Below are 46,241 nucleotides of genomic sequence, written 5' to 3'. Positions count from 1 at the left end.
TGTACCATGAGGATCATCCTTTCTATAAACTATGCTCATATTACTATTTAAAATATATAGATTCTTTTAGATTTTATCGCTTTATCACGCTAAAGTATGAAATTATAATAATACTTATGAAAAAAAAAGTCAATAAAATATTCAAATTTCACTACTTATACTGAAGTATAAATTACTAAAAATATGATACACTAAACTTAAGAGCTAATTAACGTGTGTTAGTACATCTCTTTCGCTAGCGAAAGGAGATGGTGATATGACTACTTTTGAAGCCTTATCATTAATGATTGCCTTCGCAACATTGGTCGTTCTTATTCTAAAGTAAGAATGACCTAACACCCCGTAAGGGACATTAGGCCATTTCTCATTTTTCTATTTTTTTGAAGATGAGCCTAACGCATTCCACAACGTTAATTGGCTCTTCTTGTCTTTATTATATCATAATCACATAATATATCTAGTCCATCACATAATATATCTAGTCCCAAACCTTTGCTACATCAGCTACGCTATGCGCATCGGATCCTAGCACAAAGGGCACTCCAATAATAGCAGCTATCCCCTGAATAAAGCGGCTTGGATACATTTCACCGCAATCAGGTTTAAAGAACCCGCTCATATTATAATCTAGTTCTCTACCTTGAACGCGCATAATATGTAATATATCGCTTACCAATTGAGCATTCCGTTTATCTAAATGGTGTTCAAATCCAAAATGATGTTGGTATTTCTTGATTAAATCAAAGTGACCAATTCGCTTTGGCGTATACGCACCTAAATCAGCGCGCACCGCTTGGCGAATAATACTAAAGTATTTATAATACAATTCACTTTGATTAGAAATCCAAGGTCCAAAGCCCTTTTCAAATTCCTCTGTATTATAGTCAACACAGTAGTATTTTCCCCCTACACCATCCATAAAGTGAACAGATAATATATTATCGTCCGTCAATGGGCCATAGCGATCAAGGAAGTCTTGTATATCACTTTCAAAACCTGGGATATAATCCACCTCAAAGCCAAGGGAAATATCGATATGTGTACCATAGGCTCGTTGTAATTCACGTCCCAATTCAAGATAAGAATCCACTTGATTAAGTTTAAGAGATGCCGTATCATAGGCAACCTTATCACCGCCATATTCAGCCTCAAAGGCCTTTGGTAACGGAGCATGCTCTGTTAAACATACCTTTTCGATGCGTAGTTCAATGGCCTTTTCAATCATCAATGCCGTTCTATCACCGCTACCATGTGGACATAATTCAGTATGAAAATGACCATCCACCAATCGGCTACGATACGTACTATTGCCTATGAACTGCCGTTCTGCTTTCATATTTATCATAACTTACTGTACCCCTATCTATGTATAACATATAATCCGCAACCCCACGGACATATGAATGATTTAATATCTATTATTATACCAATAATGCGTAAGTTTCGGTATCCTGATATTTTCCATGTTTAAAACCGACTTCAGGGGTAAGTCCACAATAGGTAAAGTTAAAACGCGTATGCAAAGCAGTACTTGCCTCATTGCCTGCAGTAATAACAGACACCACCGTATGCAATGTATCATTTTCTTTGGCATGTTCTAAAATATGGGCCATCAATTTAGATGCTACACCTTTACCACGATAGTCTTGATGAATATATATAGATAATTCTACAGTACTTTTGAAAGCATCCTTTAATCGATACGGTGAAAGCGATGCATAACCCACCACTACACCATCAATAGTACCGACAAAAATACAATGCTCTACAGTCTGATGAGCAGAATACCATTCATGCCACTCTTCTAATGTACGTGGCTCAAGATCTAATGTGGCTACACCATGTATAACCTCGTAGTTGTATATGGCTAAACAAGCAGATACATCATTTTTTGTGATTGATCGAATGACTAATTCACTCATACATATTCCTCTAAAACAGTTTATGAAAGCAACCTTAGCTGTAACTACATACAACTATTGGTTACAAAATAAGACAAAAAAATAAGCAAGAAAAAGGACGAGCGGCAACTCGTCCTTTTTTGTTATATTGTAGGTAATTTCGTACGCTTTACTACCTATCTGTAGCATATCATAAATATATAACACTGACTAGCAATAAAATGTAGGCAATTATCTCTCTATAATACGCCAAACAAAATAAGCGTAACTACAACTAACGCAACAATAACTATATAGTCTAATAGTTTAAGACCTACTGATGCGGCAAAACTATGTGTCTTGCCACCAAATCCTCTAAGTTCCAAGGATAATGCCATTGTTTCAGAGCGGCCCAAAGATTTTAAAAGTAATGGCTGAATGACAGAGGCATAGGATTTCATGCGTTTAAAAATATTACCTTCTAAGGACAGTCCTCGACAAGATTGCGCCTCTTGTACAGCCTTACTTTCACCAAGAAAATCTGGTACAAATCGAAGGGCTGCGGTGAACATAAATGCATATGCGTAAGGAATTTTGCATTGTGTTACAAGGGCCGCTGTTAAGTCTTGTAATTTAGTCGTTGCCAAAAGTGCAATAAATACGAGTGTCATGGCAAGCATGCGAAGACCGGATACAACAGCGGATACAACGTCTCCACTGCCTAAATATTGAACAAGGCCTAAAAATACAGCAAATACGATTAAGGCTAATACAGCCTTATGTTGTTTCCATAATAAGCCAGTCAACAATAATGCTACTAATTCTACGACAACTAATGCCATTAATGACATCCAATCCCGCAAGAAGATGGCCCATACAGATACAGCAAGGGTCATCAAAATTTTTGTTAATGGTACTAATCGTTCCATGGCCCCTCCTATTCTGCCAATTGCGCAATAAGGCGCATCCGCAATTCATCCATCGATTTACAATAACCTAGTCCCGGCACGGCTTGTGAAAGCTCTACACTTGGCGGCTTTGTTAAGCCTAAATCGTGTAATTCATCAGTAGATTTTGAAAATAACGCTTCTGGTGTGCCATCAAAGGACACAGTGCGATGGCCCATGATGATAGCACGGGAACATTCAGCAGCCATAATTTCCATATCATGAGTAATCAATAAGATTGTAATGCCTTCTTGGTTCAACTGACGAAGCAAGGCCAATAACTCTTTTGTTTCCTTACCATCTTGACCACTTGTGGGCTCATCGAGGATAAGAATGTTAGATTGCATCGCCAATGCAGATGCAATGGCAACACGTTGTTTTTCGCCACGGCGCAATGTAGGTGGATACTCATTGCGTAAATGGCTAATACCACAACGTTCTAATACTTCGTCTACAATACGTGTAACTTCTTCTTTAGATCGACCCAAAGATTCAGGGCCAAAAGCTATCTCAGTAGCTACGGTAGGTCTAAACATTTGACGATCTGGTTGTTGAAATACGTAGCCAATGAATTGACCCCGTTTAAAGGCTGGCATGGAGGTAATATCCTTACCATTGTAACGAATATGACCTTCGCTAGCCTTTTCAAGTCCTACTAAAAGGCGTGTAATAGTAGTTTTACCACAACCATTCTTACCACCAATAGCGATAAATTCGCCTTCATGAATAGTAAAGTTTACATTTCTAAAAATATCTACGGTAGGCACATAGCCAAATCGTAAGTTTTCTACCTTAAGCATGTGCACCACCTCCTGTACTTTCACCTATCGTATTACTATGTTGAGTTTGGCTTTCACCAGCATCAATTACATCACTGGAATTTTCATAACGAGACCTGTCAATCGCCTTAGCCATCTCTATATGATGAAGGCCCTTGATAGCCGATTCAATGCTAAGCCAAGGTTCATCACTATGATAACCAGCTTTTTCAAGTTCCATATAGGTTGTAAATACAGATGGCAATGCTTCCACATAAATATCATGATTGTACATGTATTCCAATGTTGTAGCCACATCGCTATCGCATACGATTTCACCGTCCACCATAAGTGCCATGCGGTTAGCATATGGCAATACAGCATGTAAATCATGGTCGATAACTACAACGGTAATACCATGATTGCGATTTAAATCACCAACGAGACGATATAGTTCAGCCGTCCCATCTGGATCAAGAGAACTAGTCGGTTCATCAAGAACTAGAACAGATGGATTTGTTGCCAACACGGAAGCAATTGCTAACCGCTGACGTTGACCGCCGGACAAGCTCGTAATTTTACGATCCTCAAGACCTTCAATACCAACTTGTTTAAATACCTCTGCACAACGAGTATCGATAGTAGCTCGATCGTAACCACGATTTTCCATGGCAAAGGCCACTTCTTCGCGAACGGTCATCGTTACAAGTTGCGTATCATAATCGGCAAGAACAACGCCAACATGATTTGCTAATTCAGGAATCGACAATTGTGTTGTAGCCTTACCATCTACAAAAACCATGCCTTCAAGGCGACCGCCATAAAATTTAGGCACAGCCCCAACCATAGCCATACAAAGGGTACTTTTACCACAGCCAGCAGGGCCTGTTACAACAAGGAAATCACCTTCGTGAACATCGAGATTGATGTTCTTTAACGTAGGTACCGTGGCCTTAGGATGGAAATAATTCATATGCTCAATAGAAATCTTTGCATCCCGTTCTGGCGTAATAACAAGTCCACTATGATCACTAGAAACCTCACCACCACTTGGCAACATGCCACGTTTTACAAACATCTTTTGAGCCGGAATATACAACACAGGTGTAATTGCTGCATTTACAGCTGCCACCACTAATACGAGAGGCCACATAGCATACAAATACACATTATTAGGTAATCCTGCAATTTGCCATAACAACGTAACGAAAATACCACCAGATACAACAGTTGTAAAGAATGCACCTACTATCGGTGTAATCTCAAAGGAGCCAATTTTACCGATTTTCATAGATGTCATGGTACGCGAAATGAATGTTATCACCAATGCACCAGCTGGCTCAGACAACAAGTTACCATAAGGGAAGCCAGATTTTGAGGTTAAAACTTCAATCAAAGCAGCTACTAAGCCAATCCCTAATGCTTGGGAGACGCTAGGTTTTGTCAATAAAATCGCCACACAATACGCCGCAATCATCCAGTTTGGTGTAACACCTGCAAAACTAGGACTTACTAAATGCAAAATCGTGCCTAATGCGAGCATCAAGGTACTCACTGTTACCCATCTAAACTGTCCACCCTGGTCATGAGTGTACACGAGATCCTTTATTCGTTCCATAATACCCTCTTTTCTTCAATAGAATATATACTGTTTATTTTAACATTTATATGGGTATTGTGAAAGTTTATAATCTTTTTCTATACAAAGCTTTCTCACTTCCTCGTCACATAGTTATGATATAATGCATATATTAATTACGCCCACACAGGAGGTCCACATGTACAAATATATTACAATCTTAGGCGCTGCAGGCCAAATCGCACAACGATTGACAGCAACACTGTTAACATATACAGATATGCACATCACATTATATGGACGTCAATTGAGCACACGCATTCATCCGGAAATTTTAGAACACGAACGGATAACCGTTATCGAAGGATCGTTCCAAAACCCTAAAAAATTAGAGGAAGCCGTTAAGAATACAGAAGTCGTATTCCTTAGTGCTATGGAAACTGGCAGTGATATGGCAGCTATTGTGAAAGCACTTGCTCACCAAAACATTCGCCGCATCATCGGTTTATCCATGGCCGGTCTATCTGGTGAATTTCCAAAAGAACTAGAAAAATGGACTTTTGATAATCTACCAATTAGCTATGTACAAGGCGAACGTCAAGCGCGCAACGTATTACGCGAATCCAACTTAAACTACACGATTTTACGTCTCCCTTGGCTTTATAATGACATGGAAAATACGAATTATGAATTAATCCCTGAAGGGGCTCCATTCAACGACGCACAAGTTACACGGGAAGCTGTGGTAAAAGCTATTTATGATATCCTACACGTTGAAGACGAAACACCATTCAGTCGTGCCAGCATTGGTGTAGGTGAACCAGGTACACACTACGATAAACCATCGTTTTTATAATCACCATATATTAGGAGACCTCTATGGAACTTTCAAATGATACATCAATTGGACTAATCTGATATTAATATCCTTAACGGTTTATAAAACTACCCAACATCTTCGGTATACATTTTCATGTTTAGAAAATGTATACCGATTTTTTATGCCCATAATTTATGGTTATTTATATAGATAAACAACGTTATTTACGCTATACTAATAACAGAATTAAGATACACTAATAAATAGGTAAGGAGATATCATGAATCGCATTGTTGTTATAGGTAGTTGTAACATGGATATTGTAGTCCTCGCTGATAAGCGTCCGGCTGCTGGCGAAACAATTATGGGCAACGAATTGCATATCGCTCACGGCGGAAAAGGTGCTAATCAAGCGGTAGCAGCGGCCCGTTTAGGTGCAGAGGTAACTATGGTAGGTTGTATCGGTCAAGATGCATATGGTCAAATGATTTTAGATAATCTCAAAGAAAATCATATCAATGCTGACTATATCGTCACTGTACCAGATACAACAACAGGTACTGCTCATATCACGTTAGCTGAAGGCGACAACAGCATCATCGTCATCGCTGGTGCTAATGCCAAAGTGGACAAATCTATAGTTGATAATGCTTGGTCCACTATCGAACAATCGGATCTCGTAATGGTTCAAAATGAGATTCCTATTCCAACTATTGAATATATTATTCGTCGGTGTCACGAAGCCAATGTGAAAGTCCTCTTAAACCCGGCTCCAGCAGCTAACCTCAATCCTGAATGGTTAAAATTAGCAACCTATATCACACCAAATGAACACGAATTATCGGCCCTCTACCCTAATCAATCTACCGAAGAAACATTATTAGCTAACGAAAACAAGATTATTGTTACCCTAGGCAGTAAGGGCGTAGGCTATGCTGATAACGGAAAAATCCACACCGTATCTGGCTTCAAGGTTGAGCCAGTAGATACCACAGGTGCAGGTGATACATTTAATGGTGCCTTTGCAACGGCTATTGTTAATGGTAAAAGCCTCGCCGCTGCCCTACACTACGGCAATGCAGCAGCTGCCCTCTCCATCCAAAAACTAGGTGCACAATCAGGGATGCCTACCAAGGATGAGGTCGATTTCTTTTTAAAACAATAAAGTTATTTAGAAACGAATATACATTTCTAAACGACTTTGGCCCTGCGAAGGCCTTTGGCCGGAGTCAGACCCGGCCGGTGGAGGCTTAGAAATGTATATTCGTTGATTAAAGGAGTTTATTATGCAACGACATGGTATTTTAAATAGCCATATTGCTAAGGTTCTTGCGGATCTTGGCCATACAGATACGATTTGTATTTCTGACTGTGGTCTACCCGTACCTGAAGGAGTTCAAAAAATTGACCTCGCTTTGGAATTTGGTGTACCAAGTTTTGAGCAAGTTGTATCTCTTATCACACAACATATGAAGATTGAAGCAATTCATATTGCTAAGGAAATGAAAGATTTTAATCCAAATAATCATGATTTCTTAGAGTCAACATTCCCTTGCGATGAATTCGAATGGATTACAACTAGTCACGAGGCTTTCAAAGAAGCAACTAAACGGTGCAAATGTATTATTAGAACTGGTGAAGTATCTCCATATGCCAATATTATCTTGCGCGCCGATTGTATCTTTAGTGATCGTCCGTAAAATATAGCAATTTATTACATGCAACAATCGATACTTTCACCAATTATATAGGAGTAATTATGGAAATTGTTATGTCAGGCATTGCAAAGGCATTTGGTACGAACCAAGTACTACGAGATGTCAGTATTACCCTCAAGGAGGGTGAGGTTCACGCCTTGATGGGCGAAAATGGTGCTGGCAAGTCTACCCTCATGAATATCCTTACCGGTATTCACAAGGCAGATGCTGGTACAATCACCATCGACGGCGTAGAACGCACCTTTCCTAACCCAAGAGAGGCCGAGCTAAACGGTGTAGCCTTTATCCACCAAGAGCTCAACATTTGGCCAAATCTTACATTATTAAAAAATTTATATTTAATGAGACCAAAGCGCAATAAATTTGGTATGCTCGATAAAAAGGCGATGCTCGCTGAAGCAGAAAATACATGTCGCGAACTAGGCATCGAATTACCGCTCACAACTGAGGCAGGTCTTTGCTCTGTTGGTCACCAACAAATGACGGAAATCCTTCGCATCTTGATGTTAGATGCAAAGGTTGTCATCATGGACGAACCGACTGCAGCCCTCACAGAGCGAGAAACAGCTACATTATTTAACATGATGCGCAAAATGAAAGCACGCGGCGTTGCAATCGTGTACATCTCGCACCGTATGGAAGAGGTATTTAGCGAATGCGATACTATAACGGTTATGCGTGACGGTCATACGATTATCACAAAACCAACGGCAGAAATTTCTGTAGATGAAGTGGTACGCCACATGGTGGGCCGTTCTATCGACGAATTTTATCCCGCTCGTACTACAGTACCAGGTAATGTAGTCATGAATGTCGATAAGCTAAAACCAGAAGGCTTTAACCATGAGATTTCTTTTTCCTTGCGCAAAGGGGAAATTCTAGGAGTAGCAGGCCTTATGGGTGCCGGCCGTACAGAAATTATGCGTGCTATCTTTGGTGTAGATAAACACAATGGCGGTACCGTAACAGTTAACGGCTCCGTTCTGAACTGTAAAAAACCAGAAGATGCCATCAAAGCTGGCATTGCTTTCATCACAGAAAATAGAAAGAGCGAAGGTTTAATTCTCGATTTCTCCATCGGTTCCAATATTACATTGCCAAACCTCAATGATATTTGCCCATCCCATGTATTGGATAACGGCAAGCTTAATTCCTTTGCTGACGAATTGTCTAAAAAGTTAGGCGTTAAAACACAATCAATCCACGAACCAGCATCATCCCTATCCGGTGGTAACCAACAAAAAGTAGTTATTGCCAAATGGGTTGGCAAAAAACCATCCATTATCATTATGGATGAGCCTACGCGCGGTATCGATATTGGTGCTAAACGTGACATTTATGATTTAATGAATGAATTAACAAACAATGGTGTATCCATTATTATGGTATCCTCTGAATTACCAGAAGTACTTGGCATGAGTGACCGCATTATGGTTATCCATGAAGGATGCGTAGCTGGTGTATTAGACCGCAGCGAAGCAACACCAGAATCAATTATGACATTAGCCACAGGAGGACAATAATGGACAGCAAAGCTTTACAATATGTAAAAAAATTAGGCCCCCTCATCGGCCTCATCCTATTATTTATTATTATTTCTGTCATGAACGACAGTTTCCTTGAATTTTCTAACTTGCGTAACTTATTGCGCCAAGTATCCATCAATGCAATCATCGCTTTTGGTATGACATTTGTCATCTTAACAGGCGGTATCGACTTATCCGTTGGTTCCATCCTCGCCCTTTCTAGCGCCGTGATGGCAAACCTCATTGTAACTGGTACAGACCCTGTGTTAGCTATTTTCTTAGCTGCTGGTGTCGGTCTCGTATTAGGTGGTATTAACGGCCTTGTTATTACCTATGGCCGCGTAGCTCCATTTATCGCAACCTTAGCAACCATGACAATCTACCGTGGTGCTACCTTGGTATTTACCGATGGTAATCCAATTTCCGGCCTTACGCAAAATCCTCTATTCCACGGTTTTGGCCAAGGGGACATTGCAGGCCTTCCAGTTCCAGCTATCACCATGTTCTTAGCTTTTATCATTCTCTGGTTCGTATTGAGCCGCACATCCTTAGGACGTAAAACATATGCCGTAGGTGGTAGTGAAAAGGTTAGTTACATTGCTGGTATCAAGATTGACCGCGTTAAAATCTTCGTGTATGCCTTGACTGGTATGCTCTGTGGTATCGCTGGTGCAATCATTACATCTCGTCTTAACTCTGCACAACCTACAGCAGGTGCAGGCTACGAACTTGACGCTATCGCAGCGGTAGTTCTCGGCGGTACAAGCCTTGCTGGTGGTCGCGGTCATATCGTTGGCACCCTCATTGGTGCCCTAATTATCGGTACCCTCAACAACGGGTTAAATATTCTCGACGTTTCCAGTTTCTATCAACAAGTCGTAAAAGGTATTGTCATTTTATTAGCTGTTCTTGCAGATCGCAAGAAAGCTTAGGAGGTTTCTATGAAAAAACTATTGTTACTGTTGGCGATGGCCGTTATGGTTATCGGTCTTGTAGCAGGCTGTGGTAAAAGTTCTGATAACGGCGGCGACAAAAAATCCGGCACTATCGGCTTCTCTGTTTCCACATTGAACAACCCATTCTTCGTATCTATGAAAGAAGGCGTTGAAGCTCAAGCTAAAGCGCTTGGTCTTAAAGTTAAAATCGTTGATGCTCAAAACGACCCTGCAAAACAAGCAAATGATATTTCCGACTTAATTGAAAGCGGTGTGTCCGTATTGATCATCAACCCTGTAGACTCTGCAGCTATCTCTACTTCCGTAGAAGCAGCAAACGCTAAAAACATCCCTGTAATCACTGTTGACCGCTCTGCTGATAAAGGCAAAGTCGTTGCTCACATTGCTTCCGATAACGTAAAAGGCGGCGAAATGGCAGCTCAACTTATCGCTGATAAAGTAGGCAAAGCTGCAAAAGTAGCTGAAATCGAAGGTATCCCTGGTGCTTCCGCAACTCGTGAACGTGGCCAAGGTTTCCACAATATCGCTGATAAAAACTTAACAGTAGTGGCAAAACAAAGTGCTGAATTCGACCGTACAAAAGGTTTGAACGTAGCAACTAATATCTTACAAGCTAACCCTGATGTACAAGCTATCTTCGCTCATAATGACGAAATGGCATTGGGTGCTATCCAAGCAGCTAAATCCGCAGGCAAAACAATCTTTATCGTAGGCTTCGACGGTACTGCTGACGCAGACAAAGCTGTTCAAGATGGCACATTGGCTGCAACAATTGCTCAACAACCAGACCAAATGGGTAAAATCGCTATCGATACAGCTCAAAAGATTATCAAAGGCGAAGCTGTAGAAGCTAAAATCCCTGTAGATCTTAAAGTTGTTACAAAATAATTGTATATAGAAACTGGGTACAAAAAAGAGTCGCATCCTTTGATGCGACTCTTTTTATTTTTGCACTTGTTCCAAGAATCTTTGAAAACGCAATAATCCTGGTAACTACAGTATTTTTTGAAAAATATGGTGATATGTACCTTACCAGGCAGTTGTTTCCGCTTATATTCTTTAAAGGCAAAGCCTTCATACATTTTGGCAAGCCACAGATGTTCTGCAGCGGTACCAAGGGTTACGGCTGGTGTTTTATATACATTACGCAATAAATCTTCTGCTTTGGCTAACACTTCTCGATCGTAGCCTTTTCCCTTATGTTCAGGGGCTGTTACAAAGTGCGCAATGTGCGGATATACATCCGGTGTAGCCTTTGGTATCCAAGGCATGCGGAATGAAATAGAGCATACCAAAGAGCCATCTACATACAGACCAAATACAGGATATTTCAAGATCCATGCGCGAGACTCTTCTTGACTAAAGTTGATAGCATCAAAGGATATAGGGTAGTTCTTATTCTCTGCATACCCTGCAATCAATACCTTATGGTACTCAGCCGCATCATCTACAGTTAATTGTCTAATTCCTTTCATTATGTACCTCGTTTAAATACTTTATTTAAAGTGACCTAACGCATCAAGTATTAGGCCGCTATTTTTTATCATTCTAGTATCATCTATACATTACAGTGCTACGCTATCAAGAGGCAAGTCGCTGTCGAGTGTAAGGTAACTACTCAAGAATTTACGAGTACGCTCCTCTTTTGGATGTTCTAGGACCACTTTAGGATCACCTTGTTCTACGATGACGCTGCCTTACATGAATACTACTTAGTCTGCTACTTCTTTCGCAAAGCCAATTTCATGCGTTACGATAATCATGGTTACTTCTAACTCTTTAGCGATTTTGCGGATAACGGCCAATACTTCACCTACCAACTCTGGATTGAAGACTGATGTAGGTTCGTCAGAGAGGATAACCTCTGGGTCCATCGCAAGGGCACGAGCGATGCCGATACGTTGTTGTTGACCACCGGAAGGTTGTACAGGATAGTAATCATCATAGCCTTCCATGCCTACTTCCTTGAGAAAACGTTGGGCATTCTGACGAGCTTCAGATTTTTTCATCTTCTTAACTGTTACAAGGCCTTCCATGATATTTACAATAACATTCTTGTTAGAGAATAAATAATAAAACTGGAACACCATGGATGTATTGCGGCGTACATTTAAGATTCCCTTATTAGACGCTTTATGTAGGTCTACAGAAATATCATTTAATTGTATCGTCCCTGCATCAGCCTTTTCAAGGAAATTCAATGTTCAAAGGAACGTCGTCTTACCACTGCCGAATGGACCAAGGATAACCATTACAGAACCCATTGGTACATGTAGGTCGATCCCCTTTAAAATTTCACGGTTCCCAAAGGATTTGTGAACTTGTTTAATATCTATCATAATACATTACCTCGTTTATACTTGCTTGCATAGACTTCTAAACGATGGAAGATAAATTCAAAGACAATCCCCATCACCCAAAATAGACCGGCCACCACACCGTAGGCCTCAAAATACTATGAATTTTCCTCTATATATAACTTTGCAGCACCGAACAATTCAATTACCGTAATGACGAATACAATACTTGTACTCTTCATAGTGTCAAAGAATTGATTAGTAAATAGTGGCAACGCAAAGACTTTCACTTGTAGCAATACGATACAACGAAACGCTTGGAAACTCCCCTTATAGTTTCTAGTGAATTTTTGTTTTTCACTGTCTACTATATGGGGAGTATACCAGGTTTTCTTATGCTTTTAATTTGATGTGGATCTGTTTCATCTGCTAAGGCTATAAATAAAATTAAGAAAACTAATGTTATTACTATTAAGAAAAGAAATGCAGCTGCTACTGAATGAAAAAATTGGGCAATAGCTGGTAAGAAGACAGCTCCTATGGCATTTTCAACATTACCAAACCCAACAATTCCTAAAATTATCCATTGTTCTTTCTCAGAAAAATAGCTACTCACGTATGAGGTGGAGACTGAGAAGGAGGCTCCAGATATACCGATAAACGTTGATAAAATTAATAGTATTGAGTAGGTGGGATGAAAATACAGAAAGACAAAAAATAAAGTGAATAGAGGAAGTAAAGTTAATAGAAATAGGATGATATAAATTCTTTTACCTCCATACCTATCACTTAGGTACCCAATTGGTATCCGGAACAATGATCCTAGTAAAACTGGAAAGGCAACTAAAACTTTTGTTGCCTTTGACTCATGCTGACAACCAAATTAATATTATTAATTAGTACACCAAACTTGACCAACTCATAAAAGTCATTATCATAGCTAAAGTTCCTAAGATGAGAACACGATTTTGTCTATTTGCGTTACACATTATTTTTTATCCATTCTCTTAGTTCATCTAAATTATAATTTGAACTTACTTGATTGAAAACCTGAGCTAAGGAAATTGAAGAGAGTGTTGTGACTAAGGTATTTTCGATAATATCAAGTGAATCAGTAATTGCACATTTTTGTGCTTTTTTCCCTTCGTTTTCACCTAAAAATTTTTTTAATAGCTGTTGATTAGCAAAGATTTTTCCTCGTCCTTCAATAGCAATAAAAACATCATAAAAACTTATCTCCTCCAGAGACTTTGCTAATGAAAAACCACCATATTTTCCAGGAATAGAAGTGATTAACCCCTCATTTACTAGAAGTTTTATTATTTTTTTTAAATATGAATGTGAGGTTCCTAATCGCAAGCTTAATGCTTGAGAGTTTATTGTTTTGTTATCTGGTAACTGAGATAATATTAAAAGAACATATACTGATTGTTCCCAACCAGATGATAGTTTCATGTTGACATCCTCCTACAAAAAGTTATATAGTCTCTAATAGAGATATTTAATATCTCTATTAGAGACTATATTTTTTTCATATTATAACTCTTTATAAATACCTTGTAAAGAAAGGAAGGATGATAAAATTGAATTTTAAAAAGTCCTCAAGAGCTTCGTTTTTGCTTAGTATTACTCTAACAACTATTTTTATGGGGTCATCATTTCCAACGGGCAAGTATTTAATTTCACTAAACCATGCCCCTCCTTTTCTGATTGGAAGTTGGAGATTTATTAGCGCGGGTATTTTAATGTTATTACTTACTCTTTTTACTGAAGGAGTATCTAAAGTTATACCTAAAAGTAATGGCAAAGTAACCAGCGGTTTTCTTCTAGTAACCGTTATAGGAATTTTACAGACAATTGGTACTATGGGGTTTTTAAATCTTGCAATGTCTAAGGGTTTATCTTCCTCAATGTCCTCAATTATTTTATTTACTAATCCTCTATGGTTAGCAATTTTGGCACCTTTTCTTTTAAACGACAAGCTTAATAAATGGAAAATTTTATCATTATTTTTAGGAATTACAGGAGTAATTCTATGTTTAGGGCTAGATAAAACGGCGTTTAGCGTAGGTGCTTTTTTTGCACTTCTTGGTTCATTTTGCTGGTCTATTAATACGGTCATTACTAAGCGAGTTCCTTTTGATCAAGGTTCATGGGTGTTTACAGGATGGCAACTTCTTATAGGTGGTATAGGAATGTTTATAATTTCGACATTTCTACATGAGCATTATAATTTGACACAGATTGATACAACTGGTTGGTTTTGCTTTATTTGGTTAATTTTGCCAGCATCTATCGGCTCCTTTTGGCTGTGGTTTCATAGCCTAAAACAAGGAGGTGCTACTAGTGCAAGTAGTTTTTTATTCTTAGTTCCACTATTCTCTACAATTTTTTCAATGATTGGTCTGCACGATCGTTTTACGCTAGGTTTAGTAATAGGTGGAATATTGATAATATTTTCGTTAATTTTTGTTAATAAAAGTATACCTAATATATGAGGGGATTAAATGGCAAAAGTAGAAAGTTTCAAATTAGATCATACTAAAGTTCGTGCTCCATATGTTCGCAAAATTGATACACAAGTTGGAGAGAAAGGAGATTCTATTAATAATTTTGATGTAAGACTTGTTTAACCTAATCAAAGTGCTATTCCGAGAAGAGGAATTCATACTATTGAACACTTCTTATTAGAGATCGTATCATTGGAGTAATAGATTTTTCTCCATTCGGATATCAAACAGGATTTCATCTTATTATTTTGGGAAATCACACATCATAAGAGATTGCTTTAGTGATAAAAGAATCTCTAAAAGAAATAGTAATTGATGAATTTAGTTGGAAAAATGACCCTGTCATGTCAGAAAGGCAATGTGGTATTTGCATAACCATTTTGTGTACGCAAGGCTCTGTGTCTTTGTTGCCATATAAAATCACCTTTCTTTTGCATATAATGTGGCTTGAACACCTACATTATACTTAAGCAAGGTAATTTTTTTGTATAACTTTCGTTGCCGTCCCCGCATAGCGGGTGGTTTAATGATTCGCGACTACGTCGCGAACCAGTCTAAAGATAATCTAAATAAAGCTTGAGCCACATCTTTTTTAGATATAACTCGAGCTTTATTTAGATTATGTATTATACAAACAACATATATTAGAACATGAAGTTCACGTCTGTACGCCAGTAATCACCTAAGTGGTTACCATCCATATCCTTATTTGCAAATCCATAGTATGCACCAATCGATACATTTTGGAACGGTACGTAGTTTACATTAGCTACGAAACCTTTGAACCCATTACGTACATGAGCTACACCCTTAGTATCTACATAATGTTGATTGTAGAAGCTATATGCAGGAGCAAAGGCACTACTAAAGATTGGAGAGTTCCCTTCTTGATAGTAATATTGACCACGTACGCTATAAGTATGAGCTTTCTTAATGTCATAGTTACCATAGCCAAGGCTAGTCATCCATGCTTGGGAGTTGGATACACCTGGCGCTGTAAGCCATTCGCCAAATACATTCCAACGGTTAAAGTTCATATTCGCGTTAAGGCCCCAGATATTTTTATATGGAGAATCGATAAAGGATTTAACTTGTTTCCCAGTAACCGCATCAATATTTTGACCTTGGTACAATTTACCATTATGGAATCGACCATACATACCGCCAAGAGTTACATGTTTATTAAGTTTGCCCTTCACTTCTAACATAGCAGCAGAGATAGTGTTTTCCTTATTTTGGTACGTACCTGCACCACCCCACCAGTAACCATAACTAGCGGATACATCTAACTTGCCATGTTTGTACATGAGTCGTGCCCCATCGATAAGATCATCATACATAAGGCCTAATGCAGGCGTATATAATTGACGACCTACGCGCAATGTTGTGTCCTTACCAAAATGATGATCTACATAGGCAAGATTTACCTGAGCTATATTAGCGTTGCTATTGCCGAGCTCACCGGAACCTTGTACACGAATAACCGCATCGGTTTTATCATTAACCTTAGCATTAAAGATCACACGCGCCCGATAATCAAAGGAGGAATGCTTTCCATAAGCATATGCATCATTTTTCAATTGACTGCCGCGATAGCGTAAGCGGTAGTTTCCTGTTACCTTCACATTACCCACTTGATTTTCTAATTTTGCTACACGCACGCCCAATGTGTTAAGTTCATTACTAAATTCATCGGCCAAGCGATTAATCATAGCTTGTTGTTCTGCATTAGCACGGTCTTGATTTGCCATGGCTTTTGCTACCATTTGGGCCATTTCGTACCGTGTAATATCATTGTTACCTTTGAAAGTTCCATCTGGGTAGCCATTAATAATACCAGCAGAAGCCAATTGTTCTACCGATTGATAGGCCCAACTAGAAGGATCTACATCGCTAAATGGATTTGCTGCATAAGCACTAATAGAACCTAATACAAAACAAGACACTAAGCTTGCTACTAATTTTTTATTCATAGAGATAACCCACTCTCATCTATACAAAAACTCAATATAAATATACGAGTCTATATGCGCCACACATTACTATAATATATAAAACACTACAAATATAGTTATCAATCATATAATCTGTTATATGCACTGATTATTCATGTGGTGTTGTATATGTAATATCCTGTGCGGCGTAGCTTTCACCATGAGCGAATATATGAACGATTGTTTCCAATGTAGCACGCACAGTTTCAATAGCCATGCTAGGTTGATTAGGTTTATCCACCACTTGAGATGGCAAGTATGGAATATGCATAAAACCAGCCTTGATATTACCTTTTTGAGCAGCATAATGGCACACGCCATACATCAAGTGATTGCATACAAAGGTACCTGCCGTATTAGAAACTTTCGCCGGAATACTAGCTTGGTGCAATGCATTAACAATATTTTTAATAGGCAATGTAGCGAAGTACGCACTAGGACCATCAACTACAATCGGTTCATCCTCAGGTTGGTTGCCTGCATTGTCTGGAATACGGAAATCATCACAGTTAATAGCAACACGTTCTACTGTAATATCAGGACGGCCACCGGCTTGCCCCACACAGAGAATAAAGTCTGGTTGGCACTTTTCAGCAGCTGCTTTCACCGTATCAACAGAAGTATAACGTACTGTTGGTACCATTTGTGTAACGACCTTGTAATCACCATCTGTATAACCATCCATAGTTTTAACTGCTTCCCATGCAGGATTAATAGGTTCGCCACCAAAAGGATCAAAACCAGTAATTAAAATTGTTTTCATCATAACACCTCTACGTAATTTCTAAAGAAAATAATACATTAGCAAAATATTCAATGTTAACATAACTAAAGCAATTGGAATTTGTGCTTTAATAACACCATATTGATCACGCATTTCAAGAAGTGCCACTGGCACAATATTAAAATTAGCAGCCATCGGCGTCATCAACGTACCACAATAACCTGCCAACATGGCAATGGCTCCAATAGCCGCAGGATTAGCACCATGAGCTACGACAAGCATCGGCACCCCAATAGCACTTGTAATCATAGCAAAGGCCGCAAAAGCGTTCCCCATAATCATAGTGAAGATAACCATACCAATACAATACGCTATAACGATAAGGAATACATTATCTGCTGGTACGACACTAGCAACAGCACCAGAAATAATTTTACCTACACCAGCCATATTGAACAAATAGCCAAGAGCAGCTAACAATTGAGATAAAATAGCAGTCCAACTAATAGCATCAATGAGTCGGCGTCCTTCGTGAAAGCCTTGTTTTACATTGGCTTTTGTAATGTAAAGCGCCACAAACATCGCAATAATAGCTGCAATAGCCAAACCTACAAGAGCCCCTAACTTGGTAAAGAATCCTATAATAAATGTAATAATACCAACGAGCAACGCTGGGATAAAAATAACATTACCAATACGAATGGCTTCTAACTTCTTAAAATCGATGGGAGATTCAAAATACCCCCCTTTGCCAAGTTGTTTTACTAGTACAATAACAGCCATAGCAATAACGAGCCACCCATTGATTTCTTTAGATAAGTAAGAACCAAAAATAAAAGATACACTGTACAATAACCAAAATAGTCCTGTTCCAATGCGGTGTTTATGCTCTTTATCCAAAAAGGATTGAATAGCAAATACAAATAAGATAATCCCTACGAGGAGGTATACATAATCTAAAGGTTGCATTTTATACAATAATTCCATCATATTATTCACCCTCCTTTTTTAATTCTTCTGGTGTGACAAGGATATTAAGCTCATTAGGAACCAGTTTACCAGCTTTCATATCTGCTTCGTCTTGCGCTACATAAGATTGAATTGTTTTATCAAAAATAAAGAATCGAATCACGCTGACTACGTAAGCACAAATTGCTGTTGGCAATCCATACAGTACCATATCAGTCAATTCCACGGTGTACCCTAATTGTTCCATAACACCTTTAATAAGCAACAATCCACCTGCTGCGAGGAACAAGTTTTGACCAAAGAAACTGCCTGTATTATCTGATGATGCAGCGACACCGCGAATTTTATCGAGTGTACGATGAGAAATAGGTCTACCTTGAGATACTGCGGCTTCACTCATAGGTGCAATAAGGGGGCGGACCATGGCTACTAGACCTGACATACCAATCCCCAATGCTACTGTTACTTGACGAACCAATAAATAGATCATAAAGATACGTCCCGCAGTAGCAGCATGAATTTTACTAATTAAAATTTCAGCACGTTCACGCAAACCATGGCGTTCCATGACACCTATAACAGGTAGAATTAAAATAAATAATGACATATAACGGTTTTTAACAAAGGCTTCTCCAATAGCGCCCACAATATCGGTAACACTAAGACCTGCAGCAAGGCCCGTTACAAAACCTGCTACGATGACAACTAACAAGGCATTAAAGCGCAGCATCAAACCGATGACCATCACTAAAATACCAGATAAGACTAACATATAGTCACATCCTTTCTTTAAACTACTAAAACTATATATTACACATATAGTGTATAGTAAACCCTTACCATCACACAATACGAACCATAAAAAACCTTGCAATGTATTGTACATAAACATCAACATATCGAATGCTCATCCTTATACAATACATTGCAAGGCTGATCTTGCGAACTAAATCAAATCTTTTTTAAATAATATAGTAGTATGTTGTTTTCCTCTAAAATGAACTTTATCATAAGCTTTAAAACCAAAGGATTCATACATTTTTGGCAACCATGGATGTTCTTTTGCTGTCCCAAGTGTTACCGCCGGTGTTTTAAATTGTTCCTTCAATAGTTTTTCTGCATATCCCAATGTTTCCCGTGCATAACCTTTACCTTTAAAAGCAGGCGCTGTAACAAAATGTGCAATGTGTGGGAACTTATCCGGTGTAGAATATTTCACCCATGGCATACAAAACGTAATAGAACTAACAAGTTGTCCATCAATATATAAACCGTATACAGGATAATTTTCTATCCATTCTTTTGACTCTTCTTCTGTAAAATCTATGGCGTCAAACGTAATAGGATAATCTTTAATAGCCGCATATCCATCAATTAATACCTTATGATATTCTGCAGTATCTTCTACAGTTAATTGTCTAAATTCTTTCATTATTTTTCCCTCATATTTATATTTTTATCAAACTACTACATTTATATTTTATACATATATTTGCATATTTATTTATCATAAATGTAATTATACTCCTATATGTATCTAAATGCAATAATTTTACATAAATATTTGATGAAATTTCAGAATCTTAATATTAACAAATAAAAACAGGATGTATCACGTGGATACATCCTATTTTGGAGCTTTCACAAGCTCGAGTGGAAGTTATAGTTAATGTATTATTGGCTAATACGGGAACCATATACGTCGCGTTGAGTTTTAGGTTCGTTGTTAACGCGAACACGTTCTGTTTTATGACGATCATTGTCAGCACCAGAAATACGATCAACACGATAATGGTTAAGACGAATATTTTGTAATTCAGGTTGGAATTCATTCATTGCACGACGCATGTTATCATCGATAGGTGCACCATTTTGAAGAGCACGGTACAACATAGTTGCAAATTCATAACGAGTCATTGTTGCATCGCCTTTGAATGTACCATCAGGGTAACCAACAAGAATACCATTACCAGCCAATTGGCTAATGTATTGGTAAGCCCAGTGATTACGAGGAACATCTGGGAATTCAGCAGTTTTGCTAGGATCAATTGCATGTGGATTCAACAATTGTAACAAATTATTATATTTGTTTTCAACATCTTGAAGACGTGCGTTCAATTCAGCAATTTCACGGCCCATAGCTACACGGGAACGAGATTCAGGTGCACGTTTGCCAAGACGAATGGATACACCTGCATTTAATTGAGGATTGCCATTACCTACTGTGCTACCAATGGAGAACATTGTGTCTTCATTAGGGCGATAGAAAGCACCCAATGCAGCAGAGTTAGCATTATGGTAGTGACCATAACCAGCGGCTACTGTCCATTTGTCATCTGGGTTGAAGTCTAATGGATGTAACGCAGCCAATGCAGCAGAACCTGCACCTACTTTATTAACACGTTGTTCTACTTCACCTACACGATTATTCAAGTTAGTAATATTATTATTGATTTGACCTGGTACTGTATTATCGATTTGGTTTTGTAAATCACGAGCTACAGAGAATAATTGGCTACCATTTACAGCATCTGTAGATGTAGCAGAGATTTCGCCTGCAGCTACATTCTTAATTTGACGTTCTTGACCAACTTGACCTACAGATACAGATCCATTGGTAGCGGAGCCTACACCAGCAAAGCCACCGTATGTATGAGTTTTAATTGGAGCACCACTTGTAAGACTAGTAGTAGTAATAGAAGCATCTCTTACAGCTCTTGCTGGAGCAGATTGAGATTGGTAACCAATAGCAACTGAATTTGCATCAGACGCAATAGAGTGGTCACCAATTGCCATAGCATGGTCAGCTGTAGCATGTGCATCAGAACCGAATGCATTAGAACGAATACCAATAGCATTTGCACCAGCACCATAAGCCTGTGCATGATCACCAGAAGCAATAGCAGAAGAACCGATTGCATTAGTATGTGCACCAGTAGCTTGAGCGCCAGAACCAATAGCATTAGCTTTATAGCCAGCAGCTTGCGCTTCATAACCTATAGCTTGAGAACGAACTTCGGATGCATTAGCACGCGTACCAATAGCCGTAGACCATGTACGTGCTGCATTAGCGCTATGGCCAACAGCAATAGATTCATTCATTAAAGCATTCGCCTTATGACCTACTGCCAATGCAGAACTACCGGCTGCTGTATTTTCAGAACCGATAGCAACGGAGTTACTTCTCCAGTCACCAAGTTTTTTAGTTCTGTCATCGCTTTCATTATCATAGTCACGATCACGGAAGTTTGCATCAGATTCTGTTACAGTGTTTTTGTAACCGTAACCAATAGCATGTGTACCATTAATAACGTTGCTATCACCAAATGCTTGTGCATAAGAACCTGTTACAGTATTACCGTCACCAAATGCATTAGCTTGGTCTCCATTTACTGTATTTTGGTTACCATATGCACTGCTAGAACCCGTAGGACTTGTAATATTATTACCTTGGCCAACTGCAATACTAGTAGCTGTACCATTTGCAACAGTACCATAAGAAACACTATTATGTGTAGTATCTGGAGATGCTGTTGCATTACCTGCTGCAAAAATAAAACCTTGTGCAGTTTGAATTTCAGCCGCACTTACAGGTGCAACTGCAGATACGCCTACAGCAGCTGTAGCCGCTAATACTGCAAATGCTAATTTTTTAGAATGCTTGTTTTCTCTCATCTTACACCCTCACTTAATTAAAAGTTTTAAATAAATACAATACAATTTTTCAGTCTCTCTATTCGCCTCTCTCTTCAGCCTAATCTTAAACAGTTTCTTCGTTGATACAAAAAGATATGTTTAAGTTAGTTTAAGAAAAATTTATATTGTTAATTACTTGCATAGCATATCAAAATATTACGATATATACAAGTCTTTTTCCATATAAAGTTCATTAATAAGTCTTCATATATCTTGAAAATAGCTTGATAGCTATTATTCTCATGTATATTAATATACTTATCAAATTTTATTATAACCATAAAAATTAGAATATTTTGTATATGGTTAACATAATACGATGTTCTTCTTATAAATAGTAAAGACGTTAATAAGCAATATAAATTTAACAAAATCTATTCTCATGCTAATCTCATGAAACAACAATGAATTACTGATGAGTGTTACTAATGTTCATCTCAGCCTCAGTAAACTCTATAGCTTTTTATAGAAGACTACGCCTAAAACTATTAATTTACATTTTTACGCACATAATATATAATTAAATCGAATGATTAATATCTTATTTTGTAATACAAAAAGGAGAGGGTATTATGGAAAAGTTAAATCAAAGAGGAACGTATTTATTGATTGCTGGCATTATTAGTCTAATCATTGCAATCATCATTTTACTCGTTATTCCAGATCCATCTGCTAACAATGTAGAGATAGCTAAAAAAGCTACTAATACAATGCAAGCAGCTCAAGAAATCTCTAAAAATAATCAAACGAGTATCTTAATACATACTCTTGGCATGGGACTTTTAGGCTTCGGTATTACAGGTACTGTGGGTGGTTTTATTCTTAAAATGCTAAAGAAAAAATAATTAAAGAAATCGATTATATATAAAAAAGGTGTTACTACATCCTCAATTGAAACAGTTCTGACTGTTAACAATAGGCTGATATAGTAACACCTTTTATTATTTAATTTACTAGAAACAAAGTTAAGGAATTTACTTAACCCGTTTCATAATGAGTAACGCCAATATAATGCCCAATGTAGATGTAACAAGTTGTGGCCAACTAGAGACAAATAACATTGTATTTACAATCTTTGGCGGAAGTTGAAATAAAGAAAAGAACAATGAATATCCACCAAACAATACGCCAGCTTTCACCAATGCAGCCACAATGATAAGCAAAATTTTCGACTTATGTTCTAACCAATACGCTACGAATACATAGGCGGTCGTCCCCAACCCAGTTATCAATATAAATGGCGGCAACGGCAACATGCCTTGTAAATGTGCTACCACTGGAGCCACCCAAGCAATAACAAGACCATTTTTCCAACCATAACGCCACGTAGCGAGCACAAACGTAGCCGACGTAATAGAACCGATTAAAAACATACTAATTTGATTCGGAATAAAGGGAAACATAAGGCGCAAACTTTGTGCCAACAAAGCAACGGCCAACAAAAGACCTGTCCCTGTAATAGACTTGGTAGACATAAGAACCTCCTACTATACGATATAGACTTTACAAGAGGTACCTACCTCAAATACAAATTTAATAAATAAACACCTATATGCGCTATTATAACACAATCTAGAGTTTCATTTTAGAGTATAAAAAGACCCACGAAGCGTTGCGTTCTGTCTGCGCGACTTTACTACACATGTAATGCCAATTTTAGATAAAAAAAGCCCTAATATATCTATCGAGCGACTTGCGAAGAACTGGAGCGCAGAGAGATATATTAGGGTTTTAAAACTATCCTAAAAGTGGCATTACGAACTGAATCCAAGGAATCCCTACCACGATAAAGATGGCAAGGTAGATAATACCAAAGATAGCACCGAGTTTCCAGAATTCAGGACCTTTGTTATAGCCACTAGCAAACCAGATTGGGCTATGACCTGTACCATACGGAGTAAGGATTCCCATAATCCCCATTGGTACTAAAAGAATTAACATAACTTGAGCTGGATCAACGCCAGGAATTTGAAGAATTAAAGTAGCAAATAAGCCTACCATAGCCGTTACATAAGCAGTACCAGATGCAAAGAAGTAACGAAGTAAACAGAATGCAAGCAATAAACCAAGAACTGCCATTGTAGGATCTAGAGACACTAAAGAGCCACCAGCAGATTTAGCAAGCCATTCCAAAAATCCTACATTTTTAAGGCCAGAAGCCATAGGCACAAGTGTAGCAAACCAAGTCAAAACATTCCATGCAGGTTTATTAGCAAGGAAATCTTGCCATGTCATGATTTTAGTAAAGACCATCAATATAATTACAATTAACGCTGTTGTTGTAGGATTAATATGGAACGTAGAAGCGCCAATCCACAATACAAGAGCCAATACAGAAATCAAGGCCATGAAGACTTCACTACGTGTCATAGCACCTAATTTGTTATACTCATCTTTTGCCCATGCTGCGATTTCAGGGGAACCTTTTACCTCTGGTTTGCAGAACACATAGGTCAACAACGGAGTGATGATGAATAAAATAAGGCCTACTGGCAAGAATGCTAGGAACCATGTACCCCAGTTTGCCGCTACGATACCAGATTTAGCAGATAATTCAAGAGCTAATGGGTTTGGTGCAGCACCAGTCAAGAAGATGGAACTAGATACACAAGTAGTTGCCAACGCTACCCAGTTCAAATAGGAACCAATTTTACGAGGGTTCTTGTCAGGATAGGAGTCAAACATTGGACAAATACTAGATACGATTGGATAAATCGTCCCACCAGAACGAGCCGCATTACTTGGAATGAATGGTGCCAACACAAGATCAGTGATAGCAATGGCATAACCAAGGCCTAAAGAGGACTTACCAAGCTTTGCTACGAGGAACAACGCAATACGACGACCAAGGCCAGAATTTTCATAACCAATACCAATCATGAAAGCTGCAAAAATCAACCATACAATGGCATTAGAGAAACCACTGAGGCCCCAACTGATAGCTTGTGCATCAGTGATTGCCTTTGCTACACCAGTTGCTTTATCTACAACAGGAGCAGGACCAACTTTGAATAACATAGACACGGTAACAGCAATAATACCGATGAAAGCTGGTGGGATTGGTTCTAAAATCAATCCTACCACGAGGCCAGCGAAAATACTTACGTAAATCCAAGAATCTGCGCCAAGGCCTTGAGGCGCACCAATAAGCCATACAAGAATAGCTACTACAAGTGGTGCGAATAATTTCCAATTCAATTTCATTAGAAACTCTCCTTACACATGAAAACAAAATAAAATACAAAAAGGCTTATTTAGTATATCAAAAATTTTAATAAGATGATATAAACTCACCCATAACACTTATTAATAGTTAATAAACTGTTAGTAATAGCTTTTATAACAACAAAAAGCGATACACCTTAGAATTAAAGAATTTAATCTAATTGGTATCGCTATCTATTTTATAAATATATTTTAATTGTAATTAGCTTACTAAATTATATTATTCACCTTTTGGAACAAACCATAAGCCATTATTATTTTTTTCCATGTAATCTTTGAATTCTTGAGAATGGTATGCGGCTACGAGGTCTTTTGCCCATTGAGCATCTTTATTTTTCTCATTAACTACGAGTTGTAATAACCATTGTGGTAATACGTCTTCATTAGCCAATGCTGATTTAGGATCGATTTTTGCATTGTAGATGATGGCACCTGTAATAACGATATAATCAAAATCAGTACGTACAGAAGGAATTGTAAGAGACTTCATTTCTGTAAATTTAAGATGTTTAGGGTTTTCAATAATATCTGCTTGTGTTACTGTGGCTAAATCTTTATTTGGATCAAGTTTAATCCAACCGATTTTTTGTAACAATGCATACGCACGAGCCATGTTGGATGCGTCATTTGGTACAGCAATTGTATCGCCATCAGCCACTTGATTTAAGGATGTTTTAGAACCGCTAAAAATACCTGCTGGTACAGTTGGAATTGGTGTTAATGCCACTAGATGACCATTTTGTTTTTCGTTGAAGTTTTTCATATATGCTGTATGTTGTTCAACGTTGAAATCTACTTCGCCATCGCTCAACACTTGGTCTGCTTGTACCAAGTCGGACATATCTACACCTTTAAAGGTATAGCCTTGTTTTTCTAAAATTGGTTTAACGCCCTTTTCAAAGAGTTCAGAATAAGGACCTTGAGACTTACTATAGGTTAATTCTTTCTTTGCTCCATTATCGCTATTATTAGAACCGCAGCCTGCGATGAAAGCTACGCTGAATACGAGTGCTGCACCAAGTGCTAGAATTTTCTTAAATTTCATAATATACGCTCCTATACTTTCACAATCAATATAACAAAAATCTATTTTATTAAATCAGGAACGACGAGCTCGACGTGCAAAATAGTTCCCTATCGTTTGAATAATTTGTACAAAAATAACAAGAATAATAACTGTAAACAACATCAATGGGAAGTTTAATCGTTCATAACCATAAGTAAGCGCTAAATCACCTACACCGCCAGCACCAATAGCACCAGCCATAGCAGTAGCACCGATAAGACCGATGGTTCCAGTCGTGATTGATAAGATAAGGGACCCTTTTGCCTCAGGCAATAAGAAATGCCAAATCACTTCGAAATGAGAAGCTCCCATCGATTGAGCCGCTTCGATAATACCCTTATTTACCTCTAGAATCGAGTTTTCAAACAAGCGAGCTAAATACGGTGCAATAAATATTACAAGCGGAACAATAGCCGCCGTTGTTCCTACGCGCGTACCTACAATCATCTTTGTAAGCGGTAGTATAAATACCATTAGGATGATGAATGGCACAGAACGCACAATATTAACGATTGTATTCGTAATGGTGTAGACAATACTATTTTTTACGATACCATTGGGATTTGTTACCACTAAGGTAACCGCAATGATTAACCCTAGTATAGTGCCAATAAACAAGGATAAAAACACCATATATAAGGTTTGCTCTGCTGCTAATAATAGTTGCGACCCTGGAACACCCAGCTCTTGCATAAAGAAATCCATTATAGTGTCACCTCCTGCCATTCAACACCTTGTCCAATAAGATATTCTTTCACCTTACCAACCTCGATATCATCACCAATAAACTGAACGATAAAGATGCCAAGCACCGTATGTTCTAATTCAGTCACCGTCGCAAATAACACACTTGTCTCTAATTCGTAGGTTTTATTAATATGATATAGAACATTATCAGTCGTATTATTACCTAAGAAGTGCATTTTTAAAATCGTATATGGTCGCTTATCACAAGACAATGTATGTTTTACAGTTGGTGGAATTTCGTCAGGAATAACGGTTCGAACAAATCGCTTTGTAGTATCATGTTTAGGTTTACTAAATACATCTAGTACAGAACCACTTTCAATAAGTTTCCCATGTTCCATAACTACAACGTGATTACAGATTTTTTGAATTACATCAATCTCATGGGTTACAATAACCACAGTAACACCTAACTCGCGATTCACTCGTTCCAACAGTTGAAGTATAGACTCAGTCGTATCTGGATCAAGTGCGCTCGTCGCTTCATCACAAAGTAAAATAGACGGATCTGTGGCTAATGCACGAGCAATACCAACGCGTTGCTTCTGGCCACCAGATAATTCGCCAGGATATGCACCCGCTTTATCGCCTAAATCAACAAAGTCTAACAAGGTTTTAACCTTTTTATCAATTTCTGATTTAGGAACCTTATTTAGAATCAATGGAATCGCCACATTATCATACACAGATTTAGCATTCAATAAATTGAACTGTTGAAATACCATGCCTATGCGTTTACGCACCTTTCTAAGCTCATTAAAACTTAAGTCATTGATATTCACACCATCTATTTCAACATGACCAGAGGTAGGTACCTCTAAAGCATTAATCATCCGCAACAGCGTAGATTTACCTGCTCCACTAAAGCCAATAATGCCAAATATATCGCCTTTTTCTATGGTGAAGTTTACATCAGATAATGCAGTAACCTTTTGCTTATTAACGTCAAATTCTTTGGTTACGTTTCGTATAGCAATCACTGTACCACCTCTTTCCTTGTAACTTACTAGTAATTAATCTTCTTTTAAAACATATCTAAAAGGTATGTTTTAATTATATACCTAGATTACTACAATTTATAAGGACTGTCAAACAAAAAAAGAACCTCACCAATTAAAAGGTTGAGGTTCTTTATATATAGTTTCTATATTATAAGGATTTACATTCCTACACATCTAATTTTATCGCTTTTACATCAAATCTACATCAAATCGAAACGATTCAGCCACTAAGAAAACCAACTTATCTATATCGATTAAATAGATATAAGGATCCTAAAATAACAGGCGCGCCAATATAGAGGCCCATATTAGGATATTCCTCCAATAAAAAGGCCGCCACTATGGCTGCAACAACCGGAGATAGATACATAAAGTTTGTCACATCGGATACGCATTCTGCATGTTCCAATGCATAACTCCAAAATACAAAACCTAGTGCACTAGAAAAACAAGCTAAGTACATAATAGCCAACCAAGTACTTACAGGGGCAACAACAATATTGGCAACCGATTGAGAAACAAAAGGTAACGCCATAATCGCGCCAGTAAACATAGACCAGGTAGCAACGGTTATCGGATCATGCCCTTTTAAACTTAACCCACGATTAATGATATTATATATGGCAAAAAGTATCATACCAAATAAGGTCCAAAAAGCCCCCATTGGAACATTAATAGGCCCATTCCAAAGAATAATGACGGCTACACCTGCAAAAGCGGTGATTGTGAACAACCATCCAATAGGCTTCATATAATCTTTGTACACAACCAATGCCATAAGGGCCGTTGTCATAGGCGTTAGTGCCATAATGATACTCGATGTGGCTGCAGGAATAGTAAGGAGACCTTGATTAAATACAACCTGATATACGAAATTACCGGTCATACCAAGTACAGTATATAATCCCCACTCACGCCAGCTCGTAGGAATTTGTAATCCTTTCACCACACCAATGATAAGCATTAACATAGCCCCCCCTACAACACGAGCCACTGAAAGCGTTAAAGAGTCTACATGTTGTAACGCAATTTTACTAAATGGGAATGCCGTCGCCCAAACGGCTATAGTGGCCAACGCACCTATGATAGCCTTCACTCGATTTGACATACTATTCTACCCCTTCCTTACTATGTAATCATATTAATTATATACTTAATCAAATATTATTCTCCACAACTGACGCTATCCACCATATACGGTATCTGTCCATTTAATGAGATATAATTTCATTATCTATAAATAATATAAAATATATATCATTTTAATCCAATTTATAAAACTAACCATAAACACATATATTAACAGTATTTATGGTGAGTTATAATTGTATCTATTGATATAATTACAATCTATCTTACTAAATTCGCATACTATGTATTGAAAATTTATATCATTTACATATTGTGAGATTTAAATAATCATTGTAAACTAGAATCATAAAAATCTATAGTTATATCCTTTTATGGAGGTGCAAAATGCAACATACTGCATGGAAAGATTTTAACACAGGTGTGTGGGATAAAGCGATCGATGTACGCGACTTTATCCAAAGAAACTATGTTCCCTATGAAGGGGACGACTCCTTCCTAGTTGGTCCTACAGAACGCACTACTAAATTGTGGGACAAGGTAATGAAACTATACGAAGAAGAACGCGAAAAAGGTGGCATGCTTGATGCCGATACTTCCGTGGCTACACACATCACTGCGCATGCGCCAGGATATATCGACAAAGACCTTGAAACAATTGTAGGCTTACAAACTGATAAACCGTTAAAACGCGCTATGTTCCCTTATGGCGGTCTCCGTACAGCAAAATCCGCTATCGAAGAATACGGTTTCAAAATGGACCCTCAAACAGAGGATTTCTTCAAAAAGCATCGTAAAACTCACAATGATGGTGTATTCGATGTATACACTCCAGAAATGCGTGCCGCTCGTACAGCACACATCGTAACAGGGTTACCAGATGCGTATAGCCGTGGCCGTATTATCGGTGACTATCGTCGTATTGCATTATATGGTATCGATTACCTAATCGAAGAGAAAAACCAAGAATTCAACATCACTATGGGTGATATGCTCGAAGACGTAATCCGGGACCGCGAAGAAATTAAAGACCAAATCCGATCCTTGAAAGAATTAAAAGAAATGGCTGCGTCCTATGGCTACGATATCTCCGAGCCAGCAAAAGACGTTCGCGAAGCTATGCAATGGATTTACTTTGGCTACCTTGGCGCCATCAAAGAACAAAACGGTGCGGCTATGTCCATTGGTCGTAACTCGACATTCCTCGATATCTACGCTGAACGCGACCTTCGCAACGGCACATATACAGAAGAACAAATTCAAGAGTTCGTAGATCATTTCATCATGAAATTACGTATGGTTCGCTTTGCACGTATCCACGAATACAACAACTTGTTCACAGGCGACCCTGTATGGACCACTGAATCTATCGGTGGTATGGGCACTGACGGCCGTACATTGGTTTCTAAAATGTCCTTCCGTTACTTACATACATTGACTAACCTTGGTTCTGCTCCAGAACCAAACCTCACTGTATTATGGTCACCTCGCATGCCAATCGGCTTCCGCCGTTTCTGTGCGAAATTATCTATCGAAACATCTTCTATCCAATACGAAAATGATGAATTGATGCGTCCTAACTCTGGTGATGACTACGCCATCGCATGTTGCGTATCCCCAATGCGTATTGGTAAAGAAATGCAATTCTTCGGCGCTCGTTCTAACCTAGCAAAATGCTTACTTTATGCAATCAACGGCGGCGTTGACGAAAAACTTAAGAGACAAATCGGTCCTAAATACCGCCCTATTACATCCGAATACTTAGACTTTGACGAAGTCTGGGAAAAATTCGATGACATGATGGAATGGTTGGCAGGCGTATATGTAAACGCATTGAACATCATTCACTACATGCATGATAAATATGCTTATGAAAAACTAGAAATGGCATTGCATGACCGCAAGGTAACTCGTTGGTTCGCAACTGGTATTGCTGGTTTATCCGTAGTAGCTGACTCCTTGTCCGCTATTAAATACGCTAAGGTAAAACCAATTCGTGACGAAAACGGCATTGCTGTTGATTTCGAAATCGAAGGGGAATTCCCTAAATATGGTAACGATGACGATCGTGTAGATAGCTTAGCTTCCATGGTTGTATCCACATTCATGAACAAGGTGCGTAAACATCCTACATACCGTCAATCGGTTCCTACTATGAGTTTGTTAACAATTACTTCTAACGTAGTATATGGTACTGCAACAGGTTCCACACCAGACGGCCGTAAAGCTGGTCAAGCATTCGCGCCTGGTGCCAACCCTATGCATGGTCGTGACTCTCACGGTGCTGTAGCTTCGTTATCTTCCGTTGCAAAAATGCCATGGCGCGATTGTTCCGACGGTATTTCCAATACCTTCTCCATCGTTCCAGATGCATTAGGTAAATCTGGTGAAACATTTGTATCCGTAGGCGATTTTGATATTGAGTTAGACCCTTCTCAATTGCCTAACAGCAATACAAACTTCGCTTGCAGCGAACCAAATGTTACTATAAAGGAAGACAAATAATCTTCCGCCGTATTGTATGCTTTCACCGGCATCAATACTTGTATTTTGGTTGAAAGGAGGAATACCCATGAGCAACCAACAACAAGTGGATAACTTGGTAGAATTATTGGACGGCTATTCTCAAAAAGGCGGTCACCATTTGAACGTTAACGTGTTCACTCGCGAAACATTGTTAGACGCTCAAAAACATCCTGAGTTGTATCCTCAATTGACTGTTCGTGTATCTGGTTATGCAGTACACTTCAACAAATTGACAAAACAACAACAGGATGAAGTTATTTCCCGTACATTCCATCAACAAATCTAATCGAGGTTTTCTATGACAGGACGTATTCATTCACTAGAAACGATGGGTACGGTTGATGGTCCAGGCATGCGTATGGTGGTATTCCTACAAGGATGCCCCATGCGTTGTGCCTATTGCCATAATCCCGACACATGGAGTGAGGATAGCCACGAAACTAAGCTCATGACCGTCGAAGAAATTTGGCAACAATACGAACGTAACCGTCAATTCTATACAAACGGTGGCATTACCGTCACAGGTGGGGAAGCATTGATGCAAATTGATTTTGTCATCGAGCTTTTCACATATTTCCGTGAAAGAAACGTCCATACCTGCTTAGATACAAGTGGAATTTGTTTTGATCCCCACCAAGAGGTGGCCTACCGTAAGTTACTAAGCGTAACCAGTCTCGTCATTTTGGATATTAAGGACATCGATCCTACAGTCCATAAATGGCTAACCTCTCAGCCTTTAGAACCAATCCTTCAATTCACCAAACTGACAGCTGATATAAATGTGCCGCTCTGGGTACGTCATGTTGTGGTACCGACCATCACAGATAATGCCGACCGACACTACAGGCTAGGTTTCTTTTTAGGCTCCTTACGCAACTTACAAGCCGTCGACTGTTTACCCTATCATGTGATGGGTGTTGCTAAATACAAGGAGTTAGGTATCACCTATCGCCTTGATGGCATCCCGCCTGCTACAAAGGATTTAGCTGCGAAAGCGAGCAAAATCGTTGTAGAAGGTATTAAAGCATATCGTAGACATTGGTGGAGTCCCATCAAAACACAAATGAATCATAATCAAGTTTGAGGATAACTACCTCCCTTGATATATATACACATATATACCAAAACTTGATCTATGATAGCCCTAATTAAAAATCCCCCCTGACCACACAACCGGTCGGAGGGGATTTTGTCTATTTAAACAATATGTCTATCATATAAACGGGCTGCAATTAAAACGACTAGAAAAGACCCTACATTGTGCACCAATGCACCTGTTGTAGGCGTTAGCACCTCTAATAAGGAAAGCAATATTGCCACACCATTAATAACCATGGATAAAGTAATACTAAGTTTAATGGTAGAAATAGTCGCATCAGAGAGTCGTTTAATATAAGAAATTTTTGCTAGATCTTCGTTCATCAAGGCTATATCTGCCGTTTCTATAGCAATATCGCTACCAATACTACCCATAGCTATGCTTACATCTGCCGTTTTCATAGCTGGCGCATCATTGACACCATCACCAATCATACAAACTGTATGATGCTCCGATTGCAATTTTTCAATCATACGCACCTTGTCTTCAGGCAGTAATTCTGCATATACATCAGTAATACCGACTTTACGGCCAATGCATGCACCTGCGGCCTTACTATCACCAGTAAGCAGCGTTGTTTTCATATTTAAATTACGGAGATTCGCTATCATTCGGTCCGCATCAGGTCGTATAGTATCAGACAGTGTAATAATACCTATAATATGTGTCATATCTGATACAATAATAGATACTTGCCCTTCTAATCTGCATTCATGTAGAATACGCTGAATTCCTGTTTCTATCTCTATGCCATGCTCAAGGAGATGCCGTTCATTACCGCAAAGCACATCACAACCATTTACTGTTGCCATAACACCTTTTCCAACAGCCATAGTAAAAGTTGTAGGTTCCATAATATTAGCAGATTTCTTTTTTGCATACTCCACTATAGCCTTTCCTAAAGGGTGTTCACTTTTAGACTCTGCTGATGCGGCTAACTTAAGAATATCGGACTCGGTATACATAGAATCAACTACAACAATAGATTGCACTGCTAAGCGTCCACTTGTCAGCGTTCCCGTCTTATCAAAAGCAAGTGTATCAACCTTACCCATTTTTTCTAAGATTTCTCCTGACTTAATGATGACCCCATGCTTTGTCGCCTGTCCGATAGCAGCCATAACTGCTGTTGGCGTAGCCAATACTAATGCACACGGGCAAAATACAACTAGCACCGTAACCCCAACAATTATATTGCCCGTTACAATATATCCAATACAAGCAATTAATAATGCTATAGGAACTAAACGACTAGCAACGGTATCCGCTATACGCTGTATAGAGGCTTGTTTATTCTCCGCATTTTTAATGAGTTGAATCATTTTTTGAATAGAACTATCTTTACCAATCTTAGTAGCAATAATATCAATGGCTCCATAACAGTTGATAGTACCACCAAATACTTCATCCCCAACGATCTTATCAACAGGTACCGACTCGCCGGTCATAATGGCTTGATCGACGGTCGTCTCACCACTGACGATTTTGCCGTCTACTGGAATTGTTTCTCCAGGCAATACTCGTAGCAAATCACCACGTTGAATGGATGCAACAGGAACCATTGTATTCGTCCCATCTTCGATTTTCCGGCCCTTAACAGGTGCTAAACTAATCAGCTTACGCAATCCCTTTTTTGCACGTTCTGTCGTTGCCTCTTCAAGAAGAGCACCAAGAGACATAATGAAAGCAACTTCACCAGCAGCAAATATATCACCAATAGCAATGGCTGCAATCATCGCCATCGTAATTAAAAGTGCAGATGAAATCTTACTGATGCCCACATTAACAATGATGCGACGTATCGACAAATATACTAAAGGAATACCACACACTATAACCGCAACCCAGGAAGGTGCAAAAGGAAATATATTAGGCAATCCCATATGACCACCGAAGGATTCTACAATATGAGGAATTCCATCAAATAATAAAAAGAGGCCCGCCAACAAAGTCATATACAGTCCGGATAATATATCAATTACTTTTTGTAACATATCATAACCCCACCACTATACGTTTCCGATTCTAACAATTGAAATATGACTATACTTACATTACAATAACTACAATAACGAACAGTTTGTTCTTTTTTATTGTATCAATCTAATATTTTATTACAATATATAAAAGAGCCCATCTGTTCATTACAGAACAAATGGGCTATTTTGTACTAAATTAGGAGTAACCATGGATCGTAGACAGCAAAAAACACGAAAAGCCATATTCTTAGCATTTAACACATTATTATCTACAAAAGCATACGATAAAATAACCGTTCAAGAAATAATTGACGCGGCAGATATAGGCAGAACCACATTTTATGCCCACTTCGATACAAAGGAAGACTTATTAAAAGCTCTTTCACAAGATTTATTCAAGCATATCAAAGATAGCATTAATCACGTTCCTCATGCACACGGCTTATATCCTCAAAGTGTACATCCCCTCTCTATGTTTGGCCATTTATTACAACATTTACAAGAGAAAGAAAATAATATTCTTGAACTATTAGCCAGTCAAAATAATGAAATCTTCTTGCATTATTTTCGAGATAATCTTAACGAACTAGTGCAAGCTTATTTTATTAATCAAAATCGTAAGATAAATATCGATTTACCCGATGACTTTATCATCAATCATATTTCGGGTAGCTTTGTAGAAATGGTGCTATGGTGGGTAAAAAAAGGCATGAAAGAATCACCCACCGAACTGGATAATTACTTTCATGCCGTTATAGAACCGATTCTATAATGATTTAACAATATTATGATACAACATTGATAGGTTCACCTTTCAAAAAGGCTTGTACATTATCTCGAATAATACCTACCAATCGTTGACGTGTTTCTAAGCCTTTCCATCCCATATGAGGTGTAATAATAACATTATCAAGTGTATATAAAGGGCTATCCTCAACTGGAGGTTCTACCTCTTGTACATCGAGACCTGCACCACCAATACGTTTAGCCGCTAAAGCTTCACATAAATCAGCTTCATTAATAAGTGCACCACGACCCGTATTAATGATAACTGCCGATGATTTCATCTTAGCGATTGTATCCTTATTAATCATATGTTTAGTTTGCTCATTCAATGGGCAATGTAAGGTAATATAATCACTATTGGTTAGTAATTCATCAAGACTTACATAGCGAATACCGTCACCATCAGACTTTGGTGTACGCGTATGAATTAGAATATTCATACCTAATGCTTTCGCTACTTTAATAACTTCCATGCCGATATGACCAGCACCGACCACACCTAGTGTTTTACCATTCACTTCTGTATGGCTCACTTGTAAATATTTTGTAAAGTTGCTGCGATCACCTTTAGCAAGCATACCGATTTGTTGCTGCATAGTAGATGCAAAGTTAAGAAGCATCATAATTACTGTATGTGCTACGCGTTCTGTGCTATATGCAGGGATATTGCACACCGTAATTCCTTTTGCACGCGCCTCATCAAGGTCGATATTATTATATCCAGTACCCGCTTCTACGATGAGTTTCACTGAGTCAGGGAATTGTGAAAGTAACTCCGCCCCTACTGGCAATTCTTTGGTCACCACCACGCCAGCTCCTTGAATACGTTCAATAACTTCTTCATTAGTGCTATCGTCATACACCTGTACATCGTTTGATAAAACAGAAAAATCAAGTAAATGATCATAATTCATCTTGCTAGCATTAACTACTACAACTCGTTCGTTCATCATATCCTCCTAACAATTTATATTATAGGTGAAAGTATTTTATGCACTCATTATACTACAAAATCCTATATATTATATGTTATATTCATCATAGTCTATGCAGGTTAGGACTAATCTCCAATAGAACAGGAAAGTGAATAAAAATTTAGCATAAACTTTCACAAAAACTATTGTTTAATTCCCTAAAAGTTATACAATAAAAGTAATGTATTTTAGGAGTGAAATGATCATGAGACCAACATATTTAACGATTGATACAAGTTTGGTTCGCGAGAACCTACGTAAAATAAAAGACAGCCTCCCTGAATGGAGCACATCTACAGCCGTTATTAAGGCCAATGGATATGGTCATGGTAGTGTAATGATGGGCCGTATCGCTGTTGAAGAAGGCTATGAATCTTTAGCCGTCGCTATTCCAGAAGAATCTGTACCACTTCGCAATGCTGGCATTATGGTACCTATTTATTTATTAGGTCTAACACGACCTCAATCCTTTGAACTCGTAGCGGATACGAATTCTATTCCTGCTGTTTGTGAATCAACGGATTTAGAGACCCTCAATAAAGTAGCGGATAACCACGACATGATTATCCGCGTAGCCGTAGCAGTTGATACGGGCATGCATCGTATCGGCATTAAGCCAGAAAATGCCATCGATTTTATCAAACGCATTGAGTCCTATCCAAATCTTGCAGTAGATGGGTTCTTTTCACATATGAGTAATGCTGATGCCGCCGATCAAAGTCATGCACATGGGCAAGCACAAAAATTCCATACCATGGTGGATGAAATTCGTGCATTCCGACCAAACGAAGACTATCGTTTTTCCCTCGCTAATAGTGCGGGGCTATTATCTGTAAAAGACAGCCTATTTACAGATGCACGACCAGGCATCATTCAATACGGGATTATGCCCTCTTTAGACGTGCCAAATCGCTTAGGCCTCAAACCAGTTCTCTCCTTCCATAGCGAAGTTGTACACGTACAACATCTTGAAGCAGGCGAAGGTATAGGTTACGGTTCAACGTACATCACACCAGAGCCAATGACAATTGCTACCATCCCTGTTGGCTATGCCGATGGTTATCCACGTAGCTTGTCCAATCGAGGCACAGTCCTCATTCAAGGTACACGTTGCCCTGTAGTAGGGCGCATCTGTATGGACCAGTTTATGGTATCCATACCTGATACCATTACAGTTAAACCAGGTGATAAGGTTGTTCTATTAGGTGCACAAGGACACGAAAGCATCTCCGCGCTTGAGATTGCGGCCCTTGCATCTACTATCCCTTACGAAATTTTCTGTGGCTTTTCTGATCGAGTACCAAGACAATATATTTAACATAAAAAGAATACCCCCGTGTATTCCATATATCTGTTTCAAAAGCAAAAGCACCACCAAAATTTGGTGGTGCTTTTATTCTCCTATACCATACACATATGTATAGTGTGTAATGTGTGTTGTGTGTATTATGTGTTGTGAGAGAGATATATTATATACATAATGTATATACTTATGAATTGGGAGGGAACCATTCATAAGAGAGGCCCTAAGGTGACAGACGGCATAGGAGAGAGTCAATGTGTGTCTGATCCACCAAAGAGCCCAACCAAGTGCATATAAAAGGTTATGTGCACTCAAACATACCGATGGGATAGTACGTTTATGTGTATGGATATAGTGGATTATTAATTAGCTTTTACCGTTTTATCTGCTTTTTGAGTTTTTACAGATTGAGTTGGTTGTACTTTTTTATTAGACTTTACAACTTTAGTTGTTTTATGGTCTTTTGCTTCGGTCTTTACAACCTTAGTTGTTTTCGCATCCTTTTTATCATCTTTTGCAACTACTGGAGTTATATCAGCATCCATAGATGCGGCTGCAGGATTCGCTACAGCAGGAACTACAACAGGCTTAGTATTTTCTGTTGCTGCAGGTTTAGCAGTTTCGTTCGCTCCATTCTTAATAGCTGCAGATACATCGATTTTTGGTGCGTCTACTTTATTGGAAGATACAGTTGTATCCACATTAACTACAGGTGTTGTTGCTTCTTGTTTAACTGCTAGTGCAGATTGTACTGTTTCTTGTTTAACTACCGGCACAGGTTGTATTTGTGGCGCTTCAGCTGCATATGCAACTACGCTAGTACCTAATACACCGGCTATGGCCAATGCAAGGCTTGTTCTTACTATAGATTTCTTCATCATTTCCTCCTAAGTTTCAAATATTTAATTGTATATCGTCTACCTAACATAAACATATTTACAACTAAAATTGTTTACTACCTAGGCCTATGGCGGCTAACTGAGACCATCTTATCCATCACAAATGAGATGTAAATTAAGCATGCCAAATACACTAATTTATTGCATGAAATATATATGAATTTTCTGGTGATTTTCTATAGAATTTTAACAATAGTAATTCATGAATCATCAATTCATATTATTAATCATATTTTCTATAAAAGCCCATATATTGTAATATTCTCTATGCTATTAAATATTAATTTTTTCAATATAAGACAATGCTAGATGATTCATGAGCAAATTTTTAGAAAAAAATACTATAGTTACCCGTCTAGGGAAATAAGACTCATAGTATAGCACAAAAAAAAAGCCCTCTAGGCGATAACCTAAAGAGCTTTTTAGAGATGATTATATGATTTTGAAAATATTATATTTACTATTTACTACCTTCCCCTCTATTCTACCACATAAATTTTAGGGGCAAAAAGGGGGGCAAATTATACTTAACTTATAGACTAATCATGAACATCTAAGAGTATCAATAAAGCAGGTATTATCTATATTTATTTAATCTATCCTATTCATTGATACTCAAAGAAATTCATAAAATTAGATGGAGCTGATAATAGGATTCGAACCTACGACCTACTCATTACGAATGAGCCGCTCTACCAACTGAGCTATACCAGCATGTGTATATTAACATCCTACTCCTATCACAGTAAGATGTCAAATACACTTATTTTACGCCTTTTACAGATAAAAGTTCACCAGTAAATGCATCCATAAGTACTTCGATTTCATGACGATTAGCAGTACCAAATTTTACTTCGTATACAAAACGACCTTTTTCATTCTTTACAGACCAAGCATTAAGACTTGTTGCTTGCCCTTTAGCTTGTGCAAATGCAAAATTTACAACTGTTTGAGGCGCCAAAATACGAGTAGGATTAAACGCTTTATTATCTAAAGAAGGTTTATATGCGCCTTCTTTAGTATCACCAATTTGATTGGTATTATAATTATACTTTAATGCATATTTGCCTGTTGCGTCAAAGCCTTCAACTTCATATTTAATTTGACTATCTTCACCATCAAATGCAATTTCAGTAATAGCCGCCTTTGGATGTTGCTGAATAAATGCATTCAACAATGTATTAGCACCTACAATACCTGGATGGTTAGCATTAACGACCTCAACTGTTGGTTGTACAGGTACAATACTAGCCGCATCTACAACTTGTGCATTTACCCCAAATGCCACTGCTAATGCCAATGCAATACCACCTTTTACGAACATAGATTTCATAAGATTCTCCTCCATAATTAGTGTAAGTAAATATTCCATATATAACTATTATACACAATAATAAGGACTTTCACGAATATAAAAATATTGTAAAATATTACGCCATGAATATATAGTATATGTTACAATTTAATTATTCATATAATAGTAAATAATGAATTAGTAGTAAATAATGATTATATACAAGTGAGTACTATGATTTCTTTATATCCAACTTTTTATCATACCTTTCAATGCAAAGCCAATCAGTGCCATCATACGTGTTGTCAAAAATGGACTATCGATGTTGATGAAGAAACAGCAAAATTATATCAAACATTACCTACACCCTTAGGTGAGGATCTTCGAAAATTTATGACTGTCGACGACGAAGGCTATTATTTTATGTTTAGTGATGCACATCCCACCTGCCCTCTTTTACGTAAAGACGGTTTATGCCGTGTAGTCCTAGAACTTGGAGAAGATAGCCTATGCGATACTTGTCATATGCACCCCCGCTTCTATAAATACATAGAAGACCTCGAGCTTTGTGGCGTGGGATTATCTTGTGAAGAATCAGTAGAAAAGTTACTGGCTACCGAAGGTGATCAATTACAATTCACCATTGAAGATGATGAAGGTGAATTTAATGCTACTGATCGTCCTGCATTACAAAATATTTTTGAACTATTAGCCTTGGAAATCAATCCAACTATTTGCCAATTTACGCCCAAACAGTCTATCCGCTACTGCAAAGAGTTAATTACTTTATACAAAAAGACGGAACCAATCGATGAAGAGTGGACAGAACAACTAACCGATTTACAAACTATGGTATCCTCATCAACAGTATCAACTACGATAGACTTACTCAACCTTGATGACAAAGTTCTATGCACGCTTAATAAGGTATATCAGTATATACTATATCGCCAAATCGACATGCTCGCAGAATATTCCTTAGATACACTTATACGATATGCATTTGATGCTACATTATTCATTGCATTACTTACACATCAGTTTGGTGATTTACCTGAACAAATTAGACGTTGGTCTGAACAAATTGAGTACGACGAAGATAATGTAGCCTTCTTATTCCAAAAATATGAAAATAGCAACTACCATAAATAATGCGTAGTTGCTATTTTTATATTTAAACAAAAAACACATTCCATCTACACGGAATGTGTTTTTTTAAAATAATAATATGCCTAAAAATTTCATTCCCACCCAAATGACATAGACACCAGAAATGACAAGAAGCCCTTCAAATGCACTTCCCGAAACGGTGGCTCCTACAATACGACCTACCACAGTAATTAACGACATGGTAAGAAGGAAGCAAATAATCGTAAGGAATACACCTAACAGCAATACAAGAATGACTGGTGCCTTAGCAAAACTTAAAAGTACACCTAAGCTTAGCATATAGATACCTATCACCAATTGTGCATACGCAATACAATGAAATACACCTGTTAAAATAGTCACCGTATAACAATGACGAGACCGCCATAAGGCATATCCACTAATGAGTATCGACATAACTAATGCTTTCACAATCATCAACAGCCAACTACTTACATCCCAAAGTGGTGTCGTCGTATTCAACTTTTGTAAAAGAGCATTGATTTCTATAACATTCATCATTGGAAGCTGGTCCAGTTTTACAAATGTTGTGGGATTCATAATGAAGTTTTTCATGGCATCCGCATAGACCGAATCACCGATAACAGTGAATTGATAACATATAACGGATAGTATAATCATCACAACTAGCTGGGTCATATCCGTGCGCTGACGATATATGCGTGCACCATCTGCATCTATAGGCCCTACTAATCGATCAAAAAATTCAATCATATGTCCCCTTGATACTTATTAATACAACAATACTAAAACATGTTTCAATACAAGCAATGCAATCCTTCATGAATTGCTCATTTATTATAACACAAAAGCAAGGCATACTCTACACCTTGCTTTTAATGTTATTATATATTTATGTTATAAATAGTTTAATTTTACTCATAATAAGTTATTGCAAACTTGCTAAGATTTTAGTCAAATTATCATCCATTCTTTGAAGATATGTTTTATCATCCTCTTTGCTTTCAATAGTATAAATCGTTTCTACTTTGGCGCCTACTTCTTGAGCTAATGTTTTGGATACTTCAGGGCTAGCCATTTCTTCTGCAAAAATAGTTGTAATCTTGTTTTCCTTACAGTATTCGATGAGTTTAGCCAATTGTGCTGCGTTCGGTTCTCCTTCAGCAAATATATCTTCTACACTATTTTGTTCTAATCCAAAATCACGACAAAGATATGCAAAGGCTGCATGACCTGTTACAAAATTCTTGTGTGCTGCTTTTGCGAATTGACCTTCATACTTTTGAATCATCGCATCTAATTTTGCTACATAATCATTATAATTCTTTTCATAATAAGCCTTATTGTCAGGATCGACTTTCACCAATGCATCTTTAATATTTTTAACTTCTACCTTAGCATTTTTCAAAGACAACCATGAATGAGGATCTTCAGCACCATGTTCTTTAATTTCGTCAGGATCTGTATTTTTTATAGCCTCTACACCATCAGATGCTTTAACTGATACAAGCTTATCATTTTTAGCCGCATCAATTGCTTGTTGTGCCCATGGTTCCATGCCTAAACCATTATAAACAAAGACTTGCGCTGATGCCAACTGCTTCATATCCTCAGGCTTTAATTCAAAATCATGTGGTTCTGTACCATCTGGAATAATCGTAGATACCTCTACCTTATCGCCACCAATGGCCTTTACAAATTCAGACATAGCATTAAAACTTGTTACCACTTGGATTTTTTTACTTGCTTGCTCCTTTGGTGCATCGTTACCACAGCCTGCAAATAGAGCTGCCATCAATACGCCAACAACTAACAAAACCAGTTTTTTGACCATAATAGGCCTCCTTTTTCTGAAATCCTGAGTGCTCATGCTATTATAGTATATATAATATTCTTTACTTGCAGTTGCGACTCAGTTGCATTTGTAATATAGTTATAGTATAAACGTAGTAATAATTTTGTCAATCAGAAAAGTGGTTTTTTTATGTTATCTATTCAACATCTATATTTTTCATATCAAGGTCAACCACCCTATGTGCTACATGATTTAAATTTAGAAGTACATAGTAGCGATTATATTTCCATCGTAGGTGACAATGGTTCTGGTAAAAGTACTCTTTTACGCCTCATTCTAGGGTTTCTCACACCAGTAAAAGGTTCCATCACACGTGGCACCAAAAACATTCGGTATGTATCACAAAAAAATGATTTTTCCCATGCTGGATTTCCTATTACAGTACACGAAATTTTAGATTCCTATCGTAAACTTTTAAAAATCAAAGATAAAAAAGAAGTAGATCGTGTCCTTAGACTCACTCATATGACAGAGTTTAAAGATCGCCTTATTAGCAAACTATCAGGTGGCCAAGCGCAGCGCGTTTCTATCGCACGGGCCCTTATCGGCAACCCTGACCTCATCATTCTTGATGAACCATCAACGGGCATTGACCGCAAGAGCCAAGAAGGTATTTACGCCCTGTTGCGCTCATTAAATCAAGAGCATCATATTACGATTATCTCTGTAGAACATAATTTAGAGATGGCCCTTGCAAACTCAACCAATATCTATCATATTGCCAACGGACAAGGCCATCTATGTTCACCAGAACAGTATGCTCTAGAAATCATGCATAACACAGGACGCAATCCTGTGGACCATGAAAACTGCTCGTGTTTTACAGATGTAACAGAGCAAGCTCAGGCTGATGACACAATAAAAACGGAGGTGCACCATGTTTAATTATGACTTTATGCAAAATGCGTTCTTCGTAGCAATATGTATTTCACTATTATGTCCATGTATTGGTATATTTATGGTACTTCGTCGATCTAGTATGATTGGCGATACCATGAGTCATGCTTCTCTTGCAGGGATTACCCTTGGTTTATTAACCAATACCAATCCTATTTTAGGAGCTTTCATATTTACCGCTATCTGTGGTGCGCTTATTGAATTCTTGCGGAAATATTTTTCTCACCATCTCGATTTAATTCTCACCATTATCTTATCCCTTAGCATAGGTACAGCCATTACCCTTATTAGCTCGGGAAAACTGAAAGCTAACGCTAATGTATTTTTTTTCGGTAGTATTCTAACGGTTAACACCACTGATATGATTAGCATTGCAGTACTTACCATATTATCAGTGTTAACATTATATTTTCTCTATAACTCACTTCTCTACATTGCCTATGACGAAGAGGCTGCACGCGTAGCTGGTGTGAAAGTAGATTTAATAAACTATGTATTTGCCATTCTAATGGCAGCTGCCGTATCCATTTCTATTAAAATCGTAGGGGTCCTCGTATTAAGTGCCATGATCGCTTTACCGGTAGCCTCAGCATTACAATTAGAAAAAGGCTTTAAAACAACGCTACTCTGCTCTATTGGATTTAGTTTGCTTGCCATGATCATCGGCCTATTTGGTTCGTACTATCTTAACGTCGCACCAGGTGGATTTGTATCACTCACTTCGGTATTTATTCTATTAGTGGTACTCATCATCAAGAATATAAAATCCATTATACGAAGAATACAATTTAGTAAATAAATATCATGTGTACAAGAGTACCTACAATTAATCATTAACTAATCATCGAAGGTATTAATATGAATACAACACATTGGCCAGACGGCATAAAAAAGACCAAACAGCGTGAAGCTATTTGGTCTGTATTAACGGATACGGATAAACCGATTACAGCCATCGAAATTGCTGAGCGAATCGGGGATGGCACCACCTGGATGTCTACCATCTATCGAACCCTTGAACTATTAGAAACAAAAGGTATCATTACCCGTACCACTATTATGGGTAGCGACATGGCTTACTATGAAATTACACCACATACACATCGCCACTATGCAGTATGTACCAAGTGTGGTGCCATGATACCACTCCATACATGTCCCGTTGTAGAGATGCCACAAGAACTAATAGCAGCGGATTTTACAATTACAGAACATCACCTTGAAATTGCAGGAATTTGTAAAAAATGTAACTCTCATAAATAAAACCTATAAAAAGGACGCTTATGGCGTCCTTTTTATAGGTTTCAGCTATAGTATATAACTATCACTCTATATAGTTTTTAATGGCTTCATTGAACAAGGATACCTTATATTCGCGAATATCATAGGTTGCCAATTGTTCTGCATGATATGCGTCGAATTGCACAGCCTCTTCTAATTCCTCTTTTGTTCCTTGAGCAATAATAAGACTTTCACTAGCATCATCTGTTCGTGTACCAAACATCAAAAATTTTCCAGCATCAAAATAAGTTTTATACCAGATATAATGCTTCTCTCTCAATGCATCGAATGCATCCTTAGGGATGCGATCTATATCTAGCTTGATAGAAATCGTATACATAATAGGCTCCTATATAATCTTTCTCTACCACACTATATGTATCCCTCTCTTATACATATTATACCATTTTTCTCACCATGTATCTATTGCATAAAATTAAACAGGGCATAGTTTCAAATGAACTATGCCCTGTTTATAAATACATTATAGAGTTTTATAAGCTTTCACCAATTACAACATGAATGGTGCCACAATAAAACCAAGTGCTACGGAAATCGCAATAGCCAGTACGCCAGGAATGAAGAATGGATGGTTAAATACGAGATTACCAATTCGAGTCGATCCAGTATCATCCATTTGCACAGCCCCCAACAATGTTGGATACGTTGGCAATACGAAAAGTGCAGATACTGCCGCAAAAGACGCGATGATGAT

General features: G+C 38.0%; 46 protein-coding genes, 1 tRNA gene and 3 pseudogenes (1 of these 50 only partly in view). 19 read left to right on the top strand and 31 right to left on the bottom strand.

The window, feature by feature from the left end; genetic code table 11:
- The first annotated feature begins 256 nt into the window (after positions 1-256).
- Entirely contained in the window at positions 257-325 is a 69-nt protein-coding gene (locus tag Q0E20_RS09420; protein WP_366509611.1) for a putative holin-like toxin, read from the top strand.
- 153 nt (positions 326-478) lie between these two features.
- Here the strand turns inward: Q0E20_RS09420 and hisJ are convergent, their stop codons facing one another.
- From hisJ to Q0E20_RS00450, 5 genes are all read right to left on the bottom strand, one after another.
- Positions 479-1,345, bottom strand: a complete 867-nt coding sequence (gene hisJ / locus Q0E20_RS00470; RefSeq protein ID WP_005384476.1) for a histidinol-phosphatase HisJ — start codon at positions 1,343-1,345, stop codon at positions 479-481.
- A gap of 76 nt (positions 1,346-1,421) precedes the next feature.
- Positions 1,422-1,922, bottom strand: coding sequence for a GNAT family N-acetyltransferase (locus tag Q0E20_RS00465; RefSeq protein ID WP_295994684.1), 501 nt, complete (start codon positions 1,920-1,922; stop codon positions 1,422-1,424).
- Between the two features lie 218 nt (positions 1,923-2,140).
- Positions 2,141-2,809 (bottom strand): energy-coupling factor transporter transmembrane component T, encoded by a 669-nt coding sequence (locus Q0E20_RS00460; RefSeq protein ID WP_295994683.1) that lies wholly within the window; start codon positions 2,807-2,809, stop codon positions 2,141-2,143.
- 8 nt (positions 2,810-2,817) lie between these two features.
- The gene (locus Q0E20_RS00455; RefSeq protein WP_295994679.1) at positions 2,818-3,627 is read right to left on the bottom strand and encodes an energy-coupling factor ABC transporter ATP-binding protein; all 810 of its coding nucleotides are present in this window, start codon (positions 3,625-3,627) and stop codon (positions 2,818-2,820) included.
- The gene (locus tag Q0E20_RS00450) at positions 3,620-5,203 is read right to left on the bottom strand and encodes a tryptophan transporter (protein WP_295994676.1); all 1,584 of its coding nucleotides are present in this window, start codon (positions 5,201-5,203) and stop codon (positions 3,620-3,622) included. The genes Q0E20_RS00455 and Q0E20_RS00450 overlap by 8 nt, the downstream gene beginning before the upstream one ends.
- Before the next feature lie 160 nt (positions 5,204-5,363).
- Between Q0E20_RS00450 and Q0E20_RS00445 the strand changes: the two genes are divergently transcribed.
- From Q0E20_RS00445 to rbsB, 6 genes are all read left to right on the top strand, one after another.
- A complete protein-coding gene (locus Q0E20_RS00445; RefSeq protein WP_295994673.1) occupies positions 5,364-6,020 on the top strand; it encodes an NAD(P)H-binding protein in 657 nt (218 codons plus the stop codon).
- Positions 6,021-6,264: 244 nt separating this feature from the next.
- Positions 6,265-7,149, top strand: a complete 885-nt coding sequence (rbsK, locus tag Q0E20_RS00440; RefSeq protein WP_295994670.1) for a ribokinase — start codon at positions 6,265-6,267, stop codon at positions 7,147-7,149.
- 121 nt (positions 7,150-7,270) lie between these two features.
- A complete protein-coding gene (gene rbsD / locus Q0E20_RS00435; protein WP_295994667.1) occupies positions 7,271-7,684 on the top strand; it encodes a D-ribose pyranase in 414 nt (137 codons plus the stop codon).
- 59 nt (positions 7,685-7,743) lie between these two features.
- Positions 7,744-9,225, top strand: a complete 1,482-nt coding sequence (locus Q0E20_RS00430) for a sugar ABC transporter ATP-binding protein (protein ID WP_295994662.1) — start codon at positions 7,744-7,746, stop codon at positions 9,223-9,225.
- Positions 9,225-10,160 (top strand): ABC transporter permease, encoded by a 936-nt coding sequence (locus tag Q0E20_RS00425; protein WP_295994659.1) that lies wholly within the window; start codon positions 9,225-9,227, stop codon positions 10,158-10,160. Before Q0E20_RS00430 ends, Q0E20_RS00425 begins: the two co-directional genes overlap by 1 nt.
- A 9-nt stretch (positions 10,161-10,169) precedes the next feature.
- On the top strand, positions 10,170-11,072 hold the full coding sequence (gene rbsB, locus Q0E20_RS00420) for a ribose ABC transporter substrate-binding protein RbsB (RefSeq protein WP_295994656.1): 903 nt from the start codon (positions 10,170-10,172) through the stop codon (positions 11,070-11,072).
- 113 nt (positions 11,073-11,185) lie between these two features.
- On the opposite strand, the pseudogene Q0E20_RS00415 reads toward rbsB, so the two are convergent.
- The 5 genes and pseudogenes from Q0E20_RS00415 to Q0E20_RS00390 all read right to left on the bottom strand — a co-directional run.
- Positions 11,186-11,659, bottom strand: a pseudogene (locus Q0E20_RS00415) (GNAT family N-acetyltransferase); the annotation flags it as partial.
- Between the two features lie 90 nt (positions 11,660-11,749).
- Positions 11,750-12,523: pseudogene (locus Q0E20_RS09415) on the bottom strand (amino acid ABC transporter ATP-binding protein).
- A 116-nt stretch (positions 12,524-12,639) separates the two neighbouring features.
- Positions 12,640-12,780: a hypothetical protein gene (locus Q0E20_RS00400; RefSeq protein ID WP_295994644.1), complete on the bottom strand. Its 141-nt coding sequence runs from the start codon at positions 12,778-12,780 to the stop codon at positions 12,640-12,642.
- Positions 12,781-12,848: 68 nt separating this feature from the next.
- A pseudogene (locus Q0E20_RS00395) lies at positions 12,849-13,316 on the bottom strand (MFS transporter); the annotation flags it as partial.
- Between the two features lie 146 nt (positions 13,317-13,462).
- Positions 13,463-13,936, bottom strand: a complete 474-nt coding sequence (locus Q0E20_RS00390) for an Rrf2 family transcriptional regulator (protein ID WP_295994642.1) — start codon at positions 13,934-13,936, stop codon at positions 13,463-13,465.
- Positions 13,937-14,064: 128 nt separating this feature from the next.
- Here Q0E20_RS00390 and Q0E20_RS00385 point away from each other — a divergent pair, with 128 nt between their 5' ends.
- A complete protein-coding gene (locus Q0E20_RS00385) occupies positions 14,065-14,979 on the top strand; it encodes a DMT family transporter (protein ID WP_295994639.1) in 915 nt (304 codons plus the stop codon).
- A 9-nt stretch (positions 14,980-14,988) separates the two neighbouring features.
- On the top strand, positions 14,989-15,114 hold the full coding sequence (locus Q0E20_RS00380; protein WP_295994636.1) for an S-ribosylhomocysteine lyase: 126 nt from the start codon (positions 14,989-14,991) through the stop codon (positions 15,112-15,114).
- 521 nt (positions 15,115-15,635) lie between these two features.
- Here Q0E20_RS00380 and Q0E20_RS00375 read toward each other — a convergent pair.
- From Q0E20_RS00375 to Q0E20_RS00350, 6 genes are all read right to left on the bottom strand, one after another.
- A complete protein-coding gene (locus Q0E20_RS00375; protein WP_295994632.1) occupies positions 15,636-16,964 on the bottom strand; it encodes an S-layer homology domain-containing protein in 1,329 nt (442 codons plus the stop codon).
- A 130-nt stretch (positions 16,965-17,094) separates the two neighbouring features.
- The gene (gene pcp / locus Q0E20_RS00370) at positions 17,095-17,748 is read right to left on the bottom strand and encodes a pyroglutamyl-peptidase I (RefSeq protein WP_295994692.1); all 654 of its coding nucleotides are present in this window, start codon (positions 17,746-17,748) and stop codon (positions 17,095-17,097) included.
- A gap of 21 nt (positions 17,749-17,769) precedes the next feature.
- Positions 17,770-18,699, bottom strand: coding sequence for a DUF979 domain-containing protein (locus Q0E20_RS00365; protein WP_295994629.1), 930 nt, complete (start codon positions 18,697-18,699; stop codon positions 17,770-17,772).
- Between the two features lies 1 nt (position 18,700).
- Positions 18,701-19,450 carry a DUF969 domain-containing protein gene (locus Q0E20_RS00360; protein WP_295991173.1) on the bottom strand — a complete coding sequence of 250 codons (750 nt, stop codon included), beginning with the start codon at positions 19,448-19,450 and terminating at the stop codon, positions 18,701-18,703.
- 174 nt (positions 19,451-19,624) lie between these two features.
- Positions 19,625-20,110, bottom strand: a complete 486-nt coding sequence (locus Q0E20_RS00355; RefSeq protein WP_295994626.1) for a GNAT family N-acetyltransferase — start codon at positions 20,108-20,110, stop codon at positions 19,625-19,627.
- A gap of 242 nt (positions 20,111-20,352) precedes the next feature.
- A complete protein-coding gene (locus Q0E20_RS00350) occupies positions 20,353-22,353 on the bottom strand; it encodes an S-layer homology domain-containing protein (RefSeq protein ID WP_295994623.1) in 2,001 nt (666 codons plus the stop codon).
- 593 nt (positions 22,354-22,946) lie between these two features.
- Here Q0E20_RS00350 and Q0E20_RS00345 point away from each other — a divergent pair.
- Entirely contained in the window at positions 22,947-23,219 is a 273-nt protein-coding gene (locus Q0E20_RS00345; protein WP_295994620.1) for a hypothetical protein, read from the top strand.
- 129 nt (positions 23,220-23,348) lie between these two features.
- Here Q0E20_RS00345 and Q0E20_RS00340 read toward each other — a convergent pair whose 3' ends face one another.
- The 6 genes from Q0E20_RS00340 to Q0E20_RS00315 all read right to left on the bottom strand — a co-directional run bounded on the left by Q0E20_RS00340 (position 23,349) and on the right by Q0E20_RS00315 (position 29,521).
- Positions 23,349-23,849, bottom strand: a complete 501-nt coding sequence (locus Q0E20_RS00340; RefSeq protein WP_295994618.1) for an ECF transporter S component — start codon at positions 23,847-23,849, stop codon at positions 23,349-23,351.
- 262 nt (positions 23,850-24,111) lie between these two features.
- Positions 24,112-25,578, bottom strand: a complete 1,467-nt coding sequence (locus tag Q0E20_RS00335) for a DASS family sodium-coupled anion symporter (protein ID WP_295994616.1) — start codon at positions 25,576-25,578, stop codon at positions 24,112-24,114.
- Positions 25,579-25,819: 241 nt separating this feature from the next.
- Positions 25,820-26,644 (bottom strand): MetQ/NlpA family ABC transporter substrate-binding protein, encoded by an 825-nt coding sequence (locus Q0E20_RS00330; protein ID WP_295994614.1) that lies wholly within the window; start codon positions 26,642-26,644, stop codon positions 25,820-25,822.
- 54 nt (positions 26,645-26,698) lie between these two features.
- Positions 26,699-27,370, bottom strand: a complete 672-nt coding sequence (locus Q0E20_RS00325; RefSeq protein ID WP_295994612.1) for a methionine ABC transporter permease — start codon at positions 27,368-27,370, stop codon at positions 26,699-26,701.
- Positions 27,370-28,392 carry a methionine ABC transporter ATP-binding protein gene (locus tag Q0E20_RS00320; protein WP_295994610.1) on the bottom strand — a complete coding sequence of 341 codons (1,023 nt, stop codon included), beginning with the start codon at positions 28,390-28,392 and terminating at the stop codon, positions 27,370-27,372. Before Q0E20_RS00320 ends, Q0E20_RS00325 begins: the two co-directional genes overlap by 1 nt.
- Positions 28,393-28,654: 262 nt before the next feature.
- Positions 28,655-29,521 carry a DMT family transporter gene (locus tag Q0E20_RS00315; RefSeq protein WP_295994608.1) on the bottom strand — a complete coding sequence of 289 codons (867 nt, stop codon included), beginning with the start codon at positions 29,519-29,521 and terminating at the stop codon, positions 28,655-28,657.
- A gap of 368 nt (positions 29,522-29,889) precedes the next feature.
- Between Q0E20_RS00315 and pflB the strand changes: the two genes are divergently transcribed.
- From pflB to pflA, 3 genes are all read left to right on the top strand, one after another.
- On the top strand, positions 29,890-32,007 hold the full coding sequence (gene pflB, locus Q0E20_RS00310) for a formate C-acetyltransferase (RefSeq protein ID WP_295994607.1): 2,118 nt from the start codon (positions 29,890-29,892) through the stop codon (positions 32,005-32,007).
- Between the two features lie 67 nt (positions 32,008-32,074).
- Positions 32,075-32,314, top strand: coding sequence for an autonomous glycyl radical cofactor GrcA3 (gene grcA3 / locus Q0E20_RS00305; RefSeq protein ID WP_005376651.1), 240 nt, complete (start codon positions 32,075-32,077; stop codon positions 32,312-32,314).
- 12 nt (positions 32,315-32,326) lie between these two features.
- Positions 32,327-33,112, top strand: a complete 786-nt coding sequence (gene pflA, locus Q0E20_RS00300) for a pyruvate formate-lyase-activating protein (RefSeq protein ID WP_295994606.1) — start codon at positions 32,327-32,329, stop codon at positions 33,110-33,112.
- Between the two features lie 113 nt (positions 33,113-33,225).
- Here the strand turns inward: pflA and Q0E20_RS00295 are convergent, their stop codons facing one another.
- Positions 33,226-35,121, bottom strand: a complete 1,896-nt coding sequence (locus Q0E20_RS00295; RefSeq protein ID WP_295994605.1) for a cation-translocating P-type ATPase — start codon at positions 35,119-35,121, stop codon at positions 33,226-33,228.
- A gap of 193 nt (positions 35,122-35,314) precedes the next feature.
- Between Q0E20_RS00295 and Q0E20_RS00290 the strand changes: the two genes are divergently transcribed.
- Positions 35,315-35,878: a TetR/AcrR family transcriptional regulator gene (locus tag Q0E20_RS00290; protein ID WP_295994604.1), complete on the top strand. Its 564-nt coding sequence runs from the start codon at positions 35,315-35,317 to the stop codon at positions 35,876-35,878.
- Between the two features lie 13 nt (positions 35,879-35,891).
- Here the strand turns inward: Q0E20_RS00290 and Q0E20_RS00285 are convergent, their stop codons facing one another.
- A complete protein-coding gene (locus Q0E20_RS00285) occupies positions 35,892-36,842 on the bottom strand; it encodes an NAD(P)-dependent oxidoreductase (RefSeq protein WP_366509610.1) in 951 nt (316 codons plus the stop codon).
- Positions 36,843-37,071: 229 nt separating this feature from the next.
- Between Q0E20_RS00285 and alr the strand changes: the two genes are divergently transcribed.
- Complete coding sequence (gene alr / locus Q0E20_RS00280) at positions 37,072-38,184, top strand: alanine racemase (protein WP_295994602.1); 1,113 nt, start codon at positions 37,072-37,074, stop codon at positions 38,182-38,184.
- Positions 38,185-38,531: 347 nt separating this feature from the next.
- Here the strand turns inward: alr and Q0E20_RS00275 are convergent, their stop codons facing one another.
- The 3 genes from Q0E20_RS00275 to Q0E20_RS00265 form a co-directional block, all read right to left on the bottom strand.
- Positions 38,532-39,047, bottom strand: a complete 516-nt coding sequence (locus Q0E20_RS00275) for a hypothetical protein (RefSeq protein WP_295994601.1) — start codon at positions 39,045-39,047, stop codon at positions 38,532-38,534.
- A gap of 659 nt (positions 39,048-39,706) precedes the next feature.
- Positions 39,707-39,782, bottom strand: a tRNA-Thr gene (locus Q0E20_RS00270).
- Positions 39,783-39,831: 49 nt separating this feature from the next.
- On the bottom strand, positions 39,832-40,401 hold the full coding sequence (locus Q0E20_RS00265; protein WP_295994600.1) for a PepSY domain-containing protein: 570 nt from the start codon (positions 40,399-40,401) through the stop codon (positions 39,832-39,834).
- 195 nt (positions 40,402-40,596) lie between these two features.
- On the opposite strand from Q0E20_RS00265, the gene fliB reads away from it, so the two are divergent.
- The gene (fliB, locus tag Q0E20_RS00260) at positions 40,597-41,514 is read left to right on the top strand and encodes a flagellin lysine-N-methylase (RefSeq protein ID WP_295994599.1); all 918 of its coding nucleotides are present in this window, start codon (positions 40,597-40,599) and stop codon (positions 41,512-41,514) included.
- 63 nt (positions 41,515-41,577) lie between these two features.
- Here the strand turns inward: fliB and Q0E20_RS00255 are convergent, their stop codons facing one another.
- The gene (locus Q0E20_RS00255; protein WP_295994598.1) at positions 41,578-42,246 is read right to left on the bottom strand and encodes a hypothetical protein; all 669 of its coding nucleotides are present in this window, start codon (positions 42,244-42,246) and stop codon (positions 41,578-41,580) included.
- A 175-nt stretch (positions 42,247-42,421) separates the two neighbouring features.
- On the bottom strand, positions 42,422-43,327 hold the full coding sequence (locus Q0E20_RS00250) for a metal ABC transporter substrate-binding protein (protein ID WP_295994597.1): 906 nt from the start codon (positions 43,325-43,327) through the stop codon (positions 42,422-42,424).
- A 150-nt stretch (positions 43,328-43,477) separates the two neighbouring features.
- Here Q0E20_RS00250 and Q0E20_RS00245 point away from each other — a divergent pair, with 150 nt between their 5' ends.
- The 3 genes from Q0E20_RS00245 to Q0E20_RS00235 are packed head-to-tail and all read left to right on the top strand — an operon-like array spanning position 43,478 to position 45,508.
- Positions 43,478-44,233: a metal ABC transporter ATP-binding protein gene (locus Q0E20_RS00245; RefSeq protein ID WP_295994594.1), complete on the top strand. Its 756-nt coding sequence runs from the start codon at positions 43,478-43,480 to the stop codon at positions 44,231-44,233.
- The gene (locus Q0E20_RS00240; RefSeq protein WP_295994590.1) at positions 44,226-45,044 is read left to right on the top strand and encodes a metal ABC transporter permease; all 819 of its coding nucleotides are present in this window, start codon (positions 44,226-44,228) and stop codon (positions 45,042-45,044) included. The genes Q0E20_RS00245 and Q0E20_RS00240 overlap by 8 nt, the downstream gene beginning before the upstream one ends.
- Before the next feature lie 59 nt (positions 45,045-45,103).
- A complete protein-coding gene (locus tag Q0E20_RS00235) occupies positions 45,104-45,508 on the top strand; it encodes a Fur family transcriptional regulator (RefSeq protein WP_295994587.1) in 405 nt (134 codons plus the stop codon).
- Between the two features lie 61 nt (positions 45,509-45,569).
- Here Q0E20_RS00235 and Q0E20_RS00230 read toward each other — a convergent pair whose 3' ends face one another.
- Positions 45,570-45,866 carry a YciI family protein gene (locus Q0E20_RS00230; protein WP_295994584.1) on the bottom strand — a complete coding sequence of 99 codons (297 nt, stop codon included), beginning with the start codon at positions 45,864-45,866 and terminating at the stop codon, positions 45,570-45,572.
- A 171-nt stretch (positions 45,867-46,037) separates the two neighbouring features.
- Positions 46,038-46,241, bottom strand: partial view of an anaerobic C4-dicarboxylate transporter gene (locus Q0E20_RS00225; protein ID WP_295994582.1) — the final stretch only. 1,137 nt of this gene lie beyond the right edge of the window; 204 of the gene's 1,341 nt are visible here — the last part of the coding sequence; the start codon falls outside the window, past its right edge; it ends in the stop codon at positions 46,038-46,040.

Origin of the sequence: uncultured Veillonella sp., assembly GCF_934230905.1 — a bacterium.
Classification (GTDB): Bacteria; Bacillota; Negativicutes; order Veillonellales; family Veillonellaceae; genus Veillonella.
The sequence above is the reverse complement of the archived record's forward strand: the minus strand, read 5'-3'. Positions and strand labels throughout refer to the sequence as shown.

Bases quoted from the DNA above. Each gene is read 5' to 3' on its own strand.
- hisJ (WP_005384476.1), bottom strand. From the start codon at position 1,345: ATGATAAATATGAAAGCAGAACGGCAGTTCATAGGCAATAGTACGTAT.
- Q0E20_RS00465 (WP_295994684.1), bottom strand. From the start codon at position 1,922: ATGAGTGAATTAGTCATTCGATCAATCACAAAAAATGATGTATCTGCT.
- Q0E20_RS00460 (WP_295994683.1), bottom strand. From the start codon at position 2,809: ATGGAACGATTAGTACCATTAACAAAAATTTTGATGACCCTTGCTGTA.
- Q0E20_RS00455 (WP_295994679.1), bottom strand. From the start codon at position 3,627: ATGCTTAAGGTAGAAAACTTACGATTTGGCTATGTGCCTACCGTAGAT.
- Q0E20_RS00450 (WP_295994676.1), bottom strand. From the start codon at position 5,203: ATGGAACGAATAAAGGATCTCGTGTACACTCATGACCAGGGTGGACAG.
- Q0E20_RS00445 (WP_295994673.1), top strand. From the start codon at position 5,364: ATGTACAAATATATTACAATCTTAGGCGCTGCAGGCCAAATCGCACAA.
- rbsK (WP_295994670.1), top strand. From the start codon at position 6,265: ATGAATCGCATTGTTGTTATAGGTAGTTGTAACATGGATATTGTAGTC.
- rbsD (WP_295994667.1), top strand. From the start codon at position 7,271: ATGCAACGACATGGTATTTTAAATAGCCATATTGCTAAGGTTCTTGCG.
- Q0E20_RS00430 (WP_295994662.1), top strand. From the start codon at position 7,744: ATGGAAATTGTTATGTCAGGCATTGCAAAGGCATTTGGTACGAACCAA.
- Q0E20_RS00425 (WP_295994659.1), top strand. From the start codon at position 9,225: ATGGACAGCAAAGCTTTACAATATGTAAAAAAATTAGGCCCCCTCATC.
- rbsB (WP_295994656.1), top strand. From the start codon at position 10,170: ATGAAAAAACTATTGTTACTGTTGGCGATGGCCGTTATGGTTATCGGT.
- Q0E20_RS00390 (WP_295994642.1), bottom strand. From the start codon at position 13,936: ATGAAACTATCATCTGGTTGGGAACAATCAGTATATGTTCTTTTAATA.
- Q0E20_RS00380 (WP_295994636.1), top strand. From the start codon at position 14,989: ATGGCAAAAGTAGAAAGTTTCAAATTAGATCATACTAAAGTTCGTGCT.
- Q0E20_RS00375 (WP_295994632.1), bottom strand. From the start codon at position 16,964: ATGAATAAAAAATTAGTAGCAAGCTTAGTGTCTTGTTTTGTATTAGGT.
- pcp (WP_295994692.1), bottom strand. From the start codon at position 17,748: ATGAAAACAATTTTAATTACTGGTTTTGATCCTTTTGGTGGCGAACCT.
- Q0E20_RS00365 (WP_295994629.1), bottom strand. From the start codon at position 18,699: ATGATGGAATTATTGTATAAAATGCAACCTTTAGATTATGTATACCTC.
- Q0E20_RS00360 (WP_295991173.1), bottom strand. From the start codon at position 19,450: ATGTTAGTCTTATCTGGTATTTTAGTGATGGTCATCGGTTTGATGCTG.
- Q0E20_RS00355 (WP_295994626.1), bottom strand. From the start codon at position 20,110: ATGAAAGAATTTAGACAATTAACTGTAGAAGATACTGCAGAATATCAT.
- Q0E20_RS00350 (WP_295994623.1), bottom strand. From the start codon at position 22,353: ATGAGAGAAAACAAGCATTCTAAAAAATTAGCATTTGCAGTATTAGCG.
- Q0E20_RS00345 (WP_295994620.1), top strand. From the start codon at position 22,947: ATGGAAAAGTTAAATCAAAGAGGAACGTATTTATTGATTGCTGGCATT.
- Q0E20_RS00340 (WP_295994618.1), bottom strand. From the start codon at position 23,849: ATGTCTACCAAGTCTATTACAGGGACAGGTCTTTTGTTGGCCGTTGCT.
- Q0E20_RS00335 (WP_295994616.1), bottom strand. From the start codon at position 25,578: ATGAAATTGAATTGGAAATTATTCGCACCACTTGTAGTAGCTATTCTT.
- Q0E20_RS00330 (WP_295994614.1), bottom strand. From the start codon at position 26,644: ATGAAATTTAAGAAAATTCTAGCACTTGGTGCAGCACTCGTATTCAGC.
- Q0E20_RS00325 (WP_295994612.1), bottom strand. From the start codon at position 27,370: ATGGATTTCTTTATGCAAGAGCTGGGTGTTCCAGGGTCGCAACTATTA.
- Q0E20_RS00315 (WP_295994608.1), bottom strand. From the start codon at position 29,521: ATGTCAAATCGAGTGAAGGCTATCATAGGTGCGTTGGCCACTATAGCC.
- pflB (WP_295994607.1), top strand. From the start codon at position 29,890: ATGCAACATACTGCATGGAAAGATTTTAACACAGGTGTGTGGGATAAA.
- grcA3 (WP_005376651.1), top strand. From the start codon at position 32,075: ATGAGCAACCAACAACAAGTGGATAACTTGGTAGAATTATTGGACGGC.
- pflA (WP_295994606.1), top strand. From the start codon at position 32,327: ATGACAGGACGTATTCATTCACTAGAAACGATGGGTACGGTTGATGGT.
- Q0E20_RS00295 (WP_295994605.1), bottom strand. From the start codon at position 35,121: ATGTTACAAAAAGTAATTGATATATTATCCGGACTGTATATGACTTTG.
- Q0E20_RS00290 (WP_295994604.1), top strand. From the start codon at position 35,315: ATGGATCGTAGACAGCAAAAAACACGAAAAGCCATATTCTTAGCATTT.
- Q0E20_RS00285 (WP_366509610.1), bottom strand. From the start codon at position 36,842: ATGAACGAACGAGTTGTAGTAGTTAATGCTAGCAAGATGAATTATGAT.
- alr (WP_295994602.1), top strand. From the start codon at position 37,072: ATGAGACCAACATATTTAACGATTGATACAAGTTTGGTTCGCGAGAAC.
- Q0E20_RS00275 (WP_295994601.1), bottom strand. From the start codon at position 39,047: ATGAAGAAATCTATAGTAAGAACAAGCCTTGCATTGGCCATAGCCGGT.
- Q0E20_RS00265 (WP_295994600.1), bottom strand. From the start codon at position 40,401: ATGAAATCTATGTTCGTAAAAGGTGGTATTGCATTGGCATTAGCAGTG.
- fliB (WP_295994599.1), top strand. From the start codon at position 40,597: ATGATTTCTTTATATCCAACTTTTTATCATACCTTTCAATGCAAAGCC.
- Q0E20_RS00255 (WP_295994598.1), bottom strand. From the start codon at position 42,246: ATGATTGAATTTTTTGATCGATTAGTAGGGCCTATAGATGCAGATGGT.
- Q0E20_RS00250 (WP_295994597.1), bottom strand. From the start codon at position 43,327: ATGGTCAAAAAACTGGTTTTGTTAGTTGTTGGCGTATTGATGGCAGCT.
- Q0E20_RS00245 (WP_295994594.1), top strand. From the start codon at position 43,478: ATGTTATCTATTCAACATCTATATTTTTCATATCAAGGTCAACCACCC.
- Q0E20_RS00240 (WP_295994590.1), top strand. From the start codon at position 44,226: ATGTTTAATTATGACTTTATGCAAAATGCGTTCTTCGTAGCAATATGT.
- Q0E20_RS00235 (WP_295994587.1), top strand. From the start codon at position 45,104: ATGAATACAACACATTGGCCAGACGGCATAAAAAAGACCAAACAGCGT.
- Q0E20_RS00230 (WP_295994584.1), bottom strand. From the start codon at position 45,866: ATGTATACGATTTCTATCAAGCTAGATATAGATCGCATCCCTAAGGAT.